The sequence below is a fragment of the Caulobacter sp. 17J80-11 genome (genome assembly GCF_014349105.1).
Classification (GTDB): Bacteria; Pseudomonadota; Alphaproteobacteria; order Caulobacterales; family Caulobacteraceae; genus 17J80-11.
Map to the genome: position 1 here is coordinate 1 of NZ_JACSJI010000026.1, position 40,789 is coordinate 40,789.

Annotated in this window: 35 protein-coding genes and 1 pseudogene; 16 read left to right on the forward strand and 20 right to left on the reverse strand. The window is 70.6% G+C overall.

The genetic code is table 11. The features are described 5' to 3' along the window. Window positions 1-331: 331 nt before the first annotated feature. Both H8B08_RS18355 and H8B08_RS18360 read left to right on the forward strand, forming a co-directional pair. Window positions 332-1,684 (forward strand): hypothetical protein, encoded by a 1,353-nt coding sequence (locus tag H8B08_RS18355; RefSeq protein WP_187451650.1) that lies wholly within the window; start codon window positions 332-334, stop codon window positions 1,682-1,684. Further along, window positions 1,681-2,802 (forward strand): mannose-1-phosphate guanylyltransferase/mannose-6-phosphate isomerase, encoded by a 1,122-nt coding sequence (locus H8B08_RS18360; protein WP_187451651.1) that lies wholly within the window; start codon window positions 1,681-1,683, stop codon window positions 2,800-2,802. The genes H8B08_RS18355 and H8B08_RS18360 overlap by 4 nt, the downstream gene beginning before the upstream one ends. A gap of 380 nt (window positions 2,803-3,182) precedes the next feature. On the opposite strand, the gene H8B08_RS18365 is transcribed toward H8B08_RS18360, so the two are convergent. The 3 genes from H8B08_RS18365 to H8B08_RS18375 all read right to left on the reverse strand — a co-directional run bounded on the left by H8B08_RS18365 (window position 3,183) and on the right by H8B08_RS18375 (window position 5,854). Continuing rightward, window positions 3,183-4,235, reverse strand: coding sequence for a class I SAM-dependent methyltransferase (locus tag H8B08_RS18365; RefSeq protein ID WP_187451652.1), 1,053 nt, complete (start codon window positions 4,233-4,235; stop codon window positions 3,183-3,185). Between the two features lie 115 nt (window positions 4,236-4,350). Further along, window positions 4,351-5,082 (reverse strand): ABC transporter ATP-binding protein, encoded by a 732-nt coding sequence (locus H8B08_RS18370; RefSeq protein ID WP_187451653.1) that lies wholly within the window; start codon window positions 5,080-5,082, stop codon window positions 4,351-4,353. Between the two features lies 1 nt (window position 5,083). After that, complete coding sequence (locus H8B08_RS18375) at window positions 5,084-5,854, reverse strand: ABC transporter permease (protein ID WP_187451654.1); 771 nt, start codon at window positions 5,852-5,854, stop codon at window positions 5,084-5,086. A gap of 189 nt (window positions 5,855-6,043) precedes the next feature. Here H8B08_RS18375 and wecB point away from each other — a divergent pair, with 189 nt between their 5' ends. Next, window positions 6,044-7,150 (forward strand): non-hydrolyzing UDP-N-acetylglucosamine 2-epimerase, encoded by a 1,107-nt coding sequence (gene wecB, locus H8B08_RS18380; protein ID WP_187451655.1) that lies wholly within the window; start codon window positions 6,044-6,046, stop codon window positions 7,148-7,150. Here wecB and galE read toward each other — a convergent pair. The 4 genes and pseudogenes from galE to H8B08_RS19695 form a co-directional block, all read right to left on the reverse strand. Continuing rightward, window positions 7,144-8,160: a UDP-glucose 4-epimerase GalE gene (gene galE, locus H8B08_RS18385; RefSeq protein WP_187451656.1), complete on the reverse strand. Its 1,017-nt coding sequence runs from the start codon at window positions 8,158-8,160 to the stop codon at window positions 7,144-7,146. The two genes, wecB and galE, sit on opposite strands and share 7 nt — an antisense overlap. A gap of 67 nt (window positions 8,161-8,227) precedes the next feature. Further along, a complete protein-coding gene (locus H8B08_RS19685; RefSeq protein ID WP_187451657.1) occupies window positions 8,228-9,511 on the reverse strand; it encodes an O-antigen ligase in 1,284 nt (427 codons plus the stop codon). Between the two features lie 51 nt (window positions 9,512-9,562). Next, entirely contained in the window at window positions 9,563-10,792 is a 1,230-nt protein-coding gene (serA, locus tag H8B08_RS19690) for a phosphoglycerate dehydrogenase (protein ID WP_370545536.1), read from the reverse strand. Between the two features lie 132 nt (window positions 10,793-10,924). Then, a pseudogene (locus H8B08_RS19695) lies at window positions 10,925-11,455 on the reverse strand (HAD-IB family phosphatase); the annotation flags it as partial. Window positions 11,456-11,570: 115 nt separating this feature from the next. On the opposite strand from H8B08_RS19695, the gene H8B08_RS18400 reads away from it, so the two are divergent. Then, window positions 11,571-12,563, forward strand: a complete 993-nt coding sequence (locus H8B08_RS18400; protein ID WP_187451659.1) for a hypothetical protein — start codon at window positions 11,571-11,573, stop codon at window positions 12,561-12,563. Between the two features lie 189 nt (window positions 12,564-12,752). On the opposite strand, the gene H8B08_RS18405 is transcribed toward H8B08_RS18400, so the two are convergent. Beyond that, complete coding sequence (locus tag H8B08_RS18405) at window positions 12,753-14,186, reverse strand: SDR family oxidoreductase (RefSeq protein ID WP_187451660.1); 1,434 nt, start codon at window positions 14,184-14,186, stop codon at window positions 12,753-12,755. A 210-nt stretch (window positions 14,187-14,396) separates the two neighbouring features. On the opposite strand from H8B08_RS18405, the gene H8B08_RS18410 reads away from it, so the two are divergent. Together H8B08_RS18410 and H8B08_RS18415 are read left to right on the forward strand one after the other, a co-directional pair. Beyond that, window positions 14,397-15,314, forward strand: coding sequence for an Hsp33 family molecular chaperone (locus H8B08_RS18410; RefSeq protein ID WP_370545534.1), 918 nt, complete (start codon window positions 14,397-14,399; stop codon window positions 15,312-15,314). 231 nt (window positions 15,315-15,545) lie between these two features. Then, on the forward strand, window positions 15,546-15,998 hold the full coding sequence (locus H8B08_RS18415; protein WP_187451662.1) for a hypothetical protein: 453 nt from the start codon (window positions 15,546-15,548) through the stop codon (window positions 15,996-15,998). Window positions 15,999-16,121: 123 nt separating this feature from the next. Here the strand turns inward: H8B08_RS18415 and putA are convergent, their stop codons facing one another. Together putA and H8B08_RS18425 are read right to left on the reverse strand one after the other, a co-directional pair. Next, complete coding sequence (gene putA / locus H8B08_RS18420; RefSeq protein WP_187451682.1) at window positions 16,122-19,232, reverse strand: bifunctional proline dehydrogenase/L-glutamate gamma-semialdehyde dehydrogenase PutA; 3,111 nt, start codon at window positions 19,230-19,232, stop codon at window positions 16,122-16,124. A 137-nt stretch (window positions 19,233-19,369) separates the two neighbouring features. Next, window positions 19,370-20,008 carry a TetR/AcrR family transcriptional regulator gene (locus tag H8B08_RS18425; protein ID WP_255500948.1) on the reverse strand — a complete coding sequence of 213 codons (639 nt, stop codon included), beginning with the start codon at window positions 20,006-20,008 and terminating at the stop codon, window positions 19,370-19,372. A gap of 129 nt (window positions 20,009-20,137) precedes the next feature. Here H8B08_RS18425 and H8B08_RS18430 point away from each other — a divergent pair, with 129 nt between their 5' ends. The 3 genes from H8B08_RS18430 (at window position 20,138) to H8B08_RS18440 (ending at window position 24,031) form a co-directional block, all read left to right on the forward strand. After that, window positions 20,138-21,208, forward strand: a complete 1,071-nt coding sequence (locus H8B08_RS18430; protein ID WP_187451663.1) for a glycosyltransferase family 1 protein — start codon at window positions 20,138-20,140, stop codon at window positions 21,206-21,208. Between the two features lie 83 nt (window positions 21,209-21,291). Further along, window positions 21,292-23,352 carry an NAD(+) synthase gene (locus tag H8B08_RS18435; RefSeq protein ID WP_187451664.1) on the forward strand — a complete coding sequence of 687 codons (2,061 nt, stop codon included), beginning with the start codon at window positions 21,292-21,294 and terminating at the stop codon, window positions 23,350-23,352. 55 nt (window positions 23,353-23,407) lie between these two features. Then, on the forward strand, window positions 23,408-24,031 hold the full coding sequence (locus H8B08_RS18440; RefSeq protein WP_187451665.1) for a YceI family protein: 624 nt from the start codon (window positions 23,408-23,410) through the stop codon (window positions 24,029-24,031). Window positions 24,032-24,093: 62 nt separating this feature from the next. On the opposite strand, the gene H8B08_RS18445 is transcribed toward H8B08_RS18440, so the two are convergent. The 5 genes from H8B08_RS18445 to phnC form a co-directional block, all read right to left on the reverse strand. Further along, window positions 24,094-25,140 (reverse strand): substrate-binding domain-containing protein, encoded by a 1,047-nt coding sequence (locus H8B08_RS18445; protein ID WP_187451666.1) that lies wholly within the window; start codon window positions 25,138-25,140, stop codon window positions 24,094-24,096. A gap of 92 nt (window positions 25,141-25,232) precedes the next feature. Next, window positions 25,233-26,492 carry an OprO/OprP family phosphate-selective porin gene (locus H8B08_RS18450; protein WP_255500949.1) on the reverse strand — a complete coding sequence of 420 codons (1,260 nt, stop codon included), beginning with the start codon at window positions 26,490-26,492 and terminating at the stop codon, window positions 25,233-25,235. A 338-nt stretch (window positions 26,493-26,830) separates the two neighbouring features. Further along, window positions 26,831-27,628 carry a phosphonate ABC transporter, permease protein PhnE gene (phnE, locus tag H8B08_RS18455; RefSeq protein ID WP_187451667.1) on the reverse strand — a complete coding sequence of 266 codons (798 nt, stop codon included), beginning with the start codon at window positions 27,626-27,628 and terminating at the stop codon, window positions 26,831-26,833. A 10-nt stretch (window positions 27,629-27,638) separates the two neighbouring features. Beyond that, entirely contained in the window at window positions 27,639-28,664 is a 1,026-nt protein-coding gene (gene phnD, locus H8B08_RS18460; protein WP_187451668.1) for a phosphate/phosphite/phosphonate ABC transporter substrate-binding protein, read from the reverse strand. Further along, window positions 28,661-29,455, reverse strand: coding sequence for a phosphonate ABC transporter ATP-binding protein (gene phnC / locus H8B08_RS18465; protein ID WP_187451669.1), 795 nt, complete (start codon window positions 29,453-29,455; stop codon window positions 28,661-28,663). Before phnC ends, phnD begins: the two co-directional genes overlap by 4 nt. Window positions 29,456-29,733: 278 nt before the next feature. Here phnC and H8B08_RS18470 point away from each other — a divergent pair, with 278 nt between their 5' ends. The 6 genes from H8B08_RS18470 to H8B08_RS19700 all read left to right on the forward strand — a co-directional run bounded on the left by H8B08_RS18470 (window position 29,734) and on the right by H8B08_RS19700 (window position 34,864). Next, window positions 29,734-30,990, forward strand: coding sequence for a type III PLP-dependent enzyme (locus H8B08_RS18470; RefSeq protein WP_187451670.1), 1,257 nt, complete (start codon window positions 29,734-29,736; stop codon window positions 30,988-30,990). A 140-nt stretch (window positions 30,991-31,130) separates the two neighbouring features. Next, on the forward strand, window positions 31,131-32,231 hold the full coding sequence (locus H8B08_RS18475; RefSeq protein ID WP_370545535.1) for a deoxyhypusine synthase: 1,101 nt from the start codon (window positions 31,131-31,133) through the stop codon (window positions 32,229-32,231). A 142-nt stretch (window positions 32,232-32,373) separates the two neighbouring features. Continuing rightward, the gene (locus H8B08_RS18480; protein ID WP_187451672.1) at window positions 32,374-32,838 is read left to right on the forward strand and encodes a hypothetical protein; all 465 of its coding nucleotides are present in this window, start codon (window positions 32,374-32,376) and stop codon (window positions 32,836-32,838) included. Window positions 32,839-32,860: 22 nt separating this feature from the next. Beyond that, window positions 32,861-33,211 carry a hypothetical protein gene (locus tag H8B08_RS18485; protein WP_187451673.1) on the forward strand — a complete coding sequence of 117 codons (351 nt, stop codon included), beginning with the start codon at window positions 32,861-32,863 and terminating at the stop codon, window positions 33,209-33,211. A gap of 65 nt (window positions 33,212-33,276) precedes the next feature. Then, complete coding sequence (locus H8B08_RS18490) at window positions 33,277-34,041, forward strand: phosphatase PAP2 family protein (protein ID WP_187451674.1); 765 nt, start codon at window positions 33,277-33,279, stop codon at window positions 34,039-34,041. A gap of 37 nt (window positions 34,042-34,078) precedes the next feature. After that, window positions 34,079-34,864, forward strand: coding sequence for a phosphatase PAP2 family protein (locus tag H8B08_RS19700; protein ID WP_187451675.1), 786 nt, complete (start codon window positions 34,079-34,081; stop codon window positions 34,862-34,864). Between the two features lie 3 nt (window positions 34,865-34,867). On the opposite strand, the gene aguB is transcribed toward H8B08_RS19700, so the two are convergent. The 3 genes from aguB to H8B08_RS18510 form a co-directional block, all read right to left on the reverse strand. After that, entirely contained in the window at window positions 34,868-35,737 is an 870-nt protein-coding gene (gene aguB, locus H8B08_RS18500) for an N-carbamoylputrescine amidase (protein WP_187451676.1), read from the reverse strand. Then, window positions 35,738-36,754, reverse strand: coding sequence for an agmatine/peptidylarginine deiminase (locus H8B08_RS18505; RefSeq protein WP_187451677.1), 1,017 nt, complete (start codon window positions 36,752-36,754; stop codon window positions 35,738-35,740). 133 nt (window positions 36,755-36,887) lie between these two features. Next, on the reverse strand, window positions 36,888-38,075 hold the full coding sequence (locus H8B08_RS18510; protein WP_187451678.1) for a class I SAM-dependent rRNA methyltransferase: 1,188 nt from the start codon (window positions 38,073-38,075) through the stop codon (window positions 36,888-36,890). A 63-nt stretch (window positions 38,076-38,138) separates the two neighbouring features. Between H8B08_RS18510 and H8B08_RS18515 the strand changes: the two genes are divergently transcribed. After that, complete coding sequence (locus H8B08_RS18515; protein WP_187451679.1) at window positions 38,139-39,689, forward strand: glycosyltransferase family 39 protein; 1,551 nt, start codon at window positions 38,139-38,141, stop codon at window positions 39,687-39,689. Here H8B08_RS18515 and msrA read toward each other — a convergent pair. Beyond that, window positions 39,664-40,263, reverse strand: a complete 600-nt coding sequence (gene msrA, locus H8B08_RS18520) for a peptide-methionine (S)-S-oxide reductase MsrA (RefSeq protein ID WP_187451680.1) — start codon at window positions 40,261-40,263, stop codon at window positions 39,664-39,666. The two genes, H8B08_RS18515 and msrA, sit on opposite strands and share 26 nt — an antisense overlap. Window positions 40,264-40,384: 121 nt before the next feature. Further along, a partial coding sequence (locus H8B08_RS18525) for an OmpA family protein (RefSeq protein ID WP_187451681.1) occupies window positions 40,385-40,789 on the reverse strand: 405 nt, incomplete at its 5' end.

Here is a 40,789-nt window from a genome sequence, read left to right on the forward strand (position 1 = left end):
CGCCCGGTGGCGGCGAGGAGGGCGGCTTTTATTCCGCCCCGTTTTCCGTGTCAAGCAGTTCTTTTTGAAGAAGAACCGATTTTTCCGGCCCGCCGTTTCGAAGCGTGTCCGCCCCGGCGAGGAGCGGGTATCTATTGGAGGCCCCCGGGCGGGTCAACAGCCGAATCCGAGAAATTGAAAGATTCCTCCGTTCGCCTGTGGACGGTTGCTGGAGGCCCCACAAAATCCCCTTGCCGGCCTTGGATTCCGGAACCTCGGCCGCCGGCGCGGGTTTAGCGCACCTAAGGACGCGCGCGGGGGCGGGCGCGTCCGGCGCGACGCAGGGGGCCCGATGCACCGCATGCTCAACGACGATCCGAGCGCCGGGGGCGGCGACCTGCGGCTCGCCGCGCCGCCGCAGCGGCTGGGCCGGCTGGCCCTGATCACGCCCTGGGACGACCTGTGCGGGATCGCCGCCTACAGCCGCCACCTGCGTTCAGCCCTCGAGCCGTTCTTCGACATAGAGGTGCTCGAACTGGACGGCGACGTGCTGCGCTCCAGCCATCCGCGGCTGATGAAGCTGGGCGACGCGGCCATCGAGGCGCACGTGCGCCGGCTGAAGGGCTTCGATTACGTCAATCTGCAGCTCGAGCACGGCACCCTCGGCGAACGCCCGCACGACATCCACCGCCGCTTCGTCGCCCTGGTCGACGCCTCGCCCAACCTGACGGTGACCTTCCACACGGTGCTGTCGGCCCCGCCCTACCCGCTGGGCGCGATCCTGGGCGGGGTGAAGCGGCTCAATCCCTGGCGCGTGCTGCAGCACCACCTGCATTTCAAGAAGCAGCAGATGCTGGCCGAGGGCGTCTACGCCGCGCTGCGGCGGGCGCAGCGGGACAAGCCGGTCAAGGCCGTGGTGCACACTCAGCGCGAATGGAAGCGCTTCTCCACCGCCGAAGGCCTGGCGGCGGTCCACCACCACCCCCTGGCCTTCCTAGGCCGCGACCGGATCGCCGCCCTGCAGGCCGAGGGCGGGCGCCACGCCTTCCCGGCCCTGGCCGAGCTGCCGCCGGACGCCGTGGTGATCGGCGTGTTCGGCTTCATCTCGGGCTACAAGAACTTCGACTTCGTGATCCAGGCCCTGCGCTACCTGCCGGCCAACGTCCATCTGGCGGTGTTCGGCGGCGTCAACCTGAAGGGCCTGAAGGAACGCGAGGCGCGGGCCCGGGACCTGGAGCCCCTGTTCGCCGCCGGCCGGTTCGACGAGGACTTCCCCGCAGCCGCTCCGGCGCGGCCCAGCCCGTCCGGCGAGCCGCAACTGCACCCGGCCAATCTGATGCGGCGCGTGCACTTCCTGGGCGCGATGAACGACGACGACTTCTTCCGCGGCATGGTCGCCTGCGACCTGGTCGCCTTCCCCTATCAGGAGGTGGGCCAGACCTCGAGCGGGCCGATCAGCCAGGCGGTCGAGCTGGGCTGCCGGGTGCTGGCCGCCCGCACCCACGCCTTCACCGAGTTCGGGCGCTACCACCCCGAGCGGATCGAATTCTACGACGTCGGCAATCTGGTCGAATTCGTGGAGAAGGCCCGGCTGATGATGGCCCGGCCGAAGCCGGCCGGGACGCCCGCCTATCATCTGGAAAGCGCGGTGCGGACCTATGTCGAGGCGATCACCAGCGTCGCCCCGGCCGGAGCGGAGGCATGACCGGCGCGCGGCGGCGCGTGACGCCGGTCATCCTGTCCGGCGGGGCGGGCACGCGTCTGTGGCCGCTGTCCACCGAGGCCCGGCCCAAGCAGTTCCACGCCCTGACCGGGGCCCGCACCATGATCCAGGACACCGCCCTGCGCATGCGCGGCTCCGAGCGCGCCGCGGTAGGCGCCCCGGTGGTGATCTGCAGCGGCCGGCACCGCGACCTGGTGCACGCCCAGCTCGACGCCGCCGGCGTGACGCCCGCGACCGTCGTGCTCGAGCCGATCGGCCGCAACACCGCCGCGGCCGCGGCCGTCGCCGCCGCCCTGGTCGGCGCCGCCGATCCCGAGGCGCTGGTGCTGCTGGCCCCAGCCGACCACGTCGTGGCCGCCCCGGAAAGCTTCTGGCGCGCGGTCGAAGCCGGAGCCGAAGCCGCGGCCGAGCGGATCGTCACCTTCGGGATCCGGCCCTCGGCGCCGGAGACCGGCTACGGCTACATCCGCTTCGCCGACCCGCTGGCTGAGGGCGTGTTCGCGGTCGACCGCTTCTTCGAAAAGCCCGACCGGCCCACGGCCGAAGCCTATCTGGCCGCCGGCGACTATGTCTGGAACGCCGGCATCTTCCTGTTCTCGCCCGCCGTGCTGCTGGCCGAGCTGGCGCGCTGGCGGCCCGACGTGCTGGCCCAGGCGGCCGAAGCGCTGAACCGCGCGCGCCGGGACGGCGCGGACGTGTGGCTGGATCCCGAGGCCTTCGCCCTCTGCCCGGACGTGTCGCTCGACTACGCGGTCATGGAGAAGACCGGCCGGGCCGCGGTCGTGCCCTGCGAGGTCGGCTGGGCCGACGTCGGCAGCTGGGGCGAGCTGTGGCGTCACGGCGAGCGCGACGGCGAGGGCAACCGGGTGCGCGGTGAAGCCGTGCTGCTGGAGGCGAGCGACTGCCTGGTGTGGTCCGACGGCGTGCCGATCGCCGTGCTGGGCGCGGAGAACCTGGTGGTCGTCGCCACCGCCGACGGCGTGCTGGTCACGGCGCGCGACCGCAGCCAGGACGTCAAGCGCGGGCTGGAGCAGTTGCGCCGGCTGCGCGCGGCGGCGGCCGCGTCAGGCGGCCCCCCGCCAGAGCGCGCCCAGACCTGACACGCGCGCGCCGCCATGGACCCGGTGTCCGGGTTCGACCCGGACCGCCGCCCGCCACCAGCCGTCGCCGGCGGTGATGTGGGCGACGGTCGGACGGGCGTTCAGCCACACCGCGATCGGGCTCGCGCCGGCGGCGTGTCGCGCCCTCGCCGGCCGGCGCCTGCAGCGGCGCGGCCAGCAGGCGGCCGGTCCAGAACAGGCGTTCGAACACCCCGCCCGTGCGTTCGTTGATGGACCTGACCGTCGGCGTCGAACCGCAGGCCCTCGTCCGGACGGCCGCGGAAGTAGGCCCACTCGGCCACGTCGCGACGCGTGCGGGCGATGCGGGCCTCGGCCGTCTTCGGGACGTGCTGGAAGAGCACCCTGGGCAGCACCGCGCGCTACCGCTTGCGGAACGCCATGCAGGCGGGCTGGCCGGCCTCGTCGTAGAAGGTGTGGATCGGGTCGCACACGGCCTCGAGGATCAGCCGCGCCGGCGTGGTGGTGGCCCAGTTGACGTCGTCGAACACGACGATGCCGCCCGGAACGACCTTGCGCACGTAGAGGATGACGTCCTCTGACGATCCGTAGGTCGAGTGGCCGCCGTCGATGTGCAGGAAGTCGATGCGGTCGAACATCTGGCTGGACCGCTGGGACGAGCTCTCGATCACCCGCACTTCCCGCATCAGCCGCTCGTCGACCAGGAAGCGCAGGAAGTTCTCCTTGATCGCGCCGTAGTCGATGTCCCGCCACCAGACGTCGTTCACCGCCGAGGTGTTGAACTCGACCGACACCTGCGGCGACCAGGATTCGATGCCGTAGATCTCGCCGGACCCGAGCTCGCGCAACGCGGCCGCGCAGGGGATCAGCGAGCGGCCGCCGAACACGCCGATCTCGACGCAGATCTCCGGGCGCTGCGAGAGCACCGCGCGGGCCAGGTATTCGGCCTTCTCGCGCGAGCACCAGCCCTGCAGCTGCGCCTCCGCCTTCTCGATCAGCTCGCTGACCCCGGACGGCAGCGGCATGTCGAGCGCCACCTCCTGCCGCAGCGGCGACAGCCGCACGATGTCGGCGGCGCAGCGGGCGATGCTGGCCAGGGTGTCCGACAGGGCCTGCGGATCGAGGTTGCGTTCGTCGGCGGTGAGCAGGGCCATGGGGCTCAGGCCCGCGGCCTCCGCCAGCCGGCGGATGTGCGTGCGGATCTCCTGGGCCCGCTCGGCCCGCGCGGTCCCGGGGAAATGCTCGGTCAGCAGGCCCGAGACCAGGTCGGCGGCCGAGAACAGGCCCAGCGGGCCGTTCGGCGCCTCCGGGGTCAGGGCGACCGGCGCCAGCAGGGCCCAGGCGGGCGGCATCATCTGCTGCAGGGCTGAACCGCCGCCGCGCGAGTGCGCGTCCTGGATCTGCGCCAGCAGCCCGGCGACCGCCGCCTGATCCCGCTCGGCCACAGCGATCATGCGGCCGTTTCTCGCCAATTCCGTCATCGAGCACCTCCCGCTCCGGGGAGCGCGCCGTACGGCGCCGGCTCTCGCCCGGCCGGGCTAGAACCGTCCCCGGCCAAGGTTGTTCCGGTCAGGCTATGGCCGCGATGCGCGGCGCCGCGGCGCTCGGCGCCGCTTCGACCACGCTGTCGATCGAGCCTTCCTTCAGGTGGTAGATCCGGTCGCAGGTGCGCTCGAGCAGGGCGTAGTTGTGCGAGGCCAGGACCAGCGAGCCGCAGCGGGCGACGAACGCCTCCATGCGCGTCTGGGTCTTCTCCAGGAAGGCGGCGTCGATCACGCCCAGCCACTCGTCCATCAGCAGCACCTCGGCGTCCAGCGCGGTGACCACCGCGACCAGGACCTTCATCATCATGCCGGAGGACATCATCCGCAGCGGCAGTCCGAGATAAGCGTCGTTGAGCTCGGTCCAGGACCAGATCTCGCGGATGCGGTCGCGGCTAGGCTCGGCGTGGCCGATGCGCAGCAGGGTGCGAATGTTCTCGTAGGCGCTGGCCTCCAGGTTGGCCCCGGCGGTGGCCCCCAGCAGGGCGGCGGTGCGGCCGCGCACTTCGACGTGGCCGCGGGTCGGCGGATAGATGCCGGCCATGACGCGCAGCAGCGACGACTTGCCCGATCCGTTCGGCCCGTAAAGGCCGATCCGTTCGCCGGCGCCGACCTGCAGGGTGATGCCGCTCAGGGCGCGGATCGCCTTGTAGCCGCGGGCGGCGGCCCCGCCGAACAGGGCCTTGCGGAAAGAGCGGTCTTCGGCGTCGAGCAGCGGGTAATGCAGCTCCACGCCCTTCAGTTCGATCACATGGCTCATGTCAAATCCAGAAGGCGGCGTACTTGAGACGGGTGCGGGCGTAGAGCGCGCCCAGGCCGAGCAGGCCGGTGACCGCGGCGGAGACGCCCAGGGCGGTCCAGTCCATGACCCCCTTCATCAGCGGATGACGCCACGCCTCGAGCAGGTGCAGCATGGGGTTCAGGCGCAGGAAGGCGGCGTTTTGAGACTTGGCGATGCTGAGGTCCCACAGCACCGGCGACACCACGAACAGCAGGAACAGGCCCGACTCGATGATGCGGATCAGGTCGCGCCAGCGGGCCGCGGCCGGGGCCACGATCATGGCCGTGAAGGCCGTGGCGAGCACGAACAGGATCAGGCCGGGGACGGCCATCAGCGCGCCGGCCACGCTGCCCTGGCCGAAGACGAGCATGGCGAGCACTCCGACCGGCGCGGTGTGGGCGAGGATGATCAGGTTGCGGATCACCGCCTGCCAGACGAACACCTCCGGCGGCACGCCGCGGTCCTTGATGTAGGCCGCGCCGCCGATCAGCGACCACGCCCCCTCCGACACGGTGGAGACGAAGAAGGTCCACATCACGATGCCGACGGCGAAGAACGGCAGGAACTGGTTGATCGGCACGCCGAACAGGCGCGAGTAGACGAAGCCGACGCCGCCCACCATGGCCAGGACGTTGAGCGTGATCCACCAGGGGCCCAGCACCGCGCGGGTGTAGCGTAGGCGGATGTCGGACCAGGACAGATGCGAGGCCAGCGCGAAGCGCCGGTTCTGCTCGGCCCAGGTGAAGGTCATGTGGCGCTCCCTCGAACCGCCGCCCCGCGCGACGCCCAAGCGCCGCGGCTGGGCCCGGCGCCTCATCAAAAGGATTGGGCTGCTGCGCCGGTTCCAGCGCGACGTAGAATTCTCCCCGCACGCCTGACGGGAGCCACGCGCCGCCTTCGTCGTTCTAGGCCCGACGTTTCAACGGCTCGGAGCGCCCGGATGAAGGTCGTCGTGGTCGTCGGCACTCGCCCGGAAGCCATCAAGATGGCACCGGTGATCGAGGCGCTGCGGGAGGCGCCCGACGTGCAGGCGCGGCTGTGGTCGACCGGCCAGCATCGGCGGATGCTGGACCAGGTGCTGGAGCTGTTCGGGCTTACGGTCGACCGCGACCTGGAGGTCATGCAACCCGACCAGACCCTGAACGGCCTGTTCGCGCGGGTAGTGGAACGGGTGGACGCGGCGCTGGCGGAAGAGCGGCCGGACTTTCTCTTGGTGCACGGCGACACCACCAGCGCCGCGGCGGCGGCGACCGCGGCCTTCCACCGGCGGGTCCCGATCGGGCACGTCGAGGCCGGCCTGCGCAGCGGGCGGCTGGACCAGCCGTGGCCGGAAGAGTTCAACCGCCGCCTGGTCGACGTGGTGGCCGAGCAGCTCTACGCGCCGACCGAACTGGCCCGCGACAACCTGCTGGCCGAGAACCTCGGGCCGCGCACCATCCTGGTCACCGGCAACACCGTGGTCGACGCCCTGCTGGCGACGATAGGACGTATCGAGGCCTCGCCCGAGACCCGCGCGCGGCTGAACGAACGGTTCGGCTTCCTGAATCCGGCGAGGAAGCTGGTGCTGGTCACCGGCCACCGGCGCGAGAGCTTCGGCGAGGGCTTCCGGAACATCTGCCGGGCGCTGGCCGTCATCGCCGACCGAGCGGACGTGGAGATCCTCTACCCGGTCCACCTCAACCCGAACGTCCAGGCCCCGGTCCGCGAAGCCCTGAGCGACCGGCCGAACGTGCATCTGGTCGAACCGGCCGACTACCAGGCCTTCGTCTATCTGATGGCGCGGGCCGACCTGATCCTGACCGACTCCGGCGGCGTGCAGGAGGAAGCGCCGTCGCTGGGCAAGCCGGTGCTGGTCATGCGCGAGGTGACCGAGCGGCCCGAGGCCGTCGAGGCGGGCGTGGCCAGGCTGGTCGGCTCGGATCCGGCGGCGATCGTCGCGGCGGTCGAGGCCGCGCTCGACGAAGGCCGGCGTCGCGCCGCGGCCAATCCGTACGGCGACGGCCAGGCGGCGCGGCGGATCGTCGGGGCGGTGCTGAGCCGTCAGTAGGCCTCGGCCAGTTCCGCCGCCGGCGGGAAGGCCCGGGCCTCGTGCTCGGCGTGCCAGGCGAAGGCGGTGCGCACCACCGAATCCAGGTCGTGCTTGGGTTTCCAGCCCAGGCCGTCGCGGGCCTTGCGGTTCTCGGCCACCAGCACCGGCGCGTCGCCCTCGCGACGGCCTGCGGTCTCGACCGGGAAGGGCCGACCCGAGGCGCGCTCGACCGCGGCGACCAGCTCCTTCACCGTCGTGCCGGTCCCGGTGCCGAGGTTGAACACGTCGCTTTCGGCGCCGGCCAGCAGGCGCTGCAAGGCCGCGACGTGGGCGTCGGCCAGGTCCAGCACGTGGACGTAGTCGCGCACGGCGGTCCCGTCGCGGGTGTCGTAGTCGGTCCCGAACAGCTTGAAGCCCTTGCGCCGGCCCAGCACGGTCTGGACCATCAGCGGGATGGCGTGGGTCTCCGGCTCGTGCCGCTCGCCGATGCGTCCTTCGGGATCGGCCCCCGCGGCGTTGAAGTAGCGCAAGGCCACCGAGCGGAAGCCGGAATAGCGGGCGTAGTCGGCCAGCGCATGCTCGACCATCAGCTTGGAACGGCCATAGGGATTGAGCGGCGCCTGCGGGTGGGTCTCGTCCATCGGCAGGCGCACCGGCTCGCCGTAGGTGGCGCAGGTCGAGGAGAACACCAGCTGGTCCACCCCGGCGCGGCGCGCCGCCTCGATCAGGGTCAGCGTGCCGCCGACATTGGTGTCGAAGAAGCGCCCCGGGGCCTTCACCGATTCCCCGACCTCGATCAGGGCGGCGAAGTGCAGGACCGCGACGGGCTTCCAGCGGGCGAAGGCTGCGTCCAGGCGGGCGCCGTCGCGGATGTCGCCGCGCTCCAGCGGGCCCCACTTCACGAAGGCCTCGTGGCCGTTGGACAGATTGTCGTAGACCACCGGGGTGAAGCCGGCCTCGGCCAGGCGCAGGCAGGTGTGCGACCCGACGTAACCGGCTCCGCCGGCCACCAGCACCGTCCTCGTCATGTCAGCCTCCGTCCCCGCTCGCTTGGTCGCATAACAGCGACGCTTGCAGCAACTCCGAAGCGGCGGCTCAGGTTGCGCGCTCGAGCGGACGGGCCAGCTTGATGGCGACCGCGACGAACACCGACCACTGCAGGTCGTGGTAGTCCAGCGCCCAGACCTCGGTCAGCGAGGTCAGGGTCGAGACGATCAGCACCGGGACGGCGAGGTAGAGGCCGGCGTCGCGGGTCAGCCGGGCCAGGACCCGTATCCAGACCTCCGCGAACCAGATCGCCCAGGCGACCAGCCCGACCAGGCCGAAGCTGAGCCAGGTCTCCAGCCAGCTGTTGTGGGCGTGGCCGGGCTTGAAGCCGGCGTCGCGAAAGATCCAGGCCGACGGGTCCCACGGGCCGCGGTGATCCCACAGAACGCCGTAGCCGAATCCGGTCCAGGGCCGGGTCTCCAGCTGCCGCATGGCCGCCTCCCAGATCTGGGTGCGGCCGGTGAAGGTGGCGTCCTTGCCCAGCACCTCGAACAGCACGTCGGGAAACAGCAGGAAGCCGGCTGCGGCCGCCGCCAGCCCGGCCACCGCCGCCCAGACCGCCACCACCGCGACGACCGGCCCGCGCCGGCAGATCCACACGAACACCATGCCCGCGCCGCCGAGCAGCAGCGCCATCAGCGAGGTCTTGGAGGTGGAGAGGAGAACCAAGAGCAGGCAGAGCCCGGCCGCAGCGCTCCACAGCTTGCGCCGCCACGGCGCCAGCACCGCCGCCGCGGCGCAGATCCCGAAGCCGAGCGCCATCATGCCGCCCAGCGCATTCTTCTCGAGATAGAGGCCGCGCCAGGCGCCGGGGAACAGGTCCGGCATGCGCCCGTAGCCGGGCGCCCCGGCGCCCAGCAGGAAACTGCCCACCGCCACCAGGCCGAAGACGGTGGCCAGGGTCTCGGCGATTCCCGCCCACGAGCGCCGCCCGGCCAGGGCCACGCCGGCCAGGGTCGTGAAGGTCAGGGCCAGGGCCCGGCGCACGGTGGCGTCCGGCGCGATCGACCAGGCCGTTGTGGCGAAGGCGAACAGCACCAGGCCCAGCATGATCGGAGCGCGCAGGCCCGGGAGCAGGCTGCGCGGCCCCTCCAGGGCCAGCACGAACAGGCTGGCGGCGTAGGCCAGGAAGAACGTGTTGCGCAGCAGGCTGGAATCGCCCGCATCGGCCCAGCCGGTCACCGGCGCGGTCCAGGCCTGGGAATAGATCAGCAGCAGGAAGACGGTGGCCGCCCCGGCCAGCCAGCTCGCGGGCGAGGCGTCGGCGCGCCCGCGCCAGGCCGGGTGGGCCGGCCAGACGTTCCCCGCAGTTCCCTCGCCGCTCGCGTCCACGTCCGCCCCCGCGCTTACGTGGTTAATGCCGCGGAGGGGGTTAAGCCTTGCTCAATAGAGCATCCTGAACCGCAGCGTCCCCGGCACCGCCTTCAGCGCCTCGATCGCCTCGGGGCCGTAGTTCTGGTCGACGTCGGCCACGACGTAGCCGACCTGCTCGTTGGTCTTCAGGTGCTGGGCCTCGATGTTCAGGCCGTGCTCGGCCAGCACGCGGTTGATGGCGGCCAGCACGCCCGGCTGGTTGCGGTGGACGTGCAGCAGGCGGTGCGCGCCGCGGACCTCGGACAGGGCGACGTTGGGCAGATTGACCGAGAAGGTGGTGTCGCCGCGGTTCAGGAAGCCCAGCAATCGCTCGCTGGCGAAGTCGGCGATGGCCTCCTGCGCCTCCTCGGTCGAGCCGCCCACGTGCGGGGTGAGGATGACGTTCTTCAGGCCGCGCAGCACGCTCTCGAACGGCTCGTCGTTGGTCTTGGGCTCCTCGGGAAAGACGTCCAGCGCGGCGCCGGCCAGCTTCCTGGCCCGGATCGCGGCGGCCAGGGCGTCGACGTCGACCACGTGGCCGCGGCTGAGGTTCAGCAGCACGGCCGAGGGCTTCATCGCGGCCAGCTCCTCGGCCCCGATCAGGTTGCGGTTCTCGGCCCGGCCGTCGACGTGCAGGCTGACCACGTCGGCCGCGCCCAGCAGCTCGCGAAGCGTGCGCACCTTGCGGGCGTTGCCCATCGAGAGCTTCTCGGCCACGTCGTAATAGATGACGCTCATGCCGAGGGCCTCGGCCAGCACCGACAGCTGGGAGCCGATGGCGCCGTAGCCGACCAGGCCGAGCGTCTTGCCGCGGATCTCGCGCGCGCCGGTGGCTGACTTGTCCCACTTGCCGGCGTGCATGGCCTTGGACTTGTCGGCCACGTCGCGCAGCAGCGAGACGATCATGCCGATGGCCAGCTCGACCACCGAGCGGGTGTTGGAATAGGGCGCGTTGAACACCGCTACGCCCCGCTCGCTGCAGGCCGACAGGTCGATCTGGTTGGTGCCGATGCAGAAGGCGCCGACCGCCAGCAGCTTGTCGGCCGCTTCGAGCGCCTTGGCGGTGACCTTGGTCTTGGAGCGGATGCCCAGGACGTGCACGCCCGGCAGACGCGCGATCAGCTCGGCCTCGTCCAGCGCGCCCTTCTCGACCTGGACGTCGTAGCCTTCGGCGCGGAAGCGCTCGACCGCCTCGGGGTGGACGTTTTCCAGCAGCAGCACGCGCATGGCGCTGCGCGGATAGGACCAGCGGCCGCCCACCCCTTCCCGGTGCAGCACTTCGTCCAGCGAGCGCGCGACATGGTCGGCGGCGTCGATCACCTTCGGGCGGGTGACGTTTTCGGTGAAGGCGTAGAACCGGTCGGCGGCGCCGGCGGCGCGGATCTCGTAATCGGTCCAGCCGTCGCCGATCACCACGACCTCGCCCTCGAGGTTCAGGGAGCGCACCACCTCGACCTTGCCGCCGTCGCGCGACAGCGGGTTGGCGTCGTCGAGGCCCGTGGCGCGGCCGTCCGCGTCGAACTGCAGGCGGTTGGCCAGCACCCGATCCGGGCTCACGCCGAAGGCGCCGACCACCGGCTCGATGAAGTCGTGGAAGCCGCCGGAAATGACGAACACGCGGTCGCCGTAGCGTTCGAAGAAGGCCCGGTTGCGCTTGAACGAAGCGGTGACTCGGCCGGACAGCCTGTCGATCAGGGGGCCCAGATGCTCGCGGCGCACGCCCAGAATGCCGAGGCGCCGGCGGATCGACTCACCGAAGCCGACCTCGCCGCCCATGGCCTTGTCGGTCAGCTCGCGCACCGCGGCCAGCTTGGCCTCTCGATCCGGATCGTCGGCCAGGGCGATCTCGCCCAGAACCTCCAGGGCCTCGACCTCGGTGAAGGTCGAATCAAAGTCGATGACGAAATAGGGTGTGGCGGCCATGCCCTAGAGGAGCGTTTCTTCGCACCCGCAGCAAGGCCGACGCTCGTCGAGCAGTGTTCTTCTCGCCAAGCTTTTGTTAATAATCTCGACCGGCTTCAGTTCGCCCGAGGGACGGATGGCGCAGAAGGGACGAGTCAAGGTCGCGCGCGCCGCCCGCAAGGGCCGCCTGCGGTTCGATCCGCTCTGGATTTCCGACGCCTTCGGCCTGCTCGGCCTCGCCGCCGTGGCCGGCGCCGTAGCCGTTCCGGAACTGGCCGGGACCGCGGCCGAGCCGCTGCGCGAATTCGGCGGCGTGATGGCGGCCGCCGCCTTGTCGGTGCGCGTCCTGAACTTCAGCCTGCATCGTCGCGCCGTCCGCGCCGACGCCCGGCGCGAGCTGGGCCGCAGGCTCGACGGGCTGAACGACGCGCTGCTGGACCTGCGCCGCGCCCTGACCCGTGACGAGGTGCGCCGCTTTCTCGACCGCCGCGAGGCCTATGCGACCTCGATCGGCCTGACCCGGCGCTGGCTCTCGGACGTGGAGGCGACCGACGCCGAGGCCTGCGCCGGGGCGGCCGACCGGATGGCCGAGTTGCTGGGGGACACGGCAGGGCGCCGCTCGGGCGCCGAGGCCCTGACCCTGCGCGTGCGCCGCGAGATCGGCCGCGCGGTCCGCTCCGGCGAGCTGAAACAGCCGGAAGCCGACGACCTGACCGATCTCATCGACGACGCGGTGAGCGCCGCCGACGAAGGGCTCTACGCCGAGTGGAACGCCGACCACTTCGGCCGGCTGAGCGCCCACCAGCGCCACTTCCGCCGCGAGATCGAGCGTTGTACGCCGGCCCTGGCCGAACGGCTGGAGCGGCACGGCGGAGCCCTGTTCGATCACCTGCTGCAGCACGCCGACGCCAAGGTGGCGGTGGCCGACCTGCTGGCCCGCTGGGCCGAGGCGCACCGGTCTCTGGAGCTGAGGCTGGCCGGGCTCAACCCGCCGCCGCGCCCCGTCCCGGCCGCCGACGAGGAAGAGACGCCGCGGGTGGCCGAGCGCTTCGTCCTGCCACGCGCGCCCTCCGCGGCCATGTTCCCGAGCGGCCGCGCGCGCCTGCGCCTGCCGGCGGCGAACGACTAACAAGACAACCTCCCCTTCTCCCCTTGCGGGAGAAGGTGGCCGGCGAAGCCGGCCGGATGAGGGGTGCAAGCGCCTAGACATCAGGACGTGAGTTGTCAGCGCCAAGGCTTTCCGCCCGCGCGCCGACACCCCTCATCCGACGCGCTCCGCGCGCCACCTTCTCCCGCAAGGGGAGAAGGGAGTTCCTAGCTAAGCCCTGATCTCCGGCTCGGCACGGCGGCGCTCGGTCCAGACCGGCATGACGCGCCGGCGCACGGTCTCGAGGCCACGCGCGTCGCGCTTGGCCCGAGCCTGCGTCAGCCACCAGGCGCCGCCGGCCGCCAGCGTCAGCGCCAGCACGCCGCCGAGACCTGCGGTCGTCCGGGGCCGTTCGCGGGCGAACTCGACCACGGCCGGCCGGTGGCGGCGGCGCAGGCGCATTTCGGGCAGGCGCACCTCCGGAAGCGCGAAGCGCTCTTTCTCGCGCTCGAACGGCTTGCGAGCCGCCGCGAACGCACTCTGGGCGCGGTCGGACCACCGCCGGCCGAGCTCGGCGGCATGAGACCCGATGTCGGCGGCGTGCGACTTCAGCCAGCGCGTCTCGGCGCGCTGCTCGCGGCGCTCGGCGCGCACCTTGGCGGCCAACGCCACGCCGCCGGCGACGACGCCGAGGCCCAGCGCTGCGCCGACGATGGTGAACGGATGCATCTCCGCCCAGGTGAACATGCTGCGCCGGCGCACCCGGTCGTAGTTGGAGTGCTCCAGAAGGTCGCGCCCCGGCTGGTGCAGGGCGTCGTCCGTGCGCCTGCGGGTGGCGTGCTTGTCGCGATGCAGGCCCGGCATCATGCGGGCGAACAGCGGTTCGGCGACGCTGGGCATGGCGTTGTAGAAGCCGGCCAGGGCGCGGCCGCCGCCGCCGACGGTCAGTTCACGGACCTTGTGCTCGGCGCAGTGCAGGATGGCCTCGGCCACGGCTTCCGCCGAATAGACCGGCGAGGGCGTGCGCACCGGCGCGTCGGTCAGGTTCTTGCCGTGATCCTTGTAGGGCGTGTCGACCGACGAGGGCTTGATCAGGGTCACCGACACCGGCGCGTTCTCATGCATCAGGTCCATGCGCAGCGCGTTGGTGAACCCCTTCACCGCGTGCTCGGCGGCGGAATAGACGCCTTGCACGGGCAGGGGCGCGTCGCCCAGCACCGAGCCGACATTGATCACCGCCCCGCCCACGGGACGCATGCGCAGGTGCTCGACCGCCGCCAGCGAGCCGTGCACCACGCCCCAGTAGTTGGTGTCGAACAGGCGGCGCTGGTCCTCCAGCGTGGTCTCGCGGATCGGGCCGAAGATCGTCACCCCGGCGTCGTTGATCCAGGTGTCCCAGCCGCCGAACTCGGTCCGGCACTTCTCGGCGGCGGCCCGCACCTGGGCCTCGTCGCCGACGTCGGCCACGGCCAGGCCGGCGCGCCCGCCGCGCGCCTTGATCTCGTCCACCAAGGTGCGCAGCGCCGCCTCGTTGCGGGCGATCAGGAACACGGCCGCGCCGCGGCTGGCCGCCTCGCGGGCGGTGGCCAGGCCGATGCCGGAGGTGGCCCCTGTGATGACGATCACCTGCTCGTGCAGCGGTTTGAGCTTCAGTCTGCCGGGCATGCGCGTACGCTCCCTCGATTTACGGACGTCCGGGCTCAACCCTTGGCGGCCGAAGGGGTTCCGGGCGCTGGCGGACGCCTGCGCCGCCCCGCCGCGCCGTCGACGGACTTTTCCGAGAGCGGCATTCTTCCTATGTGGTCGGTGAACCGCCGCGCGCGACGCGGCGCTCCCGATATCGGCGGCCCCGGGCCGCCCGCTGAAGGTTTCCCCGTGACCGAACCGCATAAATCCGCCGACGACCTCGTCGCCGCGTTCCAGATCGAAGGCTGGCCCGTCCGCGGCCGCATCGTGCGCCTGGGCCCGGTGATCGACGACATCCTCTCCCGCCACGCCTATCCCGAGCCGGTCGCCAACCTGCTGGGCGAGGCCTGCGCGCTGGCCGCCCTGGTCGGCTCCAGCCTGAAGTTCGAGGGCAAGCTGATCGTCCAGGCCCAGGGCGACGGCCCGGTGTCCTACGTCGTGGTCGACTACGACACCTCCGGCGGGCTGCGCGGCTACTGCAGCTTCGACCCCGAGCGGGTCGAGGCGGTGAGCCACGGCTTCGCCCGCCCCGGGGCCAAGACGCTGCTGGGCAAGGGCGTGTTCGTCATGACCGTCGACCAGGGCCCGAACATGGACCGCTACCAGGGCGTCACCCCGATCGAGGGCGAGACCCTGGCCCTGTCGGCCGAGCACTACTTCGCCCAGTCCGAGCAGGTGCCGACCCGCGTGCGCCTGGCGGTCGGCCAGCTGCAGACCGCCGAGGGCACCTCCTGGCGGGCCGGCGGCATGGCCATCCAGTACATGGCCGGCGACGAGGCGCGCGGCTCGACCGACGACGCCTGGGAGCGCGAACAGGTGCTGTTCGAGACGCTGGGCGAAGACGAGCTGATCGACCCGGAGATCGCGCCGGAGCGGCTGCTGTACCGCCTGTTCCACGAGGACGGCGTGCGCCTGTTCACGCCCAAGCCCCTGCACGCCTTCTGCCGCTGCTCGCGCGACCGCGTGGTCGGCATGCTGCGCTCGTTCGGCGAGGAGGAGCGCGACTCGATGATCGAGCAGGACGGCCTGATCCGGGTGACGTGCGAGTACTGCTCGCGCGTGTACGAGGTCGCGCCGGAGACGGTGCCGGCCGGCGAAGGCGGGTGACGTTTTCTCCTCCCCTGCGAAGCGGGGGAGGGGGGTGATGAGCGGCGGCCTTCCGGGCCGCATGCGATCGACAACGATTTGTCGATCGCCGCGAAGAACGCCCGCAGCGTAGCTGCGGGCTGGGCCAAAGCATGGTGAAGGGGGCGAGCCGCGGCCGCCCCCTTTTGCGTGCGCGTTGCTAAAGCGTCGCCCTTGTAGATAGCTTGGCCGCGAACTTCTGGGGCTTCCGTCGTGCGCACTTTGATCGGGCTGACCGTCACCGTTCTCGCGGCGTGCTCGACGCCCGCTCCCGCGACCGCCGCTGCCGACCCGAGCGGCGTTTATTCGAGTGTGGAGTATGTGGAAGAGGCAGGCGATCTGCTCGGCATGGAGATCGAGCTCCACGCCGGTCACGAGCCAACAGTGATCGTGACCGACTGTGAGGGGGAGTGCTTCGGCGGCAAGGTATGGCCGGCGACGATCGTAGGCGATCAGATCAATTTTACAGTCGTGCAGGACGACTTGGTCGATTCGGAAGGAACACTCGTTCGCGGCGAGCGCATCCGCTACGCCGGGTGGGTGAAGGGTTCGGTGCTCGTGCTGACCAGCCCCGATCTCCCTGAACTAAAAGAAAAGCTGAAGCGGATCGCCGATCCCAAGCCTGCCCAAACGGCGCAATTGGGCTGCGGCGCCGACGTGTGCTGAACCACAGCAGCAATGCCGCGCGGGGAAAAAAAGAGCGCCAGCCGGCCACCAGCTGACGCCCCCTCCACCGCCCTAAGGGCGGTCCCCTCCCCCGCGGCTCCGCCGCAGGGGAGGAGATGACGCTTACAGGTTCAGCAGGGCCGGGTCGCCGCCCTGGGCGGCGATGTTGACCGACACCGCGCGCTCCGAGGCGTAGCGCAGCAGGGCGTGCGGGCCGCCGGCCTTCGGGCCGGTGCCGGACAGGCCTTCGCCGCCGAACGGCTGGACGCCGACCACCGCGCCGATGATCGAGCGGTTGACGTAGACGTTGCCGGCCGGAACCAGACGCTTCACCTCTTCGGCGAAGGCCTCGATGCGGCTGTGCACGCCGAGCGTCAGGCCGTAGCCGCGGGCGGCCAGCTTGCGGGCGACGTCTTCCAAGTCGGACGGCTCGTAGCGGTAGACGTGCAGCACCGGGCCGAACACCTCGCGCTCGAGGAAGTCCGGGGTCGGGATCTCGGCGATCACCGGGCCGAAGAACACGCCCTTTTCGGCCAGAGCGCCCGGATCCATCTGCTTGAGGATCTTGGCTTCCTTCTTCAGGCGCTCGACATGGGCCTCGAGGTTGGCGCGGGCCTCCTCGTCGATCACCGGGCCGACGTCGGTCGAGGCGTCGGCCGGGTCGCCCATCACCAGGGCGTCCATCGCGCCCATCAGGCCCTCGATCAGGCCGTCGGCCGAATCCTTGGGCACGTAGAGGATGCGCAAGGCCGAGCAGCGCTGGCCGGCCGAGCCGACCGCCGAGAGGATCACGTCGTCGATCACCTGTTCGCGCAGGGCCGTGGTGTCCACGAACATGCCGTTCAGGCCGCCGGTCTCGGCGATGAAGGGCACGATCGGGCCGCGGCGGGCGGCCAGCGTCTGGTTGATCTTCCAGGCGGTGTCGGTCCCGCCGGTGAAGGCGACGCCGTCGATCTGGGCGTGGCCGGTCAGCATGGCGCCTACGGTCTCGCCGCGGCCCGGCAGTAGGGCCAGCAGCTTGGCGTCGAGGCCGGCCTTGAAGAACAGGCGCACGGCTTCGGCGGCGATCAGCGGGGTCTGCTCGGCCGGCTTGGCCAGCACGGCGTTGCCGGCGGCCAGCGCCGCGGCGATCTGGCCGGTGAAGATGGCCAGCGGGAAGTTCCACGGGCTGATGCAGACGAACACGCCGCGGCCGTGCAGTTCCAGGTGGTTGGTCTCGCCGACCGGACCGGTCAGGGTCTCGGCCTTGGCGAACTGCTTCTCGGCCAGGGCGGCGTAGTAGCGGCAGAAGTCGGCCGCCTCGCGCACCTCGGCGACGCCGTCGTTCAGGGTCTTGCCGGCTTCGCGCGACAGCAGCGCCACCAGGCGCTCCATGTCGGCTTCCAGCGCGTCGCCCATGGCGCGCAGCACCACCGCGCGCTTCGGACCGCCCAGGGCGTCCCAGCCGATCTGGGCGGCGTGGCCCAGGCGGATGGCGTCGGCGACGTCGCCTTCGGTGGCTTCCGAGACCTCGCCCAGCACGCGCGAGCGGTCGGACGGGCTGGTCACCGGCTGCGGGCCGGCGCCCGGACGCAGCTTGCCGCCCACGATCGGGCCGGCCTGGATGCGCTCGCCTTCGACGGCGGTCACGGCGCGGCCGATCGAGGCGCGCGCGTCGGCCTGGGAGAAGTCGAGGCCGAGCGAGTTCTTGCGGTCAGGTCCGTACATGTTTTCCGGGGTCGGGATCTTGGGGTGACGGTCGGGTTGGGCTTCCACGGCGCTGATCGGGTCGGCGACGACCTGGTCGGCGGGGACGCGGTCGTCCAGCAGGGCGTGGACGAAGGAGGTGTTGGCGCCGTTCTCGAGCAGGCGGCGCACCAGGTAGGGCAGCAGGTCCTCGTGGCCGCCCACCGGCGCGTAGGCGCGGATGGTGACGCCGCCGTAGCGGGTCTGGGCGGCGGCGTAGAGGGCCTCGCCCATGCCGTGCAGGCGCTGGTGCTCGATCGCCACGCCCTTGGCCTGGGCCATGTGGCGCACGGCCGCCAGGGTGTGGGCGTTGTGGGTGGCGAACTGCGGATAGAGGTTCGGCGCGGCGTCGATCAGCGCCCTGGCGCAGACCAGGTAGCTGAGATCGGTTGCCGGCTTGGTGGTGTAGACCGGATAGTCCGGGCGGCCGGCGACCTGGGCCTTCTTGATCTCGCTGTCCCAGTAGGCGCCCTTCACCAGGCGCACCATCAGGCGCCGCCCGGTCGAGCGGGACAGCTCGGCCAGGCGCTGGATCACTTCCAGGCCGCGCTTCTGGTAAGCTTGGACGACGACGCCGAGGCCGGTCCAGTCGCCCAGCTCCGGCTCGCGGGCCAGCCGGTCGATCAGCTTCATCGACAGCACCAGGCGGTCGGCCTCTTCGGCGTCGATGGCGTAGTTCAGGTCGTACTGCTTGGCGATCAGGGCCAGGCGCTTGATGCGGGGATAGAGCTCCTCCCACACCCGGGCCTCATGGGTGGCCTCGTAGCGCGGGCAGAGCGCCGACAGTTTCACCGAGACGCCGTGGCCGGTCTCGGGCCCGCTGCCGCCCTTGTTCTTGCCGACGGTCTCGATCGCCTTGGCGTAGAGCCCTTCGTAGCGCGCCGCGTCGGCGGCGGTGCGGGCGCCTTCGCCCAGCATGTCGAAGGAGCAGAGATAGCCTTCCTTCTTGGACCGGCTCAGCGCGCCTTCGATGGTGCGGCCCAGCACGAACTGCTCGCCCATGATGCGCACGGCGGCGGCCACGGCCTGGCGGATCACCGGCTCGCCGACGCGGCCGGCGAGGCGCGCCAGGAAGCCGCCGAGGTCGGTGCGGGCCTGCTCGTCGACGTCGACGATCCGCCCCGTGAGCATCAGGCCCCAGGTCGAGGCGTTGACGAACAGGCTGTCGGACTTGCCCAGGTGCGAGGCCCAGTCGGCCGAGCCGATCTTCTCGGCGATCAGCTTGTCGCGGGTCTCCTCGTCGGGCGTGCGCAGCAGGGCTTCGGCCAGGCACATCAGGGCCAGGCCCTCGCGGGTGCCCAGCGAGAACTGCTGCAGGAAGCTCTCGACCACGCCCTGGCGCTTGGTCTGCGAACGGGCGTCGCGGACCAGGGCCTCGGCCTCGTCGCGCACGGCCTTGCGTTCGTCCGGGGTCAGGGGAACGCGCGCCAGCAAGTCACGGACCGCGTCGGCCTCGTTGCGATATTTGCCCTGATCGAGGCTGTCCCACGTGCTGGGCAGCGGCGCCATGTCGAGCGGCATCAGGCGAAACTCCTAAGTTCGGGCGCTCACTTAGCCTCGCGGCGCCCTTACGGAAAGGGGGCGGGGCCGGGCGCGACGTCGCGCAGGTCCGCGTCGGAATTGAGGCTGGGGCGCTTCGGCGCGACTCAATCCCACAGGTCGGTGACGTCGCCCTTGCGGTTCAGCATGTGGGCGGCGCGCTTCACGACCTTCAGGACAGCCTGCACGCGGGCGTCGCGCTCGTAGCTGGGGCCGGTGCGGGCCAGGCCCTCCAGGGCGAAGCGGGCCAGGTCGCGGCTGGCCTGGAAGCGCGGATCCCGCCCGGCCTGCAGGAAGCCCAGCAAGGGGCCGCCGACGCCGGAGCGGTCGAAAGCCGCCTGGGCCGGACGGATGGCGTCGCCCACCTGCGGGTCGGTGCGGGCCGCCGCCTCCAGTTCCATGAAGGCGCGGAAGGGCTGGGTCTGCAGCAGCCGCCAATAGGCGTCGATCGCCTCGTCCACCGCGTCCGCCCCGCGCGGCAGGGCGGCGTGGGCCTGGCGGAACAGCACCTCGCGCGCGGCCTGCACGTGCGCCGCCGCGGCCGAGATCAGGCTCTCGCGGTCGGGGAAGTGATAGAGCATGGCCCCGCGGGTCAGCTCGGCCGCCTCGGCGATCTTCGGATTGGTCGCCTCGACCACGCCGACCTCGGCGAACAGCCGCATGGCGGTGTCGAGGATGCGGGCGCGGGTCCGGCGCGACTTGGGCGTGTCGCGGCCGCGGGGCTCGAGGGAAGCGGTGTCTGACATGGTCGCGCGATCCATAGCCCCCCCGGGCGCGACTGCAAACCGCGCGGGATCGTTAATCCTGATCCCTCGCAATTGTCACAAATCCCTCTTATACGGCTTGGGTCTTCAAGGGTCGGGTCGAAGCTGCGTATGCGGATTCTGTTAGCGTCGGACGCGTGGGAGCCCCAGGTGAACGGGGTCGTGCGCACCTTGACCCGCACCGTGGCCGAATGCCGCGCGATGGGGCACGAGGTGCTGGTCCTGTCGCCGGACCAGTTCAAGACCATCCCCTGCCCGACCTATCCGGAGATCCGTCTGGCGCTGGGCGCCTACGAGGACATCCGCGAGCGGTTCAAGACCTTCGAGCCGGACGGCATCCACATCGCCACGGAAGGCCCGATCGGCCTGGCGGCGCGGCGCATCTGCCTGGAGTGGAAGCTGCCGTTCACGACCAGCTACCACACCAAGTTCCCGGAATACGTCTCGGCCCGTTTCCCGGTGCCGGTGCAGGCGGGCTACGCCTACATGCGCTGGTTCCACAATCCGTCGGGGCGGCTGATGGTCGCGACCCCGACCCTGCGCGACGAACTGGTCAAACACGGCTTCCGCAACGTCTCGCCCTGGTCGCGCGGCGTCGACACCGAGCTGTTCCGCCCCGACCTGGAGCCGATCTACAAGGACCTGCCCCGCCCGATCTGGCTGAACGTCGGCCGGGTGGCGGTGGAGAAGAACATCGAGGCCTTCCTGGCCCAGGACCTGCCCGGCACCAAGGTGGTGGTCGGCGACGGCCCGGCCCGCGAGGAGCTGCAGGCCAAGTATCCCAAGGCGGTGTTCCTGGGCGCCAAGTTCGGCGACGAGCTGGCCCGCTGCTTCGCCGACGCGGACGTGTTCGTCTTCCCGTCCTGGACCGACACCTTCGGCCTGGTGATCCTGGAGGCCATGGCGACCGGCACGCCGGTGGCGGCCTACCCGGCCCACGGCCCGATCGACATCATTCCGGGCTCGGGCGCCGGCGCGATCCACGACGACCTGCGCGAGGCCTGCCTGGAAGCGCTGAAGTGCGACCGCAAGGTGGTGCGCGCCTACGCCGAGAAGTTCTCCTGGCGCGCCTCGGCGGAAGAGTTCGTGCGCAACCTGCAGCCCTATCCGGAGCCGGAGAAGACCCGCTTCTGGCGGCGGCTGCGGCGCCTGGCGCGGCTGCGGCGGCGCAACGCGGCCTGAGGCCCTGATCGAGCAACGCATGGAAAAGCCGCGCTCGACGGCTTAAATCGTCCGCGAACGGCGTTTCCGCACGAGGTCTTTGCGTGGCTTCCAACGCGTCCCAGTTCTACTCCATCCACCGCCAGGGCTTCGTGCGGGTGGCCGCCTGCACGCCGCGCATCGAGGTCGGCGACCCGGCCTCTAACGCCGCCAAGACCATCGAGCTGGCCCGCCAGGGCGACGCCGAGGGCTGCGGCCTGATGGTGTTTCCGGAGCTGGGGCTGTCGGCCTACGCCATCGACGACCTGCACCTGCAGGACGCCCTGCTGGACGCGGTCGAGGCCGGGGTGGCCGAGCTCTGCGAAGCCAGCAAGACGCTGGCGTCGGTGCTGGTGGTCGGCGCGCCGGTGCGGCGCGAGGGGCGGCTCTACAACACCGCCGTGGTGATCCACCGCGGCCGGGTGTTGGGCGTGGTGCCCAAGACCTTCCTGCCGAACTACCGCGAATATTATGAGAAGCGCTGGTTCGCCTCGGGCATGGGCCTGAAGGGCCTGAGCGTGCGGCTGGCCGGCCAGACCGCGCCGTTCGGCGCCGACCTGGTGTTCGAGGCCAGCGACTATCGCGACTTCGTCTTCCACGTGGAGATCTGCGAGGACTTCTGGTCGCCCTCGCCGCCCAGCATCCGCGGCGCGCTCGCCGGCGCGCTGATCCTCTGCAACCTGTCGGCCTCCAACGTGGTGATCGGCAAGGCCGACGAGCGGGCCCTGCTGTGCGCCTCGCAGTCGGTGCGCACGCACTCGGCCTACGTCTATTCGGCCTCCGGGCCGGGCGAGAGCACCACCGACCTCGCCTGGGACGGCCAGGCCACCATCCACGAACTGGGCGCCCTGCTGGCCGAGACCGAGCGCTTCCCGATGAAGTCGCAGATGGCTGTCGCCGACGTCGACGTGGAGCGCCTGCGGCTGGACCGGATGCGCGACGGCACCTTCAACGACGCCGCCGCCTTCTCCGGCCACCCGGAGACCGAGTTCCGGCGCGTCGCCTTCGAATTCAAGCCGTCCTACGCGGACCTGGGCCTGAAGCGCGCGATCGACCGCTTCCCCTACGTGCCCGACGACCCGGCCCGGCTGGACAAGGACTGCTACGAGGCCTTCAGCATCCAGGTGCAGGGCCTGATGAAGCGGCTGCAGGCCACCAGCACGAAGAAGCTGGTGATCGGCGTGTCCGGCGGGCTGGATTCCACCCACGCCCTGCTGGTCGCCTGCCGCGCCTTCGACCTGATGGGGTGGCCGCGCACCGACATACTGGGCTTCACCATGCCCGGCTTCGGCACGTCGGAAGGGACCAAGTCCAACGCCTGGAAGCTGATGCGGGCGTTGGGGATCACCGCCGACGAGATCGACATCCGCCCCGCCGCCGAGCGGATGCTGGCCGACCTCGGCCACCCGTTCGCCCACGGCGAGCCGGTGCACGACGTGACCTTCGAGAACGTGCAGGCGGGCCTGCGCACCGACTACCTGTTCCGCATCGCCAACCAGCGCGGCGGCCTGGTGCTGGGCACCGGCGACCTGTCAGAGCTGGCCTTGGGGTGGGCGACCTACGGGGTCGGCGACCAGATGAGCCACTACAACGTCAACGCGTCGGTTTCGAAGACCCTGATCCAGCACCTGATCCGCTGGGTGGCGAGCTCCGGCGTGGTGGTCGAGGAGACCGCCGAAGTGCTCCGCACCATCGTCGCCCAGGAGATCTCGCCCGAGCTGGTGCCGGCCGACGCGTCGGGGGCCATGCAGAGCACCGAGGCCAAGGTCGGGCCCTACGCCCTGCAGGACTTCAACCTCTACTACGTGAACCGCTTCGGCCTGCGCCCGTCCAAGATCGCCTTCCTGGCCTGGCACGCCTTCCGCGACGCGAAGCACGGGGCCTGGCCGCCGGGCCTGCCGGAGGAGGCCAAGCGCGCCTACGACCTGCCCGAGATCCGCAAGTGGCTGGAAGTCTTCCTGTTCCGCTTCTTCCAGATCAGCCAGTTCAAGCGCTCGGCCATGCCCAACGCCCCGAAGGTGGTGACCGGCGGCAGCCTGTCGCCGCGCGGCGACTGGCGCGCGCCCTCGGACGGCAACGCCCGGGTCTGGCTGGCGGAGCTCAAGGCCAACACGCCGGAAGCCTGAGCCGGGAACCGCCGCGCGCTTCCGACCCTTCCTGAGGGTTCCGGAGTAAGCGTCCATGTTCCGCAAGTACGAGTTCGCCGCCGCCGGCGCCGCCGCTCTCCTGACGCTCGGCGGTCCCGCCTCGGCGCGCCAGGCGGTGACCCAGAACCCGGCCGAGGTGCAGGCCGGGACCTATGCGATCGATCCGGCCCACAGCAAGATCACCTGGAAGGTCTCGCACCTGGGCTATTCGACCTATGTCGGCCAGTTCGCCAAGGTCGAGGGCGTGCTGCACCTCGACGCGAAGAACCCGGCGGCCAGCAAGATCAACGTGACGATCGACACCACCTCGGTCGGCACGCTGAACCCCGCGCTCGACAAGCACGTGAAGTCCGGCGAATTCCTCGACGTCGAGAAGTTTCCGGTCGCCACCTTCAACTCCACCCAGGTGCAGCCGACCGGGCCGAAGACCGCAAAGATCACCGGCGACCTGACCCTGCGCGGGGTGACCAGGCCCGCGACGGTGGACGTGACGTTCAACCAGGCCGGGACCAATCCGCTGGACAAACGCTACTCGCTGGGCTTCGCCGGCGAGGCCAAGATCAAGCGCTCGGACTTCGGCATCACCACCTACATCCCCGCCGTCGGCGACGAGGTGACGCTGGAGATCGAGGCCGAACTGAAGCGGACCGGCGATTGAAAAAAGACAACGCCGCGGACCTTTCGATCCGCGGCGTTCCTGACTTCAAAGAGATCGGTCGCTCAGGCGGCCGGGCGCTTCATCGGCGGCAGGTTCGCAGCGACCTGCTTCTGGGCGTCGTGCTGGCCGGCCGGCAGCGGGATCAGACCGCGGTCCTGCAGGTAGCCGCCACGACCGGTGGCCGCGTCGGACACGAACTCGGCGACGAATTCCTTCAGGCCCGGCGTGACGCCGACGTTGGCCTTCTTCACGTAGATGTAGAGCGAGCGCGACAGCGGGTAGGAGCCGTCGGCGATGGTCTGGGCGGTCGGGGCGACGCCGTTGACCTTGGCGGCCTTCACCTTGTCCATGTTCTCTTCGAGGTACGAGTACCCGAAGACGCCCAGCGAGCCCGGGGTCTTGGTCAGGGTGCCGACGATGGCGTTGTCGTTTTCGCCGGCGTCGACCCAGGCGCCGTCCTCACGGATGGTGTCGGCCAGCTGCTTGAAGCGCTTCTCGTTGTCGCCACGGATCTGGTCCATGGTCGGGAACTTGCGGGCGCCGGCCTCCATGGCCAGTTCCACGAAGGCGTCGCGGGTGCCCGAGGTCGGGGGCGGGCCGTACACCAGGATGCGGTTGCCCGGCAGGCCGGTGCCGATCTGATCCCAGGTGGTGTACGGGTTGACCGGGAATTGGCCGCCGCGCAGGGCGTTCTTGGCCAGGGCCAGGTACAGGTGCTCGGTCTTGAAGCTGTAGTCCGCGCCGTCCTTGTCGGTGGCGACCACGATGCCGTCGAAGCCGACCTTGATCTCGACGATGTCCTTCACGCCCTTGGCGGCGCAGGCGTCGAATTCGGACTTCTTCATCGGACGCGAGGCGTTGGCGATGTCCGGGTAGCCGGCGCCCGTGCCCGAGCAGAACAGCTTGATGCCGCCGCCGGTGCCCAGGCTCTCGACCTTCGGAGCCTTCATGCCGGTCTTGCGGGCGAAGTTTTCAGCCACGCGGGTGGAGAACGGGAACACGGTCGACGAACCGGCGGCCCAGACGTAGTCGCGGCCGGCGGCGAAGGCCGGCGAGGCGCCGGCGGTCAGGGCGGCGACAGCGGCGGCCGCCACGAGAAGCTTTTTCATCGGTCTCTCTCCAAGGCGACGAGGTCGTTTAGCCCGGTCGCCGACAGGGGGAAAGGAACGGTCCGCGGCGAGGGCCGCGGACCGTCAATTCATTAGAAGTCGAGCTGAGCGCGCAGCTGGAAGACGTTGACGTCGACGTCCGAGCCCGCGGCCGGGTTGTCGTTCTTGCCCGCGGTGTAGTTGGCCATGAACTTCACGTACGGGAACGGGTAGTAGTTCGCGCCGAGGGTGTAGCCGGTGTATTCGCCGGCGGCGCCGATCACGCCCGGAGCCGGCAGGTTGTGGGCGTCGGTCAGGTCGGCGTAGTCGTAGCGGGCCAGCAGTTCCAGAGCGCCCGTGCCGCCGGCGGTGGTCGGGTTCAGGACCTTCTGACGGCCGAACTCGGCCTTCTTCACGTCGTAGTTGCGGCTCTCGCCGGTCGGGAACCAGCTGACGAAGGCGTAGCCGGTCTTGATGTCGGCGTTGGCCTTCTTCGGCGAGACGGCGGTCAGGCCCTCGGCGTTGATCATGGCGTACTCGCCCTGCACCGAGATGCTGTTGTGCACCCAGGCCAGTTCGGCGGCGTAGGTGGTGTCGGCCTGCGCGAAGGCGCCGGTCGAGACGTAGCGGGCGCCGTAGTTGGTGTTCGGGCGGGCCTGGTAGGTGAAGGCTTCCGAACCGGCGTCGCGGTAACGGCCCCACACGCCCAGGTGCAGCTTGTCGGTGTCGGTGACGATCGGCGCGTAGGTGAAGCGGCCGGTGACGCCCAGACGCTCTTCAGCATCGGTCACGCCGTTGCCGGTGGCGACGTCGGCGTCGTTGATCGACCCGCCGGTCACGCCCAGGGCGGCCGACCAGTTGGAGTTGCTGACGTACTTGCCGACCACGCCCAGGGTGTAGCTGGCGTCGGTCACGTCGGCGAACGGGCCGCGGTCCATGAACGAGGTGAAGCGGGTCGAGGTCAGGTTCTCGAGCGAGGCGACCTTCAGGTTGCCGGCCATCAGCGAGATGTTCTCGGTCGGCTTGTACTCGATGACCACGTCGTCCCACGACGGCGTGCCGCCGTTCACCCAGCCGCCTTCGATCTTGTAGGCCCACTGCGAGTTCAGCTGGCCTTCGACGCCCAGGAACACCTGGCGGCCGCGGACCTGACGGGCGGTGAAGTCCGTGCCGGTTTCGCGATCGACGTCTTCGTACACGCCGTCGACCAGGATGCGGCCGCGGACTTTGAACTTCACGTCGTCGTTCGAGAACTCCGGCGCGCCCTTCCAGGCGGTCGACAGCTCTTGAGCTTGAGCGGCGGCGCCCAGGGCGACGGCCGCGAGGACGCCCAGAGCGGCGCCGGCGAGCAGCGGGTTGTTCCGCATGGTCATTGGTCCTTTAGATCCCCACCCGACCCTTCACGTCAGGTCGAGCGGGGATTTACGAGGGCCACATGACGGCGACTTAGCAGTTGTGCGAAGGAAACATGACAGTCCGCACCCGGATCGAAGGTGGTGCGTAAAGGTCACAACACCCTTTTGACCAGCGACCCGCGTTCGCCGAAGACTCCGGGGGAATTGGCTCGTCGGCGATCACCTCGCTCGCAGTTGAACGCGATCGGCGACCCGCGTTAGCGACCTGCCGACGCCCGGCGCAGGCACGAGACCCGGCGCGTTCGACGCGATTTTGCTGAAACAACGCCCGGCTGAGGCGCGGGCGGCGGCCCGAACTAGAGGAGTCGCTTACGGATCGCCTGGGACAGCCGGTCGATCAGGAAGACGGCGACCGTGATGACCATGGCGATGGCCGACACTCGCTCGTACTCGAAGCTCTGCAGGTTGCTGAACAGCAGCTGGCCGATGCCGCCGGCCCCGATCAGGCCCAGCACGGTGGCCGAGCGCGAGTTCGATTCGAAGCGGTAGAGGGCGTAGGAGGTCCACAGCGGCGCGACCTGTGGGATCACTCCCCAGACGATCTCGTGCAGCGGGGTCGCGCCGGTGGCGCGCACGCCCTCGACCGGGCGCGGGTCCATCGATTCGACCGCCTCGGAGAACAGCTTGCCCAGCACCCCGCCGGTGTTGAGCGCCAGCGCCATGACCCCGGCGAACGGACCCAGGCCCACGGCGACCACGAAGATGGTGCCCATCACCAGGTCGGGCACCGAGCGCAGCACGTCCAGGGCCAGGCGCACCGGCTGCACGATCCAGGCGGGCGCGATGTTGCGGGCCGCCGCGAGGCCCAGCGGCACGGCCAGGACCACGGCGATGCAAGTGCCCCACAGCGCGATCTGGATCGTCAGCCACATCTGGCCGACATAGAGCCGCCAGTCGCTCCAGTTCGGATGGGCGAAGCCCTGGCCGAACTGGCGCATGTTCTCCGATTTCGAGACCACCAGCGGCAGCTTGTACATCTCCGCCGGGCCGAAGCTGGCCGCCAGCAGGGCCAGGACGCCGCCCCAGAGCAGGACGTCGAAGGCGATGTCCGAGACGGACCGCTTCGGCGGGGCGGGAACGGCGGCGGCGGTCATGGGAGTCTCATTACCGGGCGGGGGCGTCGGCCGGGGCCTGGGCGGTCTTCGCCTCAAGCGCGGCGCGTTCGCGGGTGATGTCGGCCAGCGCCATTTCGGCCTTGGTCACGGCGGCCGCGTCGCCGGAATTGCGGGCCGCCAGCAGGGCCTCGGTCGCCTCCATCTCGCGCACCGGCAGCAGGTGCGTATCGTCGGCCGGCTTGAACACGCCGAAGGACAGCTTGGCCAGGACGGCGCGCTGGCGCTCGGCTTCGGCGCCCGTGCCGGTCCCGTAGGTCAGGAAGAAGGAGCGCACCTTCTCCTTGGTGGCCGGGTCCAGGTCCTTGCGCCAGACGATCGGGTCTTCCGGCAGGGTCGGCGAGGTCCACACCACTCTCACCTTCGCGGCCAGCTCCGGCCGGGTCTCCTTCAGCAGCTTCAGCTGGGTGGAGTTGTTGGTGCCGGCGTCCAGCACGCCGTTGGCCACCGACATCAGGTTGGCTTCGTGGTTGGCCGAGCGGACGGTCTTGAAGCACTTCTGCGGATCGATGCCCTTGGGCAGGAACAGGTAGGTCATCGGCGCCAGCGTGCCCGAGGTGGACTTCGCGTCGCCGAGGCCGAAGGTCAGCTTCTTGCCGCAGGCGGTGATGTCGTCGAGCGTCAGCGGGCTGTCGGCCTTGACGATGATCACCGAGTGATAGCCGTCCACGCCCGAGGGGTCGGACGAGCGGACGAACACCTGGCCGCCGCCGCGGCGCACCGCCTCCAGGCCCGACTGGTTGGAGAACCAGCCCACCTGCACCTGGTTGAAGCGCATCGCCTCCACCAGCGAGGTGTAGTTGGAGGCGAAGAACGGTTTCACCTTCAGCCCGGTCTGCTTCTCCATGTCGGCCAGGAACGGCTTCCACAGCTGCTCCTGGTTCTGGGAGTTCTCCGTCGACAGGATGGAGAAGTTGATTTCCTTCGGCCCGTTTGCGGCCGGCTTCTCGGCCTGGCTGCAGCCGGTCAGGGCCAGCGACAGCGCGGCCAGGCCCATAAGGGCTGTGCGGCGGATCATGGGGCGACTCCCTCCCAGAACGCGTCCTCGATCTCAGGACCGTAGATCTCGATGAGTTTTGCGCGGCCGAGCGTCTTGCTCGGGCCGTCGTAGACGACCTTGCCCTTCTGCAGGGCGATCACCCGGTCGCAATAACGGATCGCGTAATCGACCTGGTGCAGGGTGACGATCACCCCCAGGCCGTCCCGCTGGTTCAGCTCGACCAGCAGCTCCATCACCCGGCGGGCCGACACGGGGTCCAGCGAGGCGACCGGCTCGTCGGCCAGGATCGCCTGGGCGCCCTGGACCAGCACGCGCGCGATCGCGCCGCGCTGCTGCTGGCCGCCCGACAGGGTGTTGGCGCGCTGGCCGGCGTAGTCGGCCACGCCCACCCGGGCCAAAGCCGCCATGGCGCGGCGCTTCTCAGATTGCGGCCAGGCGCCGAGCAGGCCTCGCCAGAAGCCCAGCCGCGGCAGCGCGCCCAGCAGGGTGTTGGTGAACAGCGACAGCCGCCCGACCAGATTGAACTGCTGGAACACGAAGCCCAGCCGGGCGCGCGCCTTGCGCACCTGGCCGGTGACCCGCCCGTCGCGCTGCACGGCCACGCCGAACACGTCGATGGCGCCCACGCCCCGGTCGATCGGGGCCAGGCCGGTGATGGCGCGCAGCAGGGTCGACTTTCCGGACCCGGACGGGCCGATCAGCGCCACCATCTCGCCGGCGCGGACCTCCACCGAGACGCCGTCCAGCGCCCGGTGCGATCCAAACGTCTTCGTCACGGCGCGTACCGACGCCACGGCGGTCGTGGTCACGCGGCCCCCCACACTACTTATGCGCCCGCAATGGCTAAGCTGCGCGACGCTTTCATGACAACGCGAATCTATGCCGCCAGTGCCGGCGAAACGCCATGGGTAGACCTGTTGCGACCAGCCGCCGCATGCCGATGTTCGGCCATTCCAGGGGTTTTACCAATTGGAGACTTTACACGCCGGCCAAATGACCCTATTTCGCGCGGCTCCGGCGGACCCCGGGACGTCCGAAACGCTGCTAACGCCGGTCTGGGTTCAACAACTTGTTGGGGGTTGCGTGGGTGGAAAAGCACCATACGCCCCTGGACCTGGTCCGAGCGCGGTCTCCGGAACGCCCTGTCGCCCTCGTGCGGCCGGGTACGGTGGCCGAAGCGGCGAAATGGTTCCAGGCTAATCTCAAAGGCGACGTTTTCTACGCCGTAAAGGCGAACCCGTCTGCGTGGGTCATCGAGACCCTGTGGCGCAACGGGGTGACGTCCTTCGACGTGGCTTCGGTCCCCGAGATCGAGCTCGTGCGTTCGGTCGCGCCGCAAGCGCGCCTGGCCTTCATGCACCCGGTGAAAAGCCGGGCGGCGATCGCCAAGGCGTACTTCGACTACGGCGTGAAGACCTTCTCGCTCGACTGCCATGAGGAACTGCAGAAGATCCTCGAGGCGACCGGCGGCGCGAAGGATCTGAACCTGATCGTGCGCATGGCGGTCAGCGCCGACGGCGCGGCCTATTCGCTGTCGGGCAAGTTCGGCGTGTCGCCGGACCAAGCCCCGTCGTTGCTGCTGGCCACCCGCCAGGCGACCGACCAGCTGATGGGCGTGGCCTTCCACGTGGGGTCGCAGTGCATGCGTCCGTCCGCCTACCAGGCGGCGATGGCGCAGGTCTCGCGCGCCCTGGTCCGCGCCGGCGTGTTCGCCGACGTGGTCGACGTGGGCGGCGGCTTCCCGTCGATCTACCCGGGCATGCATCCGGCCGAGCTGCAGGAATACGTCGACGCCATTCATCGCGGCTTCGCCGAGATGCCGGTGTCGGAAACGACCGAGCTGTGGGCCGAGCCCGGCCGCGCGCTGGTGGCCGAGTCCTCGTCCATCCTGTGCAAGGTCGATCTGAAGAAGGGCGACGCGCTGTACCTGAACGACGGGTCGTACGGCTCGCTGTTCGACGCGACGCACTCGAAATGGCCGTTCCCGGTGAAGCTGATCCGTGACGGCGAGGCCTCGACCGAGCTGAAGCCGTTCCGCTTCTACGGGCCGACCTGCGACTCGATCGACCACATGCCGGGTCCGTTCTGGCTGCCGGCCGACGTGCGCGAAGGCGACTACATCGAGATCGGCATGCTCGGCGCCTACGGCGTCGCCATGAACACCCGGTTCAACGGCTACGGCGACACCGAGACCGTCGAGGTCGAGGACAGCCCGATGGCCTCGATGTACGGCCTGGCCCCGCGCGCCATCCCGCTCGTGCGTCAGCGCGAAGAGGAAGAGCGCAAGGTGGTGCGCCTGTCGCGTCCGAAGGGCGCGGCCGGCAAGAAGCGCCGTCGCCGATAAGCCTGCCCCCCGACCGGCCGAAGAAGCTGGGCGGGACCTGAAATCGTTAGTCTTCCGGGCCGGCCTCCGCTTAAAAGCGGGGGCCGTTCCATAAAAGGCTATATCCGCGCGCCGGTCGCTCCGTCCCGGCCCGCGGTTTCATGAAGGACGGGCGCTCAAACCACTGGGAAACCACTGAGATGAACGCACCGGTTCAGAACAACAACCGCAAGGCGGAGCTGCTGGCCAAGACCGTCGAGCACGTCGACATGACCTCGTTCGACGCCCGCCCGATCATCGACAGCATGCGCAAGATGTCGTTCTCCTCGCGCGACACCGCGCGCGCGGCCGACATCTTCAACATGGCGATCGAGGACAAGGACTGCTCGCCGTGGCTGATCCTGGCCGGCTCGACCTCGGCCGGCGGCTGCATGCACGTCTACCGCGACATGGTGAAGTTCGGGATGATCGACGCGGTGGTCGCCACCGGCGCCTCGATCATCGACATGGATTTCCTGGAAGCGCTGGGCTTCAAGCACTACCAGGCCGACTCGACGGTGGACGACCGTGAGCTGCGCGAGATGTACATCGACCGCATCTACGACACCTATATCGACGAGGAAGAGCTCCAGAGCGTCGACCACACGATCTACGAGATCTGCAACACGCTGGAGCCGCGCCCCTACTCCTCGCGCGAATTCATCTACGAGATCGGCAAGTGGCTGGCCGCCGGCAACGCCAAGAAGACCGGCTCGCTGATCCAGACCGCCTATGAAGAAGGCGTGCCGATCTTCTGCCCGGCCTTCAGCGACTCCTCGGCCGGCTTCGGCCTGGTGAAGCACCAGGTCGAGCGCATCAAGGAGGGCAAGCCCTACCTGTCGATCGACTCGGTGGCCGACTTCCGCGAACTGACCGACGTGAAGATCGCGGCCGGCACCACCGGCCTGTTCATGGTCGGCGGCGGCGTGCCGAAGAACTTCGCCCAGGACACCGTGGTCTGCGCCGAAATCCTCGGCATCGAAGCCGACATGCACAAGTACGCGGTGCAGATCACCGTCGCCGACGTGCGCGACGGCGCCTGCTCGTCCTCGACCCTCAAGGAAGCCTGCTCCTGGGGCAAGGTCGACGTGACCTGGGAACAGATGGTGTTCGCCGAAGCCACCACCGTGGTGCCGCTGATCGGCTCGGACGCCTACCACCGCGGCGGCTGGAAGAACCGCGAGAAGCGCCGCTGGCAAAAGCTGTTCGACAAGACGGCCTGACGCCCGAGCGCGTCGGAAATTCGGAAGGGGCCGGAGCGATCCGGCCCCTTTTTCTTTGAAAAAGCGGGGCCTTAGGAACCGCCGGGGCCGTGGCCGCTTTCCCCTCCGACGACCGCGTATGGGTCGGAGGAGTACCTGCGTCATGGCCGAGCAAGGCGGCCCGAACCTCACCGGCAAGAAGGGCCATTTCGAAACCAACAAGGTCGAAGGCGACCGCTCGGGCGTGCTGGGCTCGGTCGGCGCCACCGAGGCGGGCGCGACGTCCTCCTCCTATGTCGCCCCCGGACCGCACGAGGGCGGGGTCGAGCCCCAGGGCGGGCCGTCCATGACCGCCAACCTGGATCACCGGCGCGGGGTGCCGCGCTACAAGGGCCCGCGCGGCGTGGCCGAGAACCTGCACACCGACACCTCGCTGCGCCCCGTGCGGGCGACCCAGCGGGCCCTGCGCCGCGACTTCACCCCCGATATCGACGACCTGGGCGATCCGTACCTCGGCCCGCGCGGCGATCCGGCCGAGGGCCGCAGCGGCGCGTACGAAGCCCAGGAGTCCGGCGACCCCTGGCTGGGCGCGCGCGGCGATCCGGCCGAGGGCCGGCGCTTCGACTGACATCCGAGAGGAGACCCACTGCATGGGCCAGCACCGCGACGACTCCAAGGGCGGCGACCTGGAAGGCCGCACCGGCATGATCGGCAAGCATCCTCAGCAGACCAGCGGCTTCGGCAAGGGCCACTACCCCACCCGCGGCGGCAAGGGCGTGAGCGCCATCCCGGAGGGCGAGGACATCCCGGCCGAGGACATGACCTTCAGCCAGGGCGGCGGCTCGGGCAGCCAGCCCGGCATGGGCAAGCGCCTGGCCACCGACGAGGAGGAGGACCGCGGCCACTTCGACCGCGGCCACATGAGCAAGCAGACCGGCGGCGACGAGAGCAAGCGCAACCGCGCCCAGGGCGCGCTGCAGCACGGCGCGCGGCCGAAGTGATTCCCCCCGTCCGGCTCCGCGGCTAAGCTGCTGCGGAGCCGGATGCGGCCTTTGGGGGGACTTCCATGCGAAAGACTTTGGCGGTCGCGCTCGGCGCGGCGGTCCTGCTGGGCGGCGCGGCCGCGGCCCAGAACGCCGGCAACACCCCGAAGCCGTCCGGCTATCTGCCGGCGGGCGGGCTCGACCCCGCCGTCTTCCTGCCCGCCCCGCCGAAGCCCGGCTCCCCCGCCGAAGCCGCCGACAAGGCGGCCTACGCCCCGGTTCCGGTCGGCTCGCCGCGCTGGGAACAGGCCAAGGCCGACGACAGCCTCAAGGGGATCGGGCACGGCTTCCGCTGCGCGGTCGGCGTCGAACTGACCCCGCAGACCGCCCCGACCCTCTTCATGACCTTCCAGCGGGTGCTCGCCGACGGCGGGCCGCTGATCGACAAGGCCAAGGCGCTGTACCCGCGCGACCGTCCGTTCGAAAGCGACCCGGCCGCCGACGCGCCGTACTGCGCCGCCACCCCGCGCGCCGAGCTGGCCGCCTCGCCGTCCTATCCCTCCGGCCACGCCGCCGCGGGCTACCTGTTCGCCCTGATGCTCGCCGAGTCCGCTCCGGACCGCGCGAGCCAGGCGATCGCGCGCGGGCTCGACTTCGGCGAAAGCCGCATCGCCTGCCGGGTGCACCACCCCACCGACGTGAAGGCCGGCCAGCTCGTCGCCACGGCCCTGTTCGCCCGCCTGCAGGCCGAACCGGCCTTCCAGGCCGACATGGACAAGGCGCGCGCCGAGGTGGCCGCCGCCCGGGCCGCGAGCAAGACGCCGCCGCAGGGCTGCCCGCTCGCCTGACTTTGACCCCGGGCACGGTCGGCGGCATGCTTGCGGCGTGCGCCCGCCGATCCGCCTCGTCCTGAGCCTCTGCATCGCCGTCGCCGGCTGCGCGGCGGTGACCGGCCAGATCACGCCCGCGGCCATCGCCCCGAGCGGCTATCTGTCCGCCGCGACAGCCAGCGCCGTGCTGGCCGATCTGCCGCCGCCGCCCGCGGCCGGGTCGCCCGAGGACCAGGCCGACCGACGCGCCTATCTGGAAACCCGCGCGCTGGAGGACACGCCGCGCTGGACCGCGGCGCAAGCCGACGCGGAGCTGGATCCTGCCTTCGCGCCCACCCTGTTCGACTGCGCGCTCGGCGCACACGTCACGCCCGCCGAGGCCCCGGCCCTGACGCGCCTGTTCGCCCGCTCGCTGGCCGACACCATCGACGCCTGGACCGTGGCCAAGACCAAGTGGTTCAGGACCCGGCCCTATCTGGAGGCGCCCGGCGCGGTCTGCGTGCGCACCTCGCCCGAAGTCGACCAGAGCTCGGCCTATCCCTCGGGCCATGCCGCCGCCGGCTGGCTGTGGGCGCGGGTCATGGCCGATCTCGCCCCCGACCGGGCCGAGGCGCTGCTGGCGCAGGGAAAGCGCATCGGCGACAGCCGCGTGGTCTGCGGCCTGCACCACCCCAGCGACGTCGAGGCCGGCCGAAAGCTGGGCGACGCGATCTACGACAAGCTCATGGCCGACCCGGCCTTCCAGGCCGACCTTACGGCCGCGCGCGCGGAAGTCGGCGCGGCGCGGGCCAAGGGCGTCGTTAATCCGGTCTGCGCGGCGCAGGCTGACGCGGCGCGCTGAGCCCTACGCCGGGCGCGGGTCCACCAGGCTGCGGTAGAGGTCGGTGCGGCGGTCGCGGAAGAAGCCCCACGCCGCGCGGTGCCGATCGACGTAGTCGAGGTCGAAGGTCGCGGTCAGCACGCCCTGGTCGTCGCGGCCGAAACCGGCGACCAGGTCGCCGCGGTGATCGGCGATGAAGGACGAGCCGTAGAAGGTCTGGCCCGCCGCGGTGACGTCCTCGTGGCCCGTGCGGTTCGAGCCCACGACCGGCACCACGTTGGAGACCGCGTGACCGACCATGGCGCGCCGCCACGGCTCGGCGGTGTCCAGCTCCTTGTCGTGCGGCTCCGAGCCGATGGCGGTCGGGTAGAACAGCACCTCGGCGCCCTGCAGCATCATCGCGCGCGCGCACTCCGGGTACCACTGGTCCCAGCAGATGCCCACGCCGACGCGGCCGTGCTTGGTGTTCCAGACCTTGAAGCCGGTGTCGCCCGGGCGGAAGTAGTACTTCTCCTGGTAGCCCGGGCCGTCGGGGATGTGGCTCTTGCGGTAGACGCCCATGGCCGAACCGTCGGCGTCCAGCATGACCATCGAGTTGAAGTAGTGCGGCCCCTCGCGCTCGAAGATCGAAACGGGGATGGCCACGCCCAGCTCCTTGGCGAGGTCGGCCATGGCGATGACGCACGGGTGCTCGCGCCACGGATAGGCCGTGCCGAACCAGCGCTCTTCCTGGCTGACGCAGAAGTACGGCCCCTGGAACAGCTCCGAGGGTAGGATCACCTGCGCGCCCTTCCCGGCCGCCTCGCGCACGAGCTCGGCGGTGCGGCGGATGTTGGCGTCCATGTCGGCGCCGTAGGACGACTGCAGCGCGGCGACGGTGATGGTGCGGGCCATTTACGCGGGCTCCTGCTGGCTGATGCAGTGGAACGAACCGCCGCCCGACAGGATGGCGACCGAGGACAGGCCGATCACCTCGCGCTCGGGGAAGACGCTCTTCAGCGCCTCCACGGCGAAGGCGCCGGAGCGCTCCTCGTAGATCGGCACGATCACCGCCTTGTCGGCGATCAGGAAGTTCATGTGCGAGGCCGGAACGACCTTGCCGTCCTCGTCGACGATGCGGCCGGGCGACGGCACGCGCACCACGTTCAGAGCCACCCCGCGGGCGTCGGTCATGGCCGTCAGCCGCCGCGCGGTCTCGTCGTAGACCGCCTGGTTCGGATCGTCCTTGCCCCAGGCGACCGGACAGGCCACCACGCCCGGCGCCACGAAGCGCGCCAGGTTGTCGACGTGGCCGTCGGTGTGGTCGTTCAGCAGGCCTTCGCCCAGCCACAGCACCTTCTTGGCGCCCAGGGCCTGGGCCAGGGCCGCTTCGGCCTGGGTCTCGGTCCAGCCGTCGTTGCGGTTGGGATTGAGCAGGCACTGGTCGGTAGTCAGGACGGTGCCGTAGCCGTCGTGGTCGACCGCCCCGCCCTCCAGCACGAAGTCGTTCACCTGCAGGTCGACGCCGGCGGCGGCGGCGATCTGGCCGGCCACCTCGTCGTCGTGCGGCAGCTCGTACTTGCCGCCCCAGCCGTTGAAACGGAAGCCGACCGCCGCGTCGGTCTCGCTCTCGCCGGCCACGTCCTTGGCGAAGATCGGGCCGGTGTCGCGGAACCAGATGTCGCCGAACAGGCCGCGGACGATCTCCACGCCCTTCACGCCGTCCAGCAGGGCGCGCGCGGCCGCCTCGGCCTCGTCGCCGTGGACCATCAGCCGCACCCGCTCGCCGCCGGACTCGGCCAGCGCGCGGGCCAGGTCGGCCACTTCCTGCTGGGCGGGCTCCAGGTTCTCCAGCCAAAGATCGGCGTGGCTCGGGAAGCCCAGCCACATCGCGCGGTGCGGCGCCCACTCGGCGGGAACGACCCGGTTCATTTCGACCCCTGCATTCTAAAGCGCGCGCAGATAGGCACGCCTATGCGGGGGGTCAAGCCGCGAGCGCCCCGACGAGAAAGGGGGCGGCCCGTCGCCGGACCGCCCCCGAGGCTCACGGGAAGTGGCCGCCAGGTCACACGAGGGCGAACAGCAGGCTCTTCAGGTAGGCGCTCTCGGGCAGGTGAGGGTGTTCCGGGTGGTCCCGGTCGGCGCCGCCGCGGGCGACGATCCGCCCCCGCCGCCCCGCCTCGTGCACGCCGCGGGCCACCTCGGCCTGGAAGGCGGCCGCGTCCACCGCGTGCGAACAGGACGCGATGAACAGGAAGCCGCCCGGCGCGACCGCGCGGGCCGCCAGCCGGGCCAGCTTGCGGTAGCCCTTCAGCGCCTGCGGCAGGTCCTTGCGCGACTTGGCGAAGGCCGGCGGGTCGGCGACCACCAGGCCGAAGCCGCCCGGCTCGGCCGCCTCCAGCACTGAGAAGCAGTCGGCCCGCTGGAAGGCGATCTTGCCGTCGACGCCGTTGGCGGCGGCGGCGCGGCCGGCGAACTCGAGCGCGCGTTCGGAGCGGTCGACGCTGACCACCCGCTCGGCCCCGCCCAGCGCCGCCTGCACCGCGAAGGCGCCGGCGTAGGCGTAGAGGTCGAGCACCGATTGCCCCTTGGCCACCTGGCGCACCAGGGCGCGGTTGGCGCGGTGGTCGTAGAACCAGCCGGTCTTCTGGCCTTCCAGCGGGTCGGCGAAATAGGTCGCGCCGTTCTCGCGCACGCGGACCGCGCCTTCGACGGAACCCTTCAAGACCCGGACTTCCTGGGCCAGGCCCTCCAGCCCGCGCGAGGCGGTGTCGTTGCGGGCCACGATGGTCGTCACCTCCGGGGCGACCCGGCCGATCGCCTCGACGATCTGGTCCAGCGCGCGGTCGGCCCCGGCCGTGTTGGCCTGCAGCACCACCGTGTCGCCGAAGCGGTCGACGATCAGGCCCGGCAGGCCGTCGGCCTCGGCGTGGATCCAGCGCCACCACGGCTCCTCGAACAGGCGCTCGCGCAACTCGGCGGCGGCGCGCAGCCGCGCCTCGAAGAAGTCGGCGCCCGGCGGAACGGCGCCGGTCTCCAGCCGCCGCACCGAGATCAGGGTCGACGGGTTGAACCAGCCGTGGTCCAGCACCTCGCCGTTGCCGGTGGCCACCTGCACCAGGGCGCCCGCCGGCAGGGCCTTGGTGGCGGCGTCCATCTCCACCTCGTTGGAATAGATCCACGGGTGGCCGCGCTGGGCGCGTTGGTGAGCCTTGGGCTTGAAGCGGACGACGGGGAGTTCGGAAGCGGTCATGGCGCGCTCTTTACACGATCGGCGCGAAAGGCCAGCGTCCCGCGCGGTTCGGAGGGCGCGCGCATGAGTTCGACATCCATCCTGCGGGATCCGTGGCGGACCACGCTGGCCTTCGTCGGCGTGCTGACCCTGGTGCGGCTGGTCGTGCTGTTCACCACCCCGCTCGAGCTCTATCCGGACGAGGCTCAGTACTGGCTTTGGTCGCGCGAGCTCGACTTCGGCTACTACTCCAAGCCGCCGATGATCGCCTGGCTGATCCACCTGACCACGGCGATCGGCGGGAACGACGAGGCGTGGGTGCGGCTGTCGTCGCTGTTCCTGCACGCCGGCGCGGCGCTCGCCCTGTTCCAGGTCGGCCGCACCCTCTACGACGCGCGCACCGGCCTGTGGTCGGCGGTGCTCTACAGCCTGATGCCGGGCGTGGTGCTGTCCTCGGGCCTGGTCTCCACCGACGCCTCCCTGCTGTTCTTCCTGTCGCTGACCCTGTGGGCCTACGCGCGGCTGGTCACCGCGGCCGACGATCGGGGCCGCCTGACCGCCGCGCTCGGCATGGGGGCGGCGCTGGGCCTGGCCTTCCTGTCGAAGTACGCCGCCCTCTACTTCCTGGCCGGCCTGCTGGCCCACGCCGTGATCTCGCGCGAGGCGCGCGCGGCCTGGAACTGGAAGACCGGCCTGGCGGCGCTGGCCGCCTTCGCCGTGGTCGCCGCGCCCAACGTGATCTGGAACGCCCACCACGGCTTCGCCACGGTCGCGCATACGGCCGACAACGCCAATTGGCACGCTGGCGACCTGTTCCATCCGGCCGAGCTCCTCGACTTCGTCGTGGGCCAGTTCGGCGTGTTCGGGCCGGTGGCCTTCGGGGTGCTGGGGGTGGGCGTGTGGATGCTGCTGCGCGGGCGCGAAGCCGCGTCGGCCCCCGCCGACAAGCTGCTGGCCTGCATGGCCCTGCCGCCGCTGATCTTCGTCGCCATCCAGGCGCTGCTGTCGCGGGCGAACGCCAACTGGGCGGCGGCGGCCTATGTCGCCGGCTCGGTGCTGGTGGCCGCCTGGCTGGTGCGCTGGCACGCGCGCCGGACCCTGACCACGGCGGTGGCGACCCAAGGGGTCATCGCCGCCGTGATCATGATTATCGGCGCCTTCCCGCCGCTGGGCGACGCCATCGGCGCGGCCAACACCTTCAAGCGGGTGCGCGGTTGGGAGGCCATGACCCGCGAGGTGACGGCGCGCGCCGAGCGCGAGCAGGCGGACGCAGGCTTGGGCGCCGTGGCGGTCGACGACCGCTTCCTCTTCAACTCGCTGGCCTATTACGGCCGCGACTGGTTCGGGAAGAACGGCCATCCGGGCCTGCGCGCCTGGGTGCGCACCGCCGCGCCCCGCAGCCACGCCGAGACCTTCGCGCCCCTGACGCCGGCCGACGGCCCGCGCGTGCTGGCGGTCAGCCTCTCGGAGAGCATCCGCCCGGAGTTCGCCGCCGACTTCGCGCGGTTCGGCGGCTGGGAGCCGGTCGCCGTGAAGCTTGACCGCAAGCGCACCCGCGACTTCGCCATGGGCGTCGGCGAGGATTACGTGCGCCGGCCGCGCGATCCGGCTAGCGGCCTCCCCATACGGCCTTGAGCCGCGCGTCGCGGCCGCAGCCCTCGCGGTAGGTGCGATAGCGCAGCGGGTTCTTCTTGTAGAAGTCCTGGTGATAGGCCTCGGCTGGCCAGAAGGTCGTCGCGTCGCGGATGGGGGTGACGAACTTGCCCTTCACCTGAGCGGCGGCGGCCGCGCGCGACGCCTCGGCCTCGCGGCGCTGGTCAGGGCCCGAGACGAACACGGCGGTGTGGTAGGACGGCCCCCGGTCGCAGAACTGGCCGCCGGCGTCAGTGGGGTCGATGGTCCGCCAGAACTTGTCGACCAGGGTGCGGTAGCTGACCTTGTTCGGGTCGAAGGTGACCTTCACCGCCTCGACATGGCCGGTGCGCTCGCTCGACACCTGTTCGTAGGTAGGCCGCGGCTCGGACCCGCCGGTGTAGCCCGCCACCGCCGAGACCACCCCGGGGATTTTCTCGAAGTCCGCCTCCGTGCACCAGAAGCAGCCGCCGGCGAACACCGCGGTCTGCGTGACGGGAGCGGGCGCGGCCCTGGCCCCGCCCACCGCGAGGGCGGCCGCGAAGCTCAGGCCCAGAACGAAGGATCTGCGCGTCATGGGCACACGATGCGCCCGCGCGTGAACAGGCGCAACGGAGACGGCGCAAACGCAAGAAGCCCGGCCTTTCGGCCGGGCTTCCGCGACATCGCCCGAAAGCGACGATCTCAGGTGATCAAGATCAGAAGTTGATGTTGATCGAGGCGCGGCGGTTGAGCGGCTCCTTCACCCCGTCGCCGGTGGCGACGGCCGGTTCGGATTCACCCTTCCAGTCGACCGACAGGACCGAGCCGTTGACGCCCATGCCCACCAGCGAGTCGGCGACGGCTTTCGCGCGGCGCTCCGACAGGCGGATGTTGTAGGCGGCCGAGCCGGAGGTGTCGGCGTGACCGACCACGACCACGCGGGTCGCATTGCCGTGCGACGCGTAGTTGGCCGCTTCCTGGATCACGGTCTGGGCTTCCGGCGTCAGCACGTACTGATCGAACGGGAAGTAGACCACGAAGTCGCGGGCTTCCATCACCGGAGCCGGCGGCGGCGGCGGCGGCGGCGGCGGGGCCGGCGGCGCCATGGCGCTGGGCGGCAC

Excerpts from the sequence above, each read along its gene's own strand:
- H8B08_RS18440 (WP_187451665.1), top strand. The coding sequence starts at position 23,408 with ATGTTCCGCAAGTACGAGTTCGCCGCCGCCGGCGCCGCCGCTCTCCTG.
- phnE (WP_187451667.1), bottom strand. The coding sequence starts at position 27,628 with ATGACCGCCGCCGCCGTTCCCGCCCCGCCGAAGCGGTCCGTCTCGGAC.
- putA (WP_187451682.1), bottom strand. The coding sequence starts at position 19,232 with ATGGCGCCGCTGCCCAGCACGTGGGACAGCCTCGATCAGGGCAAATAT.
- H8B08_RS18480 (WP_187451672.1), top strand. The coding sequence starts at position 32,374 with ATGGCCGAGCAAGGCGGCCCGAACCTCACCGGCAAGAAGGGCCATTTC.
- H8B08_RS18400 (WP_187451659.1), top strand. The coding sequence starts at position 11,571 with ATGGCGCAGAAGGGACGAGTCAAGGTCGCGCGCGCCGCCCGCAAGGGC.
- H8B08_RS18450 (WP_255500949.1), bottom strand. The coding sequence starts at position 26,492 with ATGACCATGCGGAACAACCCGCTGCTCGCCGGCGCCGCTCTGGGCGTC.
- H8B08_RS18375 (WP_187451654.1), bottom strand. The coding sequence starts at position 5,854 with ATGACCTTCACCTGGGCCGAGCAGAACCGGCGCTTCGCGCTGGCCTCG.
- H8B08_RS18485 (WP_187451673.1), top strand. The coding sequence starts at position 32,861 with ATGGGCCAGCACCGCGACGACTCCAAGGGCGGCGACCTGGAAGGCCGC.
- H8B08_RS18430 (WP_187451663.1), top strand. The coding sequence starts at position 20,138 with ATGCGGATTCTGTTAGCGTCGGACGCGTGGGAGCCCCAGGTGAACGGG.
- H8B08_RS18425 (WP_255500948.1), bottom strand. The coding sequence starts at position 20,008 with ATGTCAGACACCGCTTCCCTCGAGCCCCGCGGCCGCGACACGCCCAAG.
- msrA (WP_187451680.1), bottom strand. The coding sequence starts at position 40,263 with ATGACGCGCAGATCCTTCGTTCTGGGCCTGAGCTTCGCGGCCGCCCTC.
- H8B08_RS18405 (WP_187451660.1), bottom strand. The coding sequence starts at position 14,186 with ATGCCCGGCAGACTGAAGCTCAAACCGCTGCACGAGCAGGTGATCGTC.
- H8B08_RS18510 (WP_187451678.1), bottom strand. The coding sequence starts at position 38,075 with ATGACCGCTTCCGAACTCCCCGTCGTCCGCTTCAAGCCCAAGGCTCAC.
- H8B08_RS18505 (WP_187451677.1), bottom strand. The coding sequence starts at position 36,754 with ATGAACCGGGTCGTTCCCGCCGAGTGGGCGCCGCACCGCGCGATGTGG.
- H8B08_RS18370 (WP_187451653.1), bottom strand. The coding sequence starts at position 5,082 with ATGAGCCATGTGATCGAACTGAAGGGCGTGGAGCTGCATTACCCGCTG.
- H8B08_RS18360 (WP_187451651.1), top strand. The coding sequence starts at position 1,681 with ATGACCGGCGCGCGGCGGCGCGTGACGCCGGTCATCCTGTCCGGCGGG.
- H8B08_RS18355 (WP_187451650.1), top strand. The coding sequence starts at position 332 with ATGCACCGCATGCTCAACGACGATCCGAGCGCCGGGGGCGGCGACCTG.
- H8B08_RS18445 (WP_187451666.1), bottom strand. The coding sequence starts at position 25,140 with ATGAAAAAGCTTCTCGTGGCGGCCGCCGCTGTCGCCGCCCTGACCGCC.
- H8B08_RS18365 (WP_187451652.1), bottom strand. The coding sequence starts at position 4,235 with ATGATCGCTGTGGCCGAGCGGGATCAGGCGGCGGTCGCCGGGCTGCTG.
- H8B08_RS18490 (WP_187451674.1), top strand. The coding sequence starts at position 33,277 with ATGCGAAAGACTTTGGCGGTCGCGCTCGGCGCGGCGGTCCTGCTGGGC.
- galE (WP_187451656.1), bottom strand. The coding sequence starts at position 8,160 with ATGACGAGGACGGTGCTGGTGGCCGGCGGAGCCGGTTACGTCGGGTCG.
- phnD (WP_187451668.1), bottom strand. The coding sequence starts at position 28,664 with ATGATCCGCCGCACAGCCCTTATGGGCCTGGCCGCGCTGTCGCTGGCC.
- H8B08_RS18515 (WP_187451679.1), top strand. The coding sequence starts at position 38,139 with ATGAGTTCGACATCCATCCTGCGGGATCCGTGGCGGACCACGCTGGCC.
- H8B08_RS18475 (WP_370545535.1), top strand. The coding sequence starts at position 31,131 with ATGAAGGACGGGCGCTCAAACCACTGGGAAACCACTGAGATGAACGCA.
- wecB (WP_187451655.1), top strand. The coding sequence starts at position 6,044 with ATGAAGGTCGTCGTGGTCGTCGGCACTCGCCCGGAAGCCATCAAGATG.
- aguB (WP_187451676.1), bottom strand. The coding sequence starts at position 35,737 with ATGGCCCGCACCATCACCGTCGCCGCGCTGCAGTCGTCCTACGGCGCC.